The organism is Megamonas hypermegale (genome assembly GCF_900187035.1).
Taxonomy (GTDB): Bacteria; Bacillota; Negativicutes; order Selenomonadales; family Selenomonadaceae; genus Megamonas; species Megamonas hypermegale.
This window is the reverse complement of record NZ_LT906446.1, coordinates 1557125-1614795: the sequence shown is the minus strand read 5'-3', so window position 1 is coordinate 1614795 and position 57671 is coordinate 1557125. Positions and strand designations below refer to the sequence as shown.

The 57671-nt window shown below is 33.3% G+C and carries 58 protein-coding genes, 3 tRNA genes and 1 other annotated feature (2 of these 62 running past the window's edge); of the genes, 26 read left to right on the top strand and 35 right to left on the bottom strand.

Annotated features, from left to right (window positions below; translation table 11 throughout):
• From CKV65_RS07820 to manZ, 5 genes are all read left to right on the top strand, one after another.
• Positions 1-2512 carry the 3' portion of a sigma-54-dependent transcriptional regulator gene (locus tag CKV65_RS07820; RefSeq protein WP_027890439.1) on the top strand. 212 nt of this gene lie to the left of the window's left edge, so only the last 2512 of its 2724 coding nucleotides appear in the window; its start codon lies off the left edge, out of view; its stop codon occupies positions 2510-2512.
• Positions 2513-2757: 245 nt separating this feature from the next.
• Entirely contained in the window at positions 2758-3201 is a 444-nt protein-coding gene (locus CKV65_RS07815; protein ID WP_027890440.1) for a PTS sugar transporter subunit IIA, read from the top strand.
• Complete coding sequence (locus CKV65_RS07810) at positions 3201-3677, top strand: mannose/fructose/sorbose PTS transporter subunit IIB (protein WP_027890441.1); 477 nt, start codon at positions 3201-3203, stop codon at positions 3675-3677. Before CKV65_RS07815 ends, CKV65_RS07810 begins: the two co-directional genes overlap by 1 nt.
• A gap of 68 nt (positions 3678-3745) precedes the next feature.
• Positions 3746-4567, top strand: coding sequence for a PTS mannose/fructose/sorbose transporter subunit IIC (locus CKV65_RS07805; protein WP_027890442.1), 822 nt, complete (start codon positions 3746-3748; stop codon positions 4565-4567).
• A gap of 16 nt (positions 4568-4583) precedes the next feature.
• A complete protein-coding gene (gene manZ, locus CKV65_RS07800) occupies positions 4584-5399 on the top strand; it encodes a PTS mannose transporter subunit IID (protein ID WP_027890443.1) in 816 nt (271 codons plus the stop codon).
• Positions 5400-5485: 86 nt separating this feature from the next.
• On the opposite strand, the gene CKV65_RS07795 is transcribed toward manZ, so the two are convergent.
• Together CKV65_RS07795 and CKV65_RS07785 are read right to left on the bottom strand one after the other, a co-directional pair.
• A protein-coding gene (locus CKV65_RS07795; RefSeq protein ID WP_423250137.1) for an IS3 family transposase occupies positions 5486-6840 on the bottom strand; the annotation gives its coding sequence in 2 pieces (ribosomal slippage) (positions 5486-6343 and positions 6346-6840; 1353 coding nt in all).
• Between the two features lie 73 nt (positions 6841-6913).
• On the bottom strand, positions 6914-7735 hold the full coding sequence (locus CKV65_RS07785) for a menaquinone biosynthetic enzyme MqnA/MqnD family protein (protein WP_036254713.1): 822 nt from the start codon (positions 7733-7735) through the stop codon (positions 6914-6916).
• Positions 7736-8013: 278 nt separating this feature from the next.
• Between CKV65_RS07785 and dhaL the strand changes: the two genes are divergently transcribed.
• Positions 8014-8637, top strand: a complete 624-nt coding sequence (dhaL, locus tag CKV65_RS07780; RefSeq protein ID WP_027890216.1) for a dihydroxyacetone kinase subunit DhaL — start codon at positions 8014-8016, stop codon at positions 8635-8637.
• An 854-nt stretch (positions 8638-9491) separates the two neighbouring features.
• On the opposite strand, the gene CKV65_RS07775 is transcribed toward dhaL, so the two are convergent.
• The 4 genes from CKV65_RS07775 to CKV65_RS07760 form a co-directional block, all read right to left on the bottom strand.
• Positions 9492-10649, bottom strand: coding sequence for an FtsW/RodA/SpoVE family cell cycle protein (locus CKV65_RS07775; protein WP_036254717.1), 1158 nt, complete (start codon positions 10647-10649; stop codon positions 9492-9494).
• A gap of 20 nt (positions 10650-10669) precedes the next feature.
• Positions 10670-11326, bottom strand: coding sequence for a tRNA (guanosine(46)-N7)-methyltransferase TrmB (trmB, locus tag CKV65_RS07770; protein WP_027890217.1), 657 nt, complete (start codon positions 11324-11326; stop codon positions 10670-10672).
• A 130-nt stretch (positions 11327-11456) separates the two neighbouring features.
• Complete coding sequence (locus CKV65_RS07765) at positions 11457-12242, bottom strand: sulfite exporter TauE/SafE family protein (protein WP_081654854.1); 786 nt, start codon at positions 12240-12242, stop codon at positions 11457-11459.
• A 27-nt stretch (positions 12243-12269) separates the two neighbouring features.
• The gene (locus CKV65_RS07760; protein WP_027890219.1) at positions 12270-13193 is read right to left on the bottom strand and encodes a ketopantoate reductase family protein; all 924 of its coding nucleotides are present in this window, start codon (positions 13191-13193) and stop codon (positions 12270-12272) included.
• A 110-nt stretch (positions 13194-13303) separates the two neighbouring features.
• On the opposite strand from CKV65_RS07760, the gene CKV65_RS07755 reads away from it, so the two are divergent.
• The 3 genes from CKV65_RS07755 to CKV65_RS07745 all read left to right on the top strand — a co-directional run bounded on the left by CKV65_RS07755 (position 13304) and on the right by CKV65_RS07745 (position 15066).
• Positions 13304-13585: an ArsR/SmtB family transcription factor gene (locus CKV65_RS07755; RefSeq protein WP_027890220.1), complete on the top strand. Its 282-nt coding sequence runs from the start codon at positions 13304-13306 to the stop codon at positions 13583-13585.
• Between the two features lie 68 nt (positions 13586-13653).
• Positions 13654-14643: a permease gene (locus CKV65_RS07750; protein ID WP_269457062.1), complete on the top strand. Its 990-nt coding sequence runs from the start codon at positions 13654-13656 to the stop codon at positions 14641-14643.
• Positions 14644-14664: 21 nt separating this feature from the next.
• Entirely contained in the window at positions 14665-15066 is a 402-nt protein-coding gene (locus CKV65_RS07745; RefSeq protein ID WP_027890222.1) for an arsenate reductase ArsC, read from the top strand.
• A 59-nt stretch (positions 15067-15125) separates the two neighbouring features.
• Here the strand turns inward: CKV65_RS07745 and pheT are convergent, their stop codons facing one another.
• Positions 15126-17561 (bottom strand): phenylalanine--tRNA ligase subunit beta, encoded by a 2436-nt coding sequence (gene pheT, locus CKV65_RS07740; RefSeq protein WP_027890223.1) that lies wholly within the window; start codon positions 17559-17561, stop codon positions 15126-15128.
• A 20-nt stretch (positions 17562-17581) separates the two neighbouring features.
• Positions 17582-18607 carry a phenylalanine--tRNA ligase subunit alpha gene (gene pheS, locus CKV65_RS07735; protein ID WP_027890224.1) on the bottom strand — a complete coding sequence of 342 codons (1026 nt, stop codon included), beginning with the start codon at positions 18605-18607 and terminating at the stop codon, positions 17582-17584.
• A gap of 49 nt (positions 18608-18656) precedes the next feature.
• Positions 18657-18855: a binding site (T-box leader), on the bottom strand.
• A gap of 323 nt (positions 18856-19178) precedes the next feature.
• Here pheS and CKV65_RS07730 point away from each other — a divergent pair.
• The 3 genes from CKV65_RS07730 (at position 19179) to CKV65_RS07720 (ending at position 22287) form a co-directional block, all read left to right on the top strand.
• Positions 19179-20150 carry an L-lactate dehydrogenase gene (locus CKV65_RS07730; protein ID WP_027890225.1) on the top strand — a complete coding sequence of 324 codons (972 nt, stop codon included), beginning with the start codon at positions 19179-19181 and terminating at the stop codon, positions 20148-20150.
• A 149-nt stretch (positions 20151-20299) separates the two neighbouring features.
• Positions 20300-21523 (top strand): MFS transporter, encoded by a 1224-nt coding sequence (locus CKV65_RS07725; protein WP_036254737.1) that lies wholly within the window; start codon positions 20300-20302, stop codon positions 21521-21523.
• Between the two features lie 59 nt (positions 21524-21582).
• Positions 21583-22287 (top strand): GntR family transcriptional regulator, encoded by a 705-nt coding sequence (locus CKV65_RS07720; protein ID WP_027890227.1) that lies wholly within the window; start codon positions 21583-21585, stop codon positions 22285-22287.
• A 59-nt stretch (positions 22288-22346) separates the two neighbouring features.
• Here CKV65_RS07720 and CKV65_RS07715 read toward each other — a convergent pair whose 3' ends face one another.
• Complete coding sequence (locus tag CKV65_RS07715) at positions 22347-23243, bottom strand: LysR family transcriptional regulator (protein WP_027890228.1); 897 nt, start codon at positions 23241-23243, stop codon at positions 22347-22349.
• Positions 23244-23416: 173 nt separating this feature from the next.
• Between CKV65_RS07715 and CKV65_RS07710 the strand changes: the two genes are divergently transcribed.
• The 3 genes from CKV65_RS07710 to CKV65_RS07700 all read left to right on the top strand — a co-directional run bounded on the left by CKV65_RS07710 (position 23417) and on the right by CKV65_RS07700 (position 24976).
• Positions 23417-23650, top strand: a complete 234-nt coding sequence (locus CKV65_RS07710; RefSeq protein WP_027890229.1) for a hypothetical protein — start codon at positions 23417-23419, stop codon at positions 23648-23650.
• 11 nt (positions 23651-23661) lie between these two features.
• Complete coding sequence (locus tag CKV65_RS07705) at positions 23662-24462, top strand: aldo/keto reductase (protein WP_051177618.1); 801 nt, start codon at positions 23662-23664, stop codon at positions 24460-24462.
• A 157-nt stretch (positions 24463-24619) separates the two neighbouring features.
• Positions 24620-24976, top strand: coding sequence for a hypothetical protein (locus CKV65_RS07700; RefSeq protein WP_027890230.1), 357 nt, complete (start codon positions 24620-24622; stop codon positions 24974-24976).
• A 71-nt stretch (positions 24977-25047) separates the two neighbouring features.
• Here CKV65_RS07700 and CKV65_RS07695 read toward each other — a convergent pair whose 3' ends face one another.
• From CKV65_RS07695 to CKV65_RS07680, 4 genes are read right to left on the bottom strand one after another with little or no spacing between them, the layout of a single operon-like run.
• Positions 25048-25683, bottom strand: coding sequence for a sugar O-acetyltransferase (locus tag CKV65_RS07695; protein ID WP_027890231.1), 636 nt, complete (start codon positions 25681-25683; stop codon positions 25048-25050).
• A 24-nt stretch (positions 25684-25707) separates the two neighbouring features.
• Positions 25708-26355, bottom strand: a complete 648-nt coding sequence (gene thiE, locus CKV65_RS07690) for a thiamine phosphate synthase (protein WP_027890232.1) — start codon at positions 26353-26355, stop codon at positions 25708-25710.
• Positions 26356-26401: 46 nt separating this feature from the next.
• Positions 26402-27517 carry a Nif3-like dinuclear metal center hexameric protein gene (locus tag CKV65_RS07685; protein WP_036254724.1) on the bottom strand — a complete coding sequence of 372 codons (1116 nt, stop codon included), beginning with the start codon at positions 27515-27517 and terminating at the stop codon, positions 26402-26404.
• A complete protein-coding gene (locus CKV65_RS07680) occupies positions 27514-28191 on the bottom strand; it encodes a tRNA (adenine(22)-N(1))-methyltransferase (RefSeq protein ID WP_027890234.1) in 678 nt (225 codons plus the stop codon). The genes CKV65_RS07685 and CKV65_RS07680 overlap by 4 nt, the downstream gene beginning before the upstream one ends.
• Before the next feature lie 173 nt (positions 28192-28364).
• On the opposite strand from CKV65_RS07680, the gene CKV65_RS07675 reads away from it, so the two are divergent.
• Positions 28365-28745 (top strand): ArsR/SmtB family transcription factor, encoded by a 381-nt coding sequence (locus CKV65_RS07675; protein WP_027890235.1) that lies wholly within the window; start codon positions 28365-28367, stop codon positions 28743-28745.
• Between the two features lie 36 nt (positions 28746-28781).
• On the opposite strand, the gene CKV65_RS07670 is transcribed toward CKV65_RS07675, so the two are convergent.
• From CKV65_RS07670 to CKV65_RS07660, 3 genes are all read right to left on the bottom strand, one after another.
• Positions 28782-30725 (bottom strand): heavy metal translocating P-type ATPase, encoded by a 1944-nt coding sequence (locus tag CKV65_RS07670; protein WP_051177619.1) that lies wholly within the window; start codon positions 30723-30725, stop codon positions 28782-28784.
• 112 nt (positions 30726-30837) lie between these two features.
• A complete protein-coding gene (locus CKV65_RS07665; protein ID WP_051177620.1) occupies positions 30838-31659 on the bottom strand; it encodes an MBL fold metallo-hydrolase in 822 nt (273 codons plus the stop codon).
• A gap of 24 nt (positions 31660-31683) precedes the next feature.
• Positions 31684-31899 (bottom strand): cation transporter, encoded by a 216-nt coding sequence (locus CKV65_RS07660; protein ID WP_027890236.1) that lies wholly within the window; start codon positions 31897-31899, stop codon positions 31684-31686.
• Positions 31900-32156: 257 nt separating this feature from the next.
• Here CKV65_RS07660 and CKV65_RS07655 point away from each other — a divergent pair, with 257 nt between their 5' ends.
• Positions 32157-33119: a helix-turn-helix domain-containing protein gene (locus CKV65_RS07655; RefSeq protein WP_036254727.1), complete on the top strand. Its 963-nt coding sequence runs from the start codon at positions 32157-32159 to the stop codon at positions 33117-33119.
• Between the two features lie 53 nt (positions 33120-33172).
• On the opposite strand, the gene CKV65_RS07650 is transcribed toward CKV65_RS07655, so the two are convergent.
• Positions 33173-33574 (bottom strand): divergent PAP2 family protein, encoded by a 402-nt coding sequence (locus tag CKV65_RS07650; protein ID WP_027890238.1) that lies wholly within the window; start codon positions 33572-33574, stop codon positions 33173-33175.
• A 144-nt stretch (positions 33575-33718) separates the two neighbouring features.
• On the opposite strand from CKV65_RS07650, the gene CKV65_RS07645 reads away from it, so the two are divergent.
• The 3 genes from CKV65_RS07645 (at position 33719) to CKV65_RS07635 (ending at position 35329) form a co-directional block, all read left to right on the top strand.
• Complete coding sequence (locus CKV65_RS07645; RefSeq protein WP_027890239.1) at positions 33719-34609, top strand: LysR family transcriptional regulator; 891 nt, start codon at positions 33719-33721, stop codon at positions 34607-34609.
• A 93-nt stretch (positions 34610-34702) separates the two neighbouring features.
• Positions 34703-34930, top strand: a complete 228-nt coding sequence (locus CKV65_RS07640; RefSeq protein WP_036254729.1) for a hypothetical protein — start codon at positions 34703-34705, stop codon at positions 34928-34930.
• A 12-nt stretch (positions 34931-34942) separates the two neighbouring features.
• On the top strand, positions 34943-35329 hold the full coding sequence (locus CKV65_RS07635) for a MerR family transcriptional regulator (protein WP_027890241.1): 387 nt from the start codon (positions 34943-34945) through the stop codon (positions 35327-35329).
• Positions 35330-35471: 142 nt separating this feature from the next.
• On the opposite strand, the gene CKV65_RS07630 is transcribed toward CKV65_RS07635, so the two are convergent.
• From CKV65_RS07630 to dnaG, 5 genes are all read right to left on the bottom strand, one after another.
• Positions 35472-35546: transfer RNA gene (locus CKV65_RS07630), tRNA-Ile, on the bottom strand.
• 11 nt (positions 35547-35557) lie between these two features.
• Positions 35558-35633 (bottom strand) — tRNA-Asn (locus CKV65_RS07625).
• 18 nt (positions 35634-35651) lie between these two features.
• Positions 35652-35727: transfer RNA gene (locus CKV65_RS07620), tRNA-Asn, on the bottom strand.
• A gap of 144 nt (positions 35728-35871) precedes the next feature.
• Positions 35872-37011 (bottom strand): RNA polymerase sigma factor RpoD, encoded by a 1140-nt coding sequence (gene rpoD, locus CKV65_RS07615; RefSeq protein WP_027890242.1) that lies wholly within the window; start codon positions 37009-37011, stop codon positions 35872-35874.
• Between the two features lie 36 nt (positions 37012-37047).
• Complete coding sequence (gene dnaG / locus CKV65_RS07610) at positions 37048-38844, bottom strand: DNA primase (protein WP_027890243.1); 1797 nt, start codon at positions 38842-38844, stop codon at positions 37048-37050.
• A 271-nt stretch (positions 38845-39115) separates the two neighbouring features.
• Here dnaG and CKV65_RS07605 point away from each other — a divergent pair, with 271 nt between their 5' ends.
• Positions 39116-40243 (top strand): acyltransferase, encoded by a 1128-nt coding sequence (locus CKV65_RS07605; protein WP_081654855.1) that lies wholly within the window; start codon positions 39116-39118, stop codon positions 40241-40243.
• A gap of 39 nt (positions 40244-40282) precedes the next feature.
• Here CKV65_RS07605 and brnQ read toward each other — a convergent pair whose 3' ends face one another.
• The 5 genes from brnQ to cobU are packed head-to-tail and all read right to left on the bottom strand — an operon-like array spanning position 40283 to position 47441.
• Positions 40283-41626 (bottom strand): branched-chain amino acid transport system II carrier protein, encoded by a 1344-nt coding sequence (gene brnQ, locus CKV65_RS07600; protein WP_027890245.1) that lies wholly within the window; start codon positions 41624-41626, stop codon positions 40283-40285.
• Between the two features lie 23 nt (positions 41627-41649).
• On the bottom strand, positions 41650-45438 hold the full coding sequence (locus tag CKV65_RS07595; protein ID WP_027890246.1) for a PolC-type DNA polymerase III: 3789 nt from the start codon (positions 45436-45438) through the stop codon (positions 41650-41652).
• Between the two features lie 14 nt (positions 45439-45452).
• Positions 45453-46100 carry a histidine phosphatase family protein gene (locus CKV65_RS07590; RefSeq protein ID WP_027890247.1) on the bottom strand — a complete coding sequence of 216 codons (648 nt, stop codon included), beginning with the start codon at positions 46098-46100 and terminating at the stop codon, positions 45453-45455.
• 14 nt (positions 46101-46114) lie between these two features.
• A complete protein-coding gene (cobS, locus tag CKV65_RS07585) occupies positions 46115-46879 on the bottom strand; it encodes an adenosylcobinamide-GDP ribazoletransferase (RefSeq protein WP_027890248.1) in 765 nt (254 codons plus the stop codon).
• 16 nt (positions 46880-46895) lie between these two features.
• Positions 46896-47441 (bottom strand): bifunctional adenosylcobinamide kinase/adenosylcobinamide-phosphate guanylyltransferase, encoded by a 546-nt coding sequence (gene cobU, locus CKV65_RS07580; RefSeq protein ID WP_027890249.1) that lies wholly within the window; start codon positions 47439-47441, stop codon positions 46896-46898.
• A 134-nt stretch (positions 47442-47575) separates the two neighbouring features.
• Between cobU and CKV65_RS07575 the strand changes: the two genes are divergently transcribed.
• Positions 47576-48511, top strand: a complete 936-nt coding sequence (locus CKV65_RS07575; protein ID WP_027890250.1) for a bifunctional riboflavin kinase/FAD synthetase — start codon at positions 47576-47578, stop codon at positions 48509-48511.
• On the opposite strand, the gene CKV65_RS07570 is transcribed toward CKV65_RS07575, so the two are convergent.
• Positions 48493-49125, bottom strand: coding sequence for a hypothetical protein (locus CKV65_RS07570; RefSeq protein WP_036254736.1), 633 nt, complete (start codon positions 49123-49125; stop codon positions 48493-48495). The two genes, CKV65_RS07575 and CKV65_RS07570, sit on opposite strands and share 19 nt — an antisense overlap.
• 237 nt (positions 49126-49362) lie before the next feature.
• Between CKV65_RS07570 and greA the strand changes: the two genes are divergently transcribed.
• On the top strand, positions 49363-49845 hold the full coding sequence (greA, locus tag CKV65_RS07565) for a transcription elongation factor GreA (RefSeq protein ID WP_027890252.1): 483 nt from the start codon (positions 49363-49365) through the stop codon (positions 49843-49845).
• Between the two features lie 37 nt (positions 49846-49882).
• Positions 49883-51376 (top strand): lysine--tRNA ligase, encoded by a 1494-nt coding sequence (gene lysS, locus CKV65_RS07560; RefSeq protein WP_027890253.1) that lies wholly within the window; start codon positions 49883-49885, stop codon positions 51374-51376.
• Positions 51377-51453: 77 nt separating this feature from the next.
• Here lysS and CKV65_RS07555 read toward each other — a convergent pair whose 3' ends face one another.
• A complete protein-coding gene (locus tag CKV65_RS07555; protein WP_027890254.1) occupies positions 51454-52050 on the bottom strand; it encodes a sugar O-acetyltransferase in 597 nt (198 codons plus the stop codon).
• Positions 52051-52167: 117 nt separating this feature from the next.
• Here CKV65_RS07555 and CKV65_RS07550 point away from each other — a divergent pair, with 117 nt between their 5' ends.
• Positions 52168-53061 (top strand): AraC family transcriptional regulator, encoded by an 894-nt coding sequence (locus CKV65_RS07550; protein ID WP_027890255.1) that lies wholly within the window; start codon positions 52168-52170, stop codon positions 53059-53061.
• Positions 53062-53095: 34 nt separating this feature from the next.
• Here the strand turns inward: CKV65_RS07550 and CKV65_RS07545 are convergent, their stop codons facing one another.
• The 5 genes from CKV65_RS07545 to CKV65_RS07525 all read right to left on the bottom strand — a co-directional run bounded on the left by CKV65_RS07545 (position 53096) and on the right by CKV65_RS07525 (position 56317).
• Positions 53096-53968: an IS3 family transposase gene (locus tag CKV65_RS07545; RefSeq protein WP_095197700.1), complete on the bottom strand. Its 873-nt coding sequence runs from the start codon at positions 53966-53968 to the stop codon at positions 53096-53098.
• Positions 53944-54456, bottom strand: a complete 513-nt coding sequence (locus tag CKV65_RS07540) for a helix-turn-helix domain-containing protein (RefSeq protein WP_095197699.1) — start codon at positions 54454-54456, stop codon at positions 53944-53946. Before CKV65_RS07540 ends, CKV65_RS07545 begins: the two co-directional genes overlap by 25 nt.
• An 80-nt stretch (positions 54457-54536) precedes the next feature.
• On the bottom strand, positions 54537-55154 hold the full coding sequence (locus CKV65_RS07535) for a LysE family translocator (RefSeq protein ID WP_027890632.1): 618 nt from the start codon (positions 55152-55154) through the stop codon (positions 54537-54539).
• Between the two features lie 159 nt (positions 55155-55313).
• Positions 55314-55709 (bottom strand): GNAT family N-acetyltransferase, encoded by a 396-nt coding sequence (locus CKV65_RS07530; protein WP_027890631.1) that lies wholly within the window; start codon positions 55707-55709, stop codon positions 55314-55316.
• On the bottom strand, positions 55706-56317 hold the full coding sequence (locus CKV65_RS07525) for a hypothetical protein (RefSeq protein WP_027890630.1): 612 nt from the start codon (positions 56315-56317) through the stop codon (positions 55706-55708). The genes CKV65_RS07530 and CKV65_RS07525 overlap by 4 nt, the downstream gene beginning before the upstream one ends.
• A gap of 112 nt (positions 56318-56429) precedes the next feature.
• Between CKV65_RS07525 and speD the strand changes: the two genes are divergently transcribed.
• On the top strand, positions 56430-56897 hold the full coding sequence (gene speD, locus CKV65_RS07520; RefSeq protein WP_027890629.1) for an adenosylmethionine decarboxylase: 468 nt from the start codon (positions 56430-56432) through the stop codon (positions 56895-56897).
• A 63-nt stretch (positions 56898-56960) separates the two neighbouring features.
• Here the strand turns inward: speD and hydF are convergent, their stop codons facing one another.
• Positions 56961-57671, bottom strand: the 3' portion of a protein-coding gene (hydF, locus tag CKV65_RS07515) for a [FeFe] hydrogenase H-cluster maturation GTPase HydF (RefSeq protein WP_027890628.1). 489 nt of this gene lie beyond the right edge of the window; 711 of the gene's 1200 nt are visible here — the last part of the coding sequence; its start codon lies off the right edge, out of view — the gene reads right to left on this strand; it ends in the stop codon at positions 56961-56963.

The window sequence follows — 57671 nt, the reverse complement described above, 5'->3', positions numbered from 1 at the left end:
ACAAAAAAAATCGGATAAGATGAAAGTATCAGTAGAAAAATCTGCTTTTAGTAATTTGATTGGAGCAAATGATAGTTTAAAAAAACAAGTGGAGCAAGCTAAAGCAGCTGTTATTTATCCACCTAATGGGCTTCATACATTAATTGTTGGACAAACAGGCGTAGGAAAAACTCTTTTGGCTCATATGATGTTTGAATATGGAAAAGAAGTTGGAAAATTTGCAAATAACGCACCATTTGTTACTTTTAACTGTGCAGATTATTATAATAATCCACAATTACTCATATCACATATTTTTGGACATATTAAAGGTGCTTTTACAGGAGCAGATAAATCAGCCCCAGGTCTTATTGAAGCAGCTGATGAAGGTATTTTATTTTTAGATGAAATTCATCGTTTGCCTCCAGAAGGACAAGAAATGATTTTTTATTTTATGGATACGGGTACTTTTAATAGATTAGGAGAAACAAAACGAGAAAGAACGGCTAATGTTTTGATAATTGGGGCTACGACGGAAAATCCTGATTCAGTATTAACAAAAACTTTTAAGCGTCGTATACCAAATATAATTTCTATTCCACCACTTGCACAGCGTTCAATAAAAGAGAAGCTAGAAATAATGAAAGTGTTGTTTACGGAAGAATCACGCAGTATAAAAAAACCTGTATTGGTTTCAGCTGATGCAGTAAAAGCAATTATCGGTAGTATTGGTAGTGGAAATGTTGGTCAATTAAAATCAAACATTCGTCTTTTGTGTGCACAGGCTTTTTTAAATAGTATACGCAGTGATGGTCATATTAAAATAACGTATCAAATGTTACCATCGAATATAAAATCAGGCATTTTATCTATAAGTCAAACAAAGGAAAGAGATGATGTATCTTTCATCAGTCATTATATTGAAAAAGATTTATATGTAACGCCAACTTCTCCTGCTAAGATATCAAAAGAAAAAGATGATGAACCATTTAATCTATATCAAATGGTAGAAAATAAAGTGAATATGTTAAAACGGGAAGGTATTGCTGATGAATTAATTCAACAGATAATCGTAGCTGATGTTAATACGTATGTGAAATCACTTTATAATCAAAAGGATAATGTAACATTATCAGTAAATGACCGCTTATTGAAAATAATTGATGCTGATATGGTAGATTTTGTTCAGCAGATTGTAGATTTAGTTGAACGATATATAAACCTTATTTCACGAGAACGTTTTTTATATGCGTTTGGTCTACATTTAAGTTCGATGTTTAATAGAATAAAAAGTGAAAAAAATATTTATCATTTACTAGAAGGAACGGTAGATAATAATTCTATTGAATTTAAATTAGCTACAAAAATAAAATTGATGATTGAAGAAAAATATGATGTTACTGTGTCAAAATCGGAAACAGAATATTTTGCTATGTTGTTGCAATCGTTGAAACAAGAAGATAATTCACGAAAAATAGTAATTGCTGTAGCTATGCATGGAGAATATACGGCAAGTTCAATGGTAAATGTGGCTCGTAAATTGTATAGCGCTAATAAAGTAACTTTATTAGCTTTTGATATGCCTTTAGAGTGTAGACCAGATGATATGCTCAATAAAATTGTAGAACAGTTGCAAAATATTGATTGTAGAGAAGGTGTACTTTTATTAGCAGATATGGGTTCGCTATGTAGCTTTGGTCCAATTTTAGAAGAGCGGTTAAATGTACCTGTTAAGACCTTAGGCATGGTTACAACGCCTTTTGTTTTAGAAGCGATACGCAAAGTTGATATTGCGGGAATTAGTCTTTCAGCAGTATATGATTCGCTTAAAAGTTTTACAGGATATGAACATGTAGATTTAAATATAAATCATAGTGACACAAAAGAAAAAGCTGTGGTAACAATTTGTAGTACAGGTAAAGGTACAGCGGAAAAATTGCAGAATTTAGTAATAGATATTTTAGTTGATGTTTCAATGAATCATATAAAAGTATTTTCCGTAGGTATATATGATATGCATGAAAGATTGACACAGATCGCACATAAATATCAGATTATAGCTGTTGTAGGTGTAAAAAATCCTCATATAGATGCTCCGTTTATACCGATTGAGCAGATGATAAATGGAGAAGGCGATATAATTTTGCGTGAAATTGTTGGTGCAAAAGCATCAGTGAAAAAAGAAAAGACAAATGTTGTACTAAAAAGATTTTGTGAAGATGGATTACAAGAAATGTTATTGTATTTAAATCCTAGTAAAATTATCAATAGTTTAATTAAGTTTATCGAAAAATTAGAGAAAGATTTAGATTCAAAATGGGATAATCCACATAAATTGCGTTTAGTAATTCATGTTGGCTGTGCTTTAGAGCGAATGGTAGTGCATAATGGATTGGCATATAATACAGAAAGTGCAGGTGAAGTTGATACACGTGTATTTAATATAATAAAAGAAGCGGCAAAAATATTTGAAAAGACATTTCAAATAAAACTTACAGATGATGAAATATGTTATATTACAAAAATGGTGTAAATTTTTAATAAAATAGTGTGTTTTTCTAGATAGAAAATAATCTGTGTTGATACACAAAATAATTTTGTGTTATTTAAAATCGACACAGATTATTTTTTTTGATGAAGAGTGTTAAATTTCTAATATTTTTATAAATTAGTGAGAAAGAAGCCTTTAAATATGTGGATTTATTTTGACACAAAAAGTTGGCACGTGATTTGCATATAATATTTTATAGTTAGATAAATAAAAAGGAGGGTTTTATAATGCTAGGTATTATAGTAGGAACACATGGTCATTTAGCAGAAGAGCTCGTAAAAACTTGTGCTATGATTTGTGGAGAACCAGAAAATTTAAAAACAGTAACGTTGGTACCAGGGGAAGGTCCGGATGATTTGATAGTAAAATACAATAAAGCTATTGAAGAGATGGATACGACAAATGGTGTAATTATTTTAAATGATTTATTTGGAGGTAGCCCATATAATGCGGCTTGTCGTATTGCCATCAATGATGAAAAATGTGGTGTTGTTACTGGTGTAAGTTTACCGATGCTCATTGAAGTAATCAATTATCGATTATATAGTGGTGATGAAGCTGATGTGCAAACTGCTATGGAAAAAGCTATAGAAGCAAATGGCAGTGGCACACAAAAATTCCATAAGAGTCAAGTTGAAGAAAGTGAAGATAAAGAAGGAGACGATTTATAATGAAAATTGTATTAGCAAGAATTGATGACCGTTTAATTCATGGACAGGTAGCAACTGTTTGGGCAAAAGTTACAGGCTGCCAAAGAATTATCGTTTGTGATGATGAAGTAGCAGCAGATACTATTCGTGCTACACTTTTAAAACAAGTAGCTCCTCCAGGTATTAAATCTAGCGTAGTAAATGTTGATAAAGCAATTCGCGTTTATAAAAATCCAAAATACGCAGAAGATAAATGCTTATTGCTCTTTACTAATCCAACAAGCGTATTGCGCATGGTTGAAGGTGGCGTAGATATTAAATCTGTAAACGTTGGCGGTATGAGTTTTAAAGAAGGAAAACGTCAGATAACAAATGCAGTATCAGTTAATGATGAAGATGTAGATGCATTTAAAAAATTAAGTGAAAAAGGTATTGAAATTGAATTTAGAAAAGTTGATACAGATAAACGTGTAAATTTAATGGAATTACTTAAATAATTAAATAAAAGGATTAACAGCTGTTTGTATAAATAGCTGTTATCTTTGTGTAAAAGGAGGCTTTTATCATGGAACTTAGTGGTGTACAACTCATAGCTATATTTATTGTTTCGGCAATAGCTGGTATGGGAAGTGTTTTAGATGAATTTCAGACACACCGCCCACTTATTGCTTGTACATTAGTTGGTGCAATTTTAGGTGATATGACAACAGGTATTATAATTGGTGGTACATTAGAAATGATTGCACTTGGCTGGATGAATGTTGGTGCTGCCATGGCACCAGATGCAGCACTTGCTTCTGTTATTTCTACAATATTGGTAATTGCAGGTCATCAAAGTATTGGTGCAGGTATTGCAATTGCTATGCCACTTGCTGCAGCAGGTCAAGTATTAACTATTATTTGCCGTACATTAACAGTATTTTTCCAACATAAAGCAGATGCCTTTGCTGAAGAAGGCAATTTAAGAGGTATTGATATTTGCCATTTAGGTGCATTATTACTTCAAGCTTTGCGTGTAGCTATTCCATCTTTACTCGTTGCTATGTACGTTGGTACAGATGCTGTTCAAGGTTTATTAAATGCAATTCCTCCAGTAATCACAGGTGGTCTTCAAGTTGCTGGTGGTTTCATCGTTGTAGTTGGTTATGCAATGGTTATCAATATGATGAATGCTGGATACTTAATGCCATTTTTCTTCCTCGGTTTTGTTACGGCAGCATTCACTGATTTTAACTTAGTTGCATTTGGTGTAATTGGTCTCGTATGCGCGATCGTTTATATTCAGCTTAGCCCTAAATATCATCAAGTGGCAGCTCCAGCAGCGGCAGCAAGTTCTAGTAATGCTAACAGTGATTTAGATGATGACCTTGATGATGAATTAGATTAAGAGGAGGGTAAAGATTATGAAAAAAATAAGTTCAAAAGATTTATTCTGGACCTTTATTCGTTCGAATTTCCTTCAAGGTTCATGGAATATGGAACGTATGCAGGCACTTGGTTTCTGTTTCGGTATGGTTCCAATCATCAAAAAATTGTATGAAGGCGAAGAAAGAAAAAAAGCGATTAAAAGACATCTAGAATTTTACAATACACAACCATTCGTTACAGCACCAATCATCGGCGTAGTAACAGCTATGGAAGAACAAAAAGCTAACGGTAAAGATATTCAAGATGGTGTTATCAATGGTATTAAAGTTGGTATGATGGGTCCTCTTGCTGGTGTTGGTGACCCAATTTTCTGGGGTACACTTCGTCCTATCTGTGCAGCACTTGGCGCTTCTTTAGCTATGGGTGGCAGTTTATTAGGTCCTATTTTATTCTTTGTATTATTTAACGTGGTACGTTTATTAATTCGTTGGTACGGTATTAAATATGGATATACTAAAGGTACTGATATTATTCAAGACGTAGCAGGTAATACACTTCAAAAAATCACAGAAGGTGCTTCCATTTTAGGGTTATTCGTTATGGGGGCGCTCGTTAATAAATGGACAACGGTTAATATACCGCTCGTTATTTCAGAAGTTACTATGCAAGATGGCACTGTAGTTACAACAACAGTTCAATCTATTTTAGACCAATTAATGCCAGGTCTTGTACCACTTTTATTGACTTTTGCATGTATGAAACTAATGAAGAAAAAAGTTAATGCAATTTGGATTATCTTTGGTTTATTTGCAATAGGTATCTTAGGTTTCTGGGCTGGTGTTTTAAAATAGAATTCTCCTAAAATCTAAATAAAATAAAAAAAGACTGTAACAAAAATTTTTCTTGTGATATGCACCCAAAATATTGGACATATTAATTAAGCTATTAATTGAGACTTAGTTCTGTATTCTACGGGACTAAGTCCTTTTAGTTTTATCTTTATCCGTTTTGTATTATAATATTTTATATAAGATTTTAACTCTTTTATAAAATCTTCAACGGATTTAAATTTTTTTAAATAAAACAATTCGCTTTTTAGCAAACCAAAGAAATTTTCTATTACGGCATTATCTAAGCAATTTCCTTTTCGGCTCATGCTTTGGATAATGCCTTTTTCTTTTAATAACTCCTGATATCTTCTATTCTGATACTGCCATCCTTGGTCTGAATGTAGAATTATTCCTTTTGTTTCTTTTATCTTTCTTGTTGCATCTTTTACCATATCTAATACTTGCTTTAGTATTGGTCTTTTCGATATTTTATAACTTATTATTTCTCCGTTATATAAATCTATTATTGGTGATAAATATATTTTTTCATTACATAATGCAAATTCTGTTACATCTGTTGCCCATTTTTCGTTTGGTTTTTCTGCTTTGAAATTTCTATTTAATATATTTTTAGCTATTTTCCCTTCTTGCCCTCTATACGATTTATATTTCTTTGCTCTTACTTTGCATGTTAAATTTTCTTCTTTCATTAATCTCATAACTACTTTATGATTGACTTTTATTCCTTGTTTATGCAGCTGCAAAGTTACTCTTCTATATCCATATCTTCCATGATTTTTATTACAAATATTATGAATTAATGTTTTTAATCCTTTATATTTGTCTTCTTTTGATAATTTTTTTAATGCATCATAATATGTGCTTTTAGCTAATTTTGTATAGTTTAATAGGGCTTTTAGAGTATATTTTTTCCTTAATTTAGCAATTACTAAAACTAGTGTCTTCCTTCCTTTTCCCATTGCTTCATTAAGGCATGCCACTTTTTTAATAAGTCATTTTCCATCCTTAATTGATAAACTTCTTGTTCCAATTGTTCAACATAAGAAAGTTCTTTTTTAGGTTTGTTAAGTTTGTTTTTAGATTTTTTCATAGATGGTCTACCTCGTTTCTTAGAAATTAAGCCAGAAAATCCATAAGAACTATACAACTTTTCCCATGTAGAAATTGTACCAGTATTAGGAATGGAAAATTTGGCTGCTGTTTGATTTAATGATAAATGATGTAGCCATTTATATTCAATAACTTTTTGCTTAAAGATAGGAGTATATTTACGATTTTTATGAAGAAGTTGTGAGATGCCACCATTTTCATAATGAAATATCCATCTACGAAGAGAAGCTGTGTTTGGCATGTTTAGAATTTTAGCTACATGAGAAATAGAATCTCCTTTTAAAACCATTTTAATTGCTTTAACTTTAAATTCATTTGAGTATTTAGTCATAAAAAAACTGCACCTCCAAAAGTTGTTTTTTTGTCCAACTTTTGGGGTGCAGTTCACTTGTTACAGTCTTTTTTTATGCAAAAATATTTATTTGTGGCATTTTGTCTATTAGATTTAATTCGTAAGCATATTGATAAAATAAAGATAAAGCTTGTATTTGTTCAGAATTTAATTTCCATTGAATTACATGCATGTATTCATAAAGTTGTTGATAAGTGAATGGTTTATCAGAAGTTAATTTTGTTATAGCATCATCGATATGCTTAAATCCATTTTTAAAACCATTGGTAATAAATTGCTGAACTTTCATTGTGTCATCGTGGTGATTTTTGGCGAATTCACGACTAACTACCCATACAGCATAAACCATGCAAAGACCAGTTAATTTTTTCCATTCACGACCTAAATCATAATAATAATAATCTTTTTGTTGATGATATTTTAAGTATAAGGCATCATCACCAATAAAAAGAGCTGCACTAGCATCTGATGTAGAAAAAATATTATTTGGTGATAGTGCTTCAATCTCATATATTGGTTGAACATGATAAGATTTGTTCATGATAATTTTTAACAGACGATGTGAAGTAGCTGACTGAGCTGTTAGTAAAATTTTTTCTTTATGAAGTTGTTCAATTGGTTTTTTACTAACGAGTATAATACTTTGAACATCGCCATCAGCCATGATACTTACATCTGGTAAGATGAGTAATTTGTCAAAATTTTGAGCATAAACGATGGAAGATACAGGGCTTACATTTAATTTTCCTTGAATAACAGCTGCATTTAATTTAGCAGGAACATCCTTTATAATAGAAAAATCTTGATGTTCAGTTTCGGAAAAAGTATAGGTAAGTGGTAAACAATTTAAATAATTTATATGACCAATACGCATGATGATAATATTTTATCCTTTCATTAAGATGTATGATAAGAAGTATAAATTTATTATATGCGTTTCATTATAAAAAGACAAATTTGTTGAGCTTTATTTTGTTTATGATTATTTTTAAAGAAAAAAATAAGAAAAGATTGTTTCGTTTTACTAAATTTTCTAGTTAGGCTATACACAGTATTGATAATATATGATAGAATAAATCTATATATAGAGATTAATTAAAGCTATTGTTGAAATAGCTTTAATTTATAGAAAACATTTAGGAGGATTGTCGTATGACAAGATTAAAGGATGCAGTAGAACATATTGCAAAAGCTATAATCTCACAAAAAGATTATTTAAATATGTTGGATAAAGCTATTGGTGATGGAGACCATGGAAATAATATGGCTATTGGCTTTACAGCAGCATTAGAAGATATCGAAAATATGAATGATGATGGAAATCCATCAAAAGTATTAAAAGCTATAGGAACAGCTTTTTCTGAAAATGTAGGCGGAGCTGCTGGTCCACTTTATGCAGCAGCATTTAATCGTGCATCTAAAGCATGTGATGAAAATACTTCATTTACAATTGATTCTGTAATTAAGGTATTAGGCGAAGCAATTGAAGCTATAAAAAAACGTGGACGCGTTAAACCAGGCGAAAAAACTATGTTAGATGTATTATTACCTGTATATGAAGTATTCGTAAAAGGTAAAGAAAAAGATATGACATTATTTCAATGTCTTGGTGAAGCTTCTCGTGCGGCTAAAGAAGGTGCTGATTATACACGCACTATATCTGCTAGTAAGGGTCGTGCAAGTTATCTTGGTATTCGCAGTATTGGACATCAAGACCCAGGTGCAACATCATCACTTATCATGGTTAGAGAATTATATAACTTTTTTCAACGTTAATAAAAATTATATTGTTCGAAAGTGTCTACTATAGAGTTTTAGTAGACACTTTGTTATAAATATATTTAATTTTATTATAATAAAATTAAAAAATGAATAGTTAGATTATTGCAATTTGATTAAATATATGGTATAATTTAATCAGCAAAGGGGAAATGCACAAGGGTTGCTAAGAAAGTAATTTTTAGGGAGAATGAGCAATATATATTGTACAGAGGAACCCGAAAAAAATTATTTTTTATGCATTCGAAAGGATGTGGCCGACTATAGAAGAAGTTACAGAAAGCCTTAGTGTGAACTGTACTTGGGATATGTCAAGCTGTTGAAGAAAGCAAGCCTAGGAGAGGCATCGTTAGAAGCATAACGAGGCAGTGAACATTAATAGCAACAACAAATTTTCATTCTTATGCGCATTAAAAAGTAACGTTACAAAAAAAAGCTTTGCAAAAGCAAAAATATCAAAAGTAATTTAGATATATGTTTTGTATCTAGAAGAAATGGTATTTAAAATGTATGATATATGTTCGAATGAATGTATATTAGGTATTTAAGGTTGGTAGGTTAGATAATTTTAGATTTTAATTTATTCTAAGATATCTTATATTGAAACTAGATGCATATTGCACACGTTAGCTGACTGAAAAATACAGCAAGGACTTCTAACTTAAGGGAAGAAATTGCAACAAAAAATTGAATAAAGAGGGATTTAGTTGTATACACAGTATACTAATTGAAAAGCGATTAACATGAAGATGTGTTAATCGCTTTTTACTTTCTCTAGAAAAATGATATTATTGAAATTTATAAAAAAAGAACCTCTGCAATACGCGTTGTATTATAGAGGTTTTTGTTTTTTATTTTTTTGTATAAACAGTATTATTTCCAGAATTTGTTTGTGTCGTTTTATTGTGACGATTTACACTTAAAACTAGTCCCATACTGGTCATGTTCAAGATGAGTGATGTCCCGCCATAACTGATAAATGGAAGTGGAAAGCCGATTACAGGTAAAAGACCAACTACCATAGCCATATTAGCGGCAGCTTGACCAACAATTAAAAGCATGATGCCACATACGAGCATTTTGCCAAAATTATCTTTAGTGTGTAAGGCTATTTTTATAAAATAAAAAGCCATGGCAATTAATAAAAAGAACATGACTAAAGCACCGATAAAGCCCATTTCTTGACAAAGTACAGCAAAAGCAAAGTCAGTGTGTGATTCAGGTAAATAGGAATATTTACTGAATCCATGACCTAATCCCATGCCAGAAAATTCGCCAGAGCCAATAGCTAAAATCGATTGTACAATCTGATATCCATCATCTTGTGCGCGAGACCAAGGGTCCCAATAACTTTTTAAGCGGTCAAGTCGATAAGGTTGAAATGTAGCTAAAAAAGCTAATAAAATAGCACCTACACCACAAATAATGCCCATCCATTTTTTATCTAAACCAGCAATGAAATATAAGGCAATTGGAATGCCTAAGATAATCATAGCAGTTCCCATATCAGGTTGAGCTTCAACAAAGCCTGCAATAACTAAACAAACTATAAATACTATATTTTTGCGAGGGTCAATCGTAATTGGTAATTTTTTATCAAGACATCTGCCAAGATAAGATGAACTGATAATTATAGTTACGATTTTAGCAAGTTCAGAAGGTTGGAATTGCATAAAACCAAGTGGTAGCCAGCGTCTTGAACCGTTTACTGTGATACCAAAGAGTAATACTGCTGCTAAAGATAGAATTGTGATAGCAATAAGTCCCATTTGCCAATTAGGATGAGATAATCGCTTGTAGTTAAATCGACTAGAAGCGGCAAAAGCAACAAGACCAACGAGAATACTTATGAGATGTCGTGTTAAAAAATAATAGGGATTTTCAAAATCGGTATAAGCTGTTATAAGACTAGCACTACATATATTTATAGTACCGATAATGATGAGGATAAACATGATATATGTAAGAGCTTCCATATCATTTATCCAAAATCGACGTTGTTTTTTCATTTAAACAGAAACCTTTGAGTTTATTTGGTAAAAGTTACTTCACAGCGATTAATTTTTTCACCGAAACCACTAAATTTACGTTCATATTCTGTCATGATATTTTCAGCTTGATATTCACTGTTGTGTAAATCAAAAGTCACAGCGTTAACTTTTAAATTAGCAAGATTAAATTGTTCTAGTGAAAAATCAAATAGTGGGCGGTTATCTGTTTTGAAAAATAATTCTCCATTATTTTTTAAAAGACGGCGATATTTTTCTAAGAAACTGATATAAGTAAGACGTCTTTTAGCATGGCGTGCCTTTGGCCATGGGTCACAAAAATTAATATAAAAACGGTCAACTTCATCTTCAGCAAAGATATTTTCAATTTGTTCGATATTAAATACCATTAAACGAACATTAGAAAGGCCAAGTTCTTTTACTTTTTTAGCAGCATAGTATAAAACATCTTGTTGTAATTCAATACCGATAAAATTGACATCAGGATGTTTTAAAGCAGTTTGGCTGATAAAATCGCCTTTACCTGTACCGAGTTCAACATAAAGTGGTGCAGGGCGATTGAAGACTTCTTGCCAATGACCTTTCATTTCTTCAGAGGGGCTATTGCCTTTAGTGTATACAAAATCGCTAAAATCAAAGATAGCTTCATCTATCCAAGGTTTTCTTCTTAAACGCAAAATTCATTCTCCTTTATATATAAATTTCAAATGTTATTGTATCACAAATGCTTTAAGAATACATAATTTTAAATGAAAATAAAAAAGATGTTATTTAAAATTGCAATAAATAACATCTTTTTAGTGAGTTTTAGAATAATAATTTACTTTCAACAATCATGCGAATGCCTAAGAGAAAGAGGGCTAAACATAAAAGTAAAATAATACTGCGAGGGCGAGTTTTACGAGATAATCTAGCACCGATTTGAGCCCCAATAACAGCACCGATACCAACAGATAATGCTGGAACCCAAACAACATGATTAAGCATAATATGAGAAATTACACCAAAAAAGGAAGATACAGCAAGTACAAAATGTGAAGTAGCTGTAGCCATATGTGGTGGAAAAGACAGAGCATAAATCATTGTTGGAACATGGATAACGCCACCGCCAATGCCGAAGATACTGGAAATGAAACCAACAAAACCACTTAAAATAATACCGAGTTTTTTTCGAGATTGAAATAATTTTTCATTAAATTCATTAGCAATGACTTTTTTATTAGAAGAATTCCAATACATGATGACAGCTATAAATAAGATAAAAATACCATAAGCTAAGCTAAAAGATGGACCTGTGAAATAATCGCTGACAAGACTGCCTAAAAAAGCACCTGGCAATGTAGCGATAGCAAATGGAATAGCTGCTTTAAAATAAACACGTTTTTGTTTGACATAAGCGAATGTACCAGAAATGGCATTTAAGAATACACCAAATAAAGATGTGCCGATAATTTGTGGAGCTGTTTGGAAAACAGATGGTGTTAAAGCGAATGTAAATAGTGGTATCATAATGAGCCCACCACCGATACCAACGAGTGTACCAAAAGTACCAACACCAATACCTACTAAGAATAAGACGAATATTTCTATCATGATAAATTATCCTTTACTTATTATTTATTAAATTTTAAAACCAAAGTGTAAAGCTACTTTTTCATATGCAGGAACAGTTATATTTTTAGCTTTTGCCATGCGAACTATTTCAAAAATTAAACCATCAATTTCGCTTTGATGATTTTTAGCTAAATCTTTTTGCATGGAAGCTGTCGTGTCTGGTGTTACAGCTTGTAAGATTTTTAAATTGATATCCATGATATCAGCAGGCAGTTTTATATCGTAAGCATTAGCAATGTTCATACAGTCTTTAGTGAGAGCCATGAATAAATCCTGCTGTTTGCCTTTTTGTTGCATTGTGCCTGCCGTGATATTATAGTACGCACCAGCAGCGGCAAAAGGAGAAACAAAAGTAAATTTGCGAAATGTATCATCAGCGATTTGTTCAGACACTACAACCTTAATATTGCTATTTTCTAAGTCCTGTTTTATTTTTTCTAATTGTGGTTTTAATGGTGAAGGACCACGTGTACCATATACAATCCGAAAAATATCACCGGATTGAGTGATTTCTCCAGGAGCAGAAATATAAGCAACGATGTAAATACAACCTTCGAGAACATTTGTTTTAGGTAGTTTTTTAGCCAGATATTGGCCTGTACCGTAAATATTTAATATAGGGATGATGATTGTATGAGCGTCAGAAATTTTTTGTAAAAACGGTATGATTTCATCAATAGAATAACCTTTTACAGCAACGAAAATCACATCTGGTTTTTCGCCAGAGGTGATATATTCATCAGTTGTTATGGCTTTTATATCATTTAATTTTGTTTCGCCTATTTTATCAGAATGAAGAATAAGACCATGTTGACGAATAGCTTTTAAATGATTACCGCGAGCAATAAGTGTGACATCATGTTTATTATTAGCAAGAAAGCCACCGATACTAGCGCCCGTTCCGCCTGAACCCATAATGACGTATTTCATCGTTAAAACCTCCTTTATAAATTATTTACATATTATTATAATATAAATTATTATAGCAAAGTATAAAAAAAATAGAATAGATATATAGTAAAAAATGAGGGGTTTTGTTAATGGAAAAGATAATTTATATAAAAATTTTTAAAGCTTTATCAGATGAAACGCGTTTAAATATTTTACAGGAAATAGCAATACATGAAGAAATTTGTGTATGTAAATTAATGGAAAAGTTTACCATAGCACAAAGCAAATTATCATATCATTTAAAATTATTATTGGAAGCAAGTTTAATCAATGTAAAATCTAAAGGTAAATGGAATTTTTATAGCATTAATATGGAAACTTTGCAGAATGTTTTAAGTGAAAATATGATAAAAACTTTGTTTGATAAATAAAATAAGTATTGTCATATCAATTTTTTTTGATATAATAAATATATCAAAAATTTTTGATATGAGGTGATATGATGTTTGATTTTTTCATTGAACAGATATTGGGGATGAAGTGGCTGAGTGAAGCCGTTTGGTATGTATTAATAAATTATTTTAACGCAGACCAAAATTCAAATTGGTGGTCAAGTGCTCATTTTTTCTTTTATGATACGATAAAGATAACTATTTTATTAGTGACTTTAATTTATTTGATATCATATATTCAGTCGTATTTTCCACCAGAAAAAACAAAGCGAATTTTGACACATTTTGATGGTTTTACAGGAAATATAATTGCAGCATTACTTGGAACTGTAACGCCATTTTGCTCTTGTTCTAGCGTGCCTATTTTTATAGGTTTTACTAGAGCGGGTTTACCTGTGGGCATGACTTTTTCTTTTTTAATATCTTCACCTATGGTAGATGTGGCATCTATGCTTATGTTGATGTCGTTTTTTGGTCCTGAATTTGCTATTTTTTATACAGTTGTAGGAATTATATTAGCTGTTGTTGGCGGTAAAGTTTTAGCTATGATGAAAGTTGAACGATATTTGAAAAAATATGATGGAGCAATTAGAGATTTTTACTCTGAGTCAGAATATTTTAATCAAAGACAGAGATTAAATTATGCGTTAAATGATACTAAAATCATAGTCAAAAAAGTATTTCCGTATGTATTGCTTGGCGTTTTAATAGGTGCATTAATTCATAATTGGATACCACAAGAATTTATTTTAACTATTTTAGGCAATAACAATCCATTTGCCGTTATTTTGGCTACAGTGATTGGTGTACCTATTTATGCAGATATATTTGGAACTTTACCAATAGCTGAAGCTTTATACTTAGTAGGTGTACCAGCTGGTACAATTTTAGCTTTGATGATGGCGATAACAGCGCTATCACTTCCATCACTCATTATGCTCAGTCAAGTATTGCAGAGAAAATTATTATTTTTATTCATTGGTATTGTGAGCATAGGGATTATTTTTGTAGGATATATCTTTAATTTGGTATTTTAAATAAAGTTAGGAGATGATTTTTTGTTAAAAGTAGCATTTATTTGTGTGCATAATGCTTGTAGGTCGCAGATGGCAGAAGCCGTAGCTAGAAAAATGGGAAAAGGAATTATTGAAGCTTTTTCAGCTGGAACACAATTAAAAAATCAAATAAATCCTGATGCAGTTCGCATTATGAATTCTTTAGGCTATGGTGATATAACAAGAGTACAAAAACCAAAATTATTACAGGATTTGCCAGAAATTGATGTTGTAATCACTATGGGTTGTAATGTAGCGTGTCCTGCGATTAAATGTAAATACCGCGAAGTTTGGGGACTTGATGACCCTACGGGCAAAGATGATGCTACTTTTTTAGCTGTCATCAATAAAATAGAATGTAAAATGAAAGAGTTAATCACAAAGATAAACAATAAAGAAATTTAAATAAGATATAAAAAACACCTTGAACTTAAATTCAAGGTGTTTTTTGCGTAAATATATATTTATGCGCGAAGGTCAGCGTCAAAATCTTTTTGTAATTTAGCTACAATTTTTTCGATAGCTGTATTAACTTCTGCATCTGTCAATGTTTTATCATTGGATTGGAATGTTAAGGAGAATGCCAAGCTCTTCTTGCCAGCTTCAACTTGTTTTCCAGTGTAAACGTCAAATAAAGTTATTTGAACGAGGTTTTGACCTGCTGCTTTTGTCATAGCTTTTTCAATATCAGCGGAGTTGATATCAGTGGCAACGAGCATAGCGAGGTCACGAGTCATTGCTGGATATTTTGGTAAGGATTTGTATTTGAAATCTTTAGCCATGTATTTCATGACAGTTTTAGCATCGAGTTCAAAGATGTAAACTGGTTTAGAAATACCGTAGTTAGCTAATACTGCTGGATGAACTTCACCTATTGTAGCGAGTACATCACGACCTTTTTTGAATAATGCAGTTTTACCAGGGTGCATAGCGTAATGTGTGCCAGCTTCAACAGTGTAGCGAGTAACGCGAAGGTCAGCAAATAATTCTTCGATGATGCCTTTTACGTCATAGAAATCAACCATATCATTGGGTTGGTTCCAAATATGAGCATGGCGGCGACCTGTAATTGCACCAGCAATTTTAACTACTTCGTTTGGTAATTCAGTAACAGGGAGTGCTTTAGGATAGAAGACTGTACCAACTTCAAAAATTGCTACATTATCATTTTTACGAGCTAAGTTGCGGGATAAATTATCGAAGATACTGCTGAGTAAAGTAGTGCGAACGAGAGGATATTCATCGGAAAGTGGATTCATGATTGGAATGGCTTGGCGAAGCATATCATCTTTTGGAACGTTTAATTTATCAAAAGTTGCTTCATTAGTTAAAGCAAAAGAAATAGTTTCGCAAAGACCTTGTGCAGATAAAGAAGCTTTTACTTTATCGATGAAAGTTTGTTTATCTGATTGACTGCCTTGCATAGATGCTCCGCTTGGTAAAGTGGAAGCAATTTTATCAAAGCCGTATAAGCGAGCGATTTCTTCGGAGATATCAGCCATGCGACTTACATCATTTCTCCAAGATGGAACTTTAACTGTGATTTCATCATTTTCATCTTTAGTGATTTCAAAGCCAACACTTGTGATGATATCAATCATAGTTTGTTTAGGAATATCAGTGCCGAGATGTTTGTTGATTTGTTCTGTTGTGAATGTAACGTAAGCAGGTTGTTTTGGATTTGGATATACGTCTACAATTCCTTGGCAAACTGTGCAAGCTCCCATTTCTTGGAGTAATTGAGCTGCTCTATCGAGTGCTTTAATAGTAGTTTCGCTATCGATACCGCGTTCAAATCTGCCAGATGCTTCGGAGGATAAACCGCAAGCGCGAGCAGTACGGCGGATACATGGACCATAAAAATCAGCGGATTCTAATACGACAGTAGTTGTTGTATCAGTGATTTCTGTTTCAAAACCGCCCATGATACCAGCAAGTCCAGCAGCTTTTTCAGTATCTGCAATTACGAGCATTTCGCCTTTAGCTTTGCGAGATGTATCATCGAGTGTATGAAGTTCTTCACCATCAACAGCACGGCGAGCGATTAATTTTTTACCAGCGATATGGTCATAATCGTAAGCGTGCATAGGATGACCGAGTTCAATCATGACGAAGTTAGTTACATCGACAACGTTATTGATGGAACGAATGCCAGCACCTTCGAGACGTTGTTGCATCCATTCAGGAGATGGACCAATTTTTACATTTTTAAGCATACGTGTGGAGAAGCGAGAGCATAAATCTGGGTCAGCAATTTCTACGGAGAAGATATCGCCGAGTTTAGTTTCATCGTCTTCTGTAACTTTTATTTCAGGGAAATGTGGTTTATTGCCAGTTATTGCAGCAATTTCACGAACAAGTCCAACAACGCTGAAGCAATCAGCACGGTTAGCAGTGAGTTCAAATTCTAAAACAACATCATTTAAACCTAATACTTCTTTAGCAGGAATGCCAACAGGTGTATCGCTAGGTAAAATGAAGATACCAGTTTTTTGTTCTGGTGGTAATTTTTCAAGGTCGAGTTTTAATTCCTGTGCAGAGCAAAGCATACCGTTAGATACAACGCCACGAAGTTTTCCTTTGGAAATTTTCATGCCGTTTGGTAAGTGAGCGCCAACCATAGCTACAGGAACGATTTGACCTTCAGCAACGTTCTGAGCACCAGTTACAATGATGATATTTTCTTTTAAGCCGACATTCATAGTACATATTTGTAAATGGTCGGAGTTTTGATGTGGTTCTAATTTTTCAATGCGACCAGTAACGACTTTTTCTAAGCCTTCACCTGGGTCGATGATATTTTCTACCGGTATGCCAGCCATAGTGAGTTTATCGGCAAGTTGTTCCGGAGTTTCTGTGAAATCTATATAATCTTTAAGCCATTTAATTGAAACTTGCATTAAGAAAGTGCCTCCTTGAATTAAAATTGACGTAAGAAACGAACATCATTGTCGTAGAATAAACGTAAGTCATCAATGCCATAAGCGAGCATAGCAATACGTTCAACACCCATACCAAAAGCAAAGCCGCTGACTTGTTTAGGGTCATAGCCACTCATTTCAAGTACATGTGGATGAACCATGCCTGCGCCTAAGATTTCGAGCCAGCCAGTGCCTTTGCATACACGGCAACCTTTACCTTTACACATTACGCAAGAGATATCTACTTCAGCACTTGGTTCAGTGAATGGGAAGAAGCTTGGACGGAAGCGAACTTTTACATCTTCGCCGAACATTTGCTGTAAGAATGTGATAAGTGTGCCTTTGAGGTCAGCAAAGCTGATATTTTTATCGATGCAAAGACCTTCAACTTGAGTAAACATTGGAGAATGTGTAGCATCATAATCATCACGACGATATACATGACCAGGAGCAATTATGCGAATTGGGCTATTTGGTTCATGTGATTGCATTGTACGAGCTTGTACAGGGGAAGTCTGGCTTCTGAGCAAGATATCTTCTGTGATATAAAATGAATCTTGCATATCACGAGCTGGATGGTCTTTTGGTAAGTTTAATGCTTCAAAGTTGAAGTAATCGGATTCAATCTGAGGACCTTCAGCGATGGAATATCCCATGCTAGTGAAGATATTTTTAATATTGTTTAAAGTAACAGTAAGTGGATGAAGATGACCTAAAGCTTGACGACGACCTGGAAGTGTAACGTCAATTTTTTCAGTTGCTAAACGGTTTGCAAGTTCAGCTTGTTTTAATTCAGTTTGTTTTGCAGAGATAGCATCTTCTAATTCTTTACGAGCTGTATTTACCATTTGGCCTACACGTGGGCGTTCTTCTGGGTTTAATTTACCCATGCCACGTAAAATGCTGGTAAGAGAGCCTTTTTTACCAAGATATTTTACACGCACATCATTTAGTGCATTGAGGTCTGAAGCACTGGAAATTGCAGAAAGTGCTTCTTGCTGTAAACTTTTAAGTTCCTGTTCCATTAATTTCACTCCTAAATAAATTTGAACAAAAATAAAAGCCTCCGCCCCATAAAGGGGCGAAAGCTGTGTTTCGCGGTACCACCCTAATTGATACTCTAATACGTTAACGCCGTCAACGCTGTAACTACTTTATTTCACTACAGAAGCTCCAAAGTGAACTTCAATTAATTTTTCTGTTATTGCTCTCAGCCAAGGCAATATTTTCTGTAAAAGAAAAAATAATTTACTCTCTTTATCATCGCTTAGTTATATTACAATTTTACACAAAAGTATATCATAAAACTTTAGCAAAAACAAGATTGAGGCAATATAGACAATTTTTATGAAAAAATATTTGAGATTTATAGTTGTTTTTTGCATTTTTTTATGAGATTTTGTAAATTATGGCATTTATAAAAAACAAAGTATGCTATTTATCATTAGTATAGTATTTTAAAAATAGTATTAACATGAAATTTACGAAAAAATAGAATGAATTTTGAAACGAAAAAACAATAACGGTACAATATAGTCAAAGATAAAGCGTTAGAAAAGTGAGAAATTTATAAATAATAAAAGAGGTGCGAAAATTATGTTTGATGAAGGCAAAATTGTTATTGTTGGTGCTAGTAATGTCGGTACAGCAGTATTAAATAAAATTGTAGATTTTGGCTTAGCTTCGGAAGTTGTATTGATTGATATTAATGAGAAAAAATGTATGGGCGAATCTTTAGATACAAGTCATGCTACAGCATGTGTTGGCAGTTATAATATGTACATTCATGAAGGCACTTATGAAGATTGCAAAGATGCTAGTATGATTATTATAACAGCTGGGCCAAGTATAAAACCAGGAGAAACACCGGACAGATTAATTTTAACAAAGACAAATTGTAAAATCATGGACAGCGTAATGTCGCAAATTGTTCAATATACTAAAGATGCTATTATTTTAGTAGTAACTAATCCTTTAGATGTAGCTACGTATTACGTATCAGATAATTTTGATTATCCGAGAGAAAAGATAATTGGAACGGGAACTTTATTAGAAACTTTCCGTTTGCGCAGAATTTTAGCTGATTATTATCATTTAGACCCAAAACTTGTTCATGGTTATGTATTAGGTGAACATGGTAATTCAGGTTTTGTAGCATGGAGTACAGTGGATATAGCAAGTTTAGGTCTAGATAATATGGATGAATTTTTAAATCATAATTATAAATTGAATAAAAGTATGATTGAACAGAAAATTATGCAGGTTGTATATGATGTAATCAATTTAAAAGGTTGCACTAATACGGGAATTGCTATGGTAGTTTGTCGTTTTATTAAAGCTATAAAATATAATGAATATACTATTTTGCCAATGTCATCGATATTAACTGGTGAATATGGTATACATGATGTGGCTTTGAGTTTGCCATGTATGCTTAACAATACGGGAATTATTAAGCGCTTTACACCAAAATTAACTGATGAAGAAATAGAAAAAATGATAGCATCGGCAAAAAGTGTAAAATCGGCTATGGAAGCTATCGAAAAGAAAATAGAAGCTGTAGCTTAAATAAAACTATATAATTTAGAAATATTTATTTTAATAGCGGGATTTTTATTTAGATAGAAAATCTCGCTATTTTTGTAAGATTAATTTTTGAAAAGAAGGTAGTGTTTTAATTGTTGTGATGAGAAAGGAATAATATCATGCAAAATACCATGATTAATGTAAAAAAATCACATGGAATAATAATGTTTATTATATTATTGTTATCGTATATAGTATTTGCCTCGAATTGGGTAGCCGGTTCAAATCTATCAGAAAAGATTGTATATCATTATTTTAACGGTGAAACGGTATCGCCTATGGTTTCAGAAGTTATAAATTATACGATAACAATTGCTAGGATTTTTGCGAATTTAGTAGCAGCGTATATCTTATTAAAATTAAATCCACGTAAAGCTAGTATAGTTGCATTAGTATTGCTTTGTTTTTCCTTTGTAGCTGTATTTGCTACAAACTATTGGTTATACACTATAGCGCGCATGATTATGGCATTAGGTGGTTCAATGGTGATGGTGTATATGAATACTGTAGTAGCTAGTTTTATAGCTAATGATGAAAAGATAATAGCAAATGCATTAGTTACTGCTTCATATAATATTGGTGCAGGAGCTGTGGCGATTATTTTCTTTTTATATAAAGATGTAGTTACTAGTGATTGGCAAAATACAATGTATATGTTTAGTTTATGTAGCATATTACTTTTAGTTTTATGGACTGTTTTTGCTAAGGATTTTTCACCTAGTAATGAAGATGCACAAGCTGAAAAAGTATATAAATATAAAGATGCTTTGACAGATAAATTCGTATATTGTTTTTCTATGGGGTTTGGCGGGTTTTTATTTTTGTATGTGATGTCTTTAGTATCTATACCTATGAAATTAGTATCTCAAGTAGATAATGATTTTAATGCTGAATTTATGATATTAGCGATTACTATGGGCGGAATAGGTGGAACTTTATTCAGTATATTAATTGGAAAAATACCTTTTGAGCGCAAACCATTCTTATTAATTCATGGAATTACAATGATAATATCAATGGCTTTAGGTTTACACATGGCATATATAAATCCGAAAATGGCATATTTTTTATTTGCAATTGGTGGTTTTGTGATGTTTTCGCAGTATTCCGTGTATTTGAATTTTCCACATGAATTGCCGAATATGAACCCACGCAAATTGACTATTATGTTTGGTGTGTTTTGGGCTTTAGGTTATACAGTTTATACTGTATTAAATTTTATTTGGAGTATTATACTTTCTTATTACGGTTGGGATTTATCCATGGTATTTTATATCACATGTAGTTGTCTATATATAATTTTTGTGTGTACGTTCCCTGTTTTAAAGGTGCAGACAAAAAGAGTAATTTCTTGAGATAAAACGATGATTTATATAGTATAATTAAAAAAATTATACTTGTGGTGGTGAATTTTATGGATAAATTGGATATTGAAGCTTGTAAAAAAGATAATCCATTTATAATTTTAACTGATATTATTTATAGACATTTAAAAAATGATATTATGCAAGGTATATTATTACCAGGTGATAAGATTGTCGAATCAAAAATTGCACAACAATTAAATGTCAGTAGAACACCTGTAAATGTAGCACTTAGTAGAGCATTAAAAGATGGTTGGCTTGAAAGGCGCAGTAAAAGATTTTTAACAGTGCGCAAGATAAGTCCGCAAGAATGTTTTTATCTCTATGAAGCGCGTAAATTTTTAGAAGGACAAGCTGCATATTTAGCAGCTAAGCGCATAACTAAAGCAGAACTCATGGTTTTAAAAGAAATCTTATTGAATTTTCGCAAGGGTAATGATAAACCGATTGATGATGAACTGTTTTGCAAAAATGATGAAAGATTTCATGATTTAGTAGTTAAAGCGGCACACAATGATTATATTTTAGAGATGTACAAGAGAATAAAACCTGATTTGCAAAGATATAGATATCATTATAAACAATTAATAATTGAACGAAATACGAATGAAAATGTCTATATGTACCATTATTCTATTTATTTAGCATTAAAAAGTAGATTGTCTGTAGTAGCTAAAGATGAAATAGAGTCAGATATTTCCAGCATGCACGGAATGATTTTTGCAGGAAATATTTTGGCGAAATTTAATTTATGAAAAAAGCCTTAGGTTATCCTAAGGCTTTTGTTATCAAGATTTAAAGTAAAATATTGTTTTTAAAGGTTAGAAAATTTTTCTTTTAATTTATTCAAAAATAATTTTGCTGCAGGAGAAAAAACTTGATATTTTTTCCAAACGATATCAAGTCCAGATTCGATTTTAGGTGATAATGGGCGAAAACAAAGTGGACTATCATCGGAAGTATCGGCTAGGTTATCTAAAGTTATGACGTATCCTATACCTTGCTTAGCCATTATAGTGGCATTGTAGACAAGATTAAATGTAGTAACGATATTTAAATCTTTCCAGTCTTTGCCAAACCATTTTGCAAGGTCATTTGTTTCCATGCGACTTTGCAATACTTGGCGAGAAAAAATCAAAGGAAGGCCGATTAAATCAGTGGCTTTGATTGCTTCTTTTTTGGCAAGTGGGCAAGTTTTTAGCATTAATACGCCCCATCTATCTTTAGCTGGTATGTTTAAATAATTGTATTTAGTGATATCGGTAGGCTGGATTAAAAGACCGAAATCAAGCAGTCCTTTATCGAGTCGTTCTGTAACATCTTCGGCATTGCCACTGTAAAGATGGTAGCGAATATCGGGATAATCGATTTGAATTTCATGACAGACAGAGGCAATATAATTCATCGCTTCTGTTTCGCCACCACCGATATAAATATCGCCACTTAAATTGCCTTTCATAGAGTAAAATTCTTGTTGAGTTTTATCTACCATGGCTATGATTTCTTCGGCACGTTTGCGCAGTAGCATGCCTTCGGCAGTTAAAGTGATGCGGTGGCTGCCTCGTACAAATAGTTTTTGTCCGAGTTCTTCTTCTAAGTCTTTGATTTGGCGGGAGAGCGTAGGTTGTGTTATATGTAGAGAATTAGCAGCTCCTGTTATAGACTCTTCACGAGTGATAGCTAAAAAGTAACGAAGTACACGAATTTCCATAAAGATGCACTCCTTTTATAATATATTCTTTATCTTAGCATAATTTTATAAGTTATACCTGTCAAGCATAGTATCGTATAAAAACAAAGTATTTGTTATTTAAAATTAAGAGCTATACACTTTTAGTATAAATAAAATGTGATACGGTTTAATATTTTAGATGAGGGCGTGATATGATGACAACTAAATTGGATAGTGAACAATTATTATTGCGTAATTTAAAAGATGCAGGTTGTAATCAAGACTTAATTGAGCGATTTTTAGAATTAGAAGAGGCTGGAAAAAAACAAGAACAATTACATCTTTTATTTGCGTATAGAGCGGACTTGCTCGAAAAATTGCATATGAGTCAGAATAAATTGGATTGCCTTGATTATCTTGTATATGAAATAAGAAAAAATAAATGAGAGGAGCTTATATGGAATTTTTAACTTTAAATAATGGCATAAAGATGCCTATTTTGGGTTTAGGAACATGGGATTTACATGGTGAGCAATGTATTAAAGCTGTAACAGCTGCTATTAATGAAGGTTATCGTTTAATTGATACGGCACAGATGTATAAAAATGAAGAAGAAATAGGGTATGCTATAAAAAATAGTGGTATATCACGTGAAGAATTATTTATCACTACAAAATTATATTCACCTAGCCATAGTTATAAATTATCTCAAAAAGGTATAGATAATTCTTTGCGCAATTTAGGTTTAGAATATATAGATTTGATGCTCATTCATGAACCATATAAAGAAGCTTTAGAAATGTATAAAGCGTTAGAAGACGCGTATAAAGCAGGAAAAATAAGAGCGATTGGTGTATCAAATTTTAATGAGAATTTTTATAAAAATTTTGTTGCTTCATGTGAGATTATGCCAGCGATAAATCAAGTAGAAGCGCATGTTTACTTTGTTCAGACTGGTCTGCAAAAACTTATGAAAGAATATGGCACAAAAATGGAAGCTTGGGCGCCTTTTACAGAAGGACGAAGAAATATATTTGCAGAAAAAATACTTGTTGAAATAGGTACAGTGCATAAGAAAACTTCAGCGCAAATTGCTTTGAGATATTTAGTGCAAAAAAATATAATAGTAATACCTAAATCATCCAAAATTGAACGTTTAAAGGAAAATCTAGATATTTTTGATTTTAAACTTTCGCAAGAAGAAATGCAGCGGATTGAAACACTTGATGAAGGTAAATCTTTATTTAATTGGTATTAATAAGGGTTTTATTCGAGATTTTTGATGGTTACTTTAAGGTGACTAAGTAATAAAATAGTGTCTACTATTATATATAAAAAAACCTGCTATAATGTAATTAATAGCTCGTTATGGTAAAAAGCGAGTATAAAAATTAGAAAAAGTGGTGTATTATATTATGGAAAAAAATGTATTGGATTTTGTCGTAACTAAAACACATGATTTAATGAATGCTGTTTCTTGCAGCGCTGAAGCTAAAAAAGCTGCTGAAGATTGGCTTAGCGCTGTAGGCACAGATAAGGAAAAAGAACAGACACAAAAATACATTGCTGAACTTGAAGCAGATATCATGCCGATTGATGGCTTAATTAATTTTGCTAAATCAGAAATGGGCGCAAAAGTTTTTGGTGAAAAAGCAAAAGATGTATTAGCTCATGCTGAAAGTATCAAAGCAGCTGGAGCAAAATTCTGTGATTGTCCTGCTTGTACAGCTGTTGCAGCTATTTTAACTAAAAAAGATGAAATGTTAAAATAATATATTAGAAAAATAAAAAGCTGATTTGTTGCTAAATATCTGGCAATAAATCAGCTTTTGTTGTTTTAGTCTTATTTAAAATCGTTTACTGGCATATTTTTGCGATAGAATTTTTTATCGTATTCTCCGATTTCACGAATTACGCGGCATGGTGAACCATAAGCGAGAACGTTAGCTGGAATATCTTTAGTTACGAGCGAACCAGCACCGATTACACTGTTATCACCAATGGTAACGCCTGGCATAATCATCGCTCCTGCACCAATCCAAACGCGATTTCCAATGTGAATAGGCAAGGAGAATTGTGTACCGCCAAGGCGATATTCATGATAAAGTGGGTGTCCTGTTACACAGATTAATACATTTGGCCCAATCATGACATCATCACCGATATGCACTTCACCATCATCTACAACTTGAAAATTAAAATTAGCGTAGAAATTTTTGCCGATAAAAGTATTGCAACCATAAGCAAAATGAGCTGGTGGCTCAAGGTAAATACCATCGCCTGCCGCGCCTAAAAGATTTTTTAAAATTGCAGTTCTTTTTTCCATTTCACTTGGACGCGTGTTATTAAAGTCATACATCATTTCTTTAGCATGGACGCGTTGTGCTTCAATGACTTTTTCGTATTCTTGGTCAACAGGGTCTTTGTGTCCGAACTCACGGTATAATAGACCATTTTTCATTTGTTCTTCTAAACGCATAAAATCATCTCTTTCTATAGATTATTATTTTTTTTGCAAAGTGTTTTTTATCGAATTGATTTTGCCTACGATATCATCAGCGCCGACGATTTCAGATACGATAGCAAAAGTTTTAGCACCGTGTGCAGCTACATCACAGATATTGTGTTCTTTAATACCACCGATGGCAACAAATGGATGTTTAGAATTTTTAGTAGCGTATTCTACATAGGAAAAGCCAACAGGAACAGCATTTTTTTTAGTTTGTGTAGCGTAAACAGGGCCTACACCGATATAATCAATGATATCGCCGAGCATATTAGCTTTTTGAAGTTGTTCTTCGTTATGAGTAGATAAACCAATAATTTTATCGTTTCCGATTAATTGGCGCACTACTTGAGCTGGTAAATCGGTCTGACCGATATGCACTCCATCAGCATCAACAGCCATAGCTAAGTCGATAAAATCATCAATGATGAAGATTGCGCCATTATCGCGAGTCATTTGTCTTAATTTTAAACATTCATTATAGCGGTCAAGCGCTGGTTTTGTCTTTTCGCGGTATTGAATGAATTTAATGCCTGCTTTGAGCATTTGACCAACGACTTCTATATTGTCGCGACCGTTGGACATAGCTTCAGCAGTTATTGTATAAATAGGATTATTGATAAATTGTTCCATTCCTGCTCTCATGGCTTATACCTCTTTTATATGATTTATTTTATATTTGAAATTAAATTTAAATGGTAGTGAAAACATCTTGAGCTGATGTGTCAGCAGTAACTTCAATTTGCCATTTATTTTTGATATTTTCATTTTGCAGATAAGTGGCAAGTGTTTTAACGACTGGCATTTCTGTGCCAAAGTGACCTGCATCAATGAGATTTATGCCGAGTTCTTGGGCGTGTTGTGCTTCATGATATTTGACGTCACCTGTTACATACGTGTCAGCGCCTTGCATAGATGCTTTATCGAGAAATTCCACGCCAGCACCAGAGCATAAAGCTACTTTTTGAACTAATTTATCATTGCCCTTTACAAAGCGGAATGTATCACCAGGCAAATTTTCTTTTACCATTTTGACAAATTCAGTGAGGAGCATTGGTATTTGTAATTTGCCTATGCGCCCTAAGCCGTTTTCATGATAAACGTTTTGTGTAGGAATTATATCGTATGCTGGAACTTCATAAGGATGAGCTTTTAACAATGCTTTTATAACGCGATTTTTTATCTTAGCAGGGAAAATTGTTTCAATGCGTGTTTCAGTTACCACTTCATTTTTATCTTGTGTACCGATAAATGGAGTAGCGTTTTCAAGTGGTGTAAATCTGCCTTCACCTACAAATTGGAATGAACAATCACTGTAATTGTCAATAAATCCAGCACCTGCTTTGCAAATAGCTTGGCGAACGGCGTCTGCATAATCATTTGGAACGTTTACGCCTAATTTTAAAATCTCTTCGCGATAGCTTATCGTGAGTGGTTTTAAATCAGTTAAATTTAATTTTTGCGCTAATACATCGTTTACACCGCCAAATGTCGTATCAAGATTTGTATGAGCGGCAAAAACGGCTATATTATGGCTCAATAATTTCTGTATCATTCTGCCAAGCGGTTTATCTGTATTTATACGTTTCATGCTTCTAAATAAAAATGGGTGATGTGAAACAATCATGTCATAGCCTTCGGCAATAGCTTTATCGATGATACTTTCTGTCACATCAAGGCACGTTAAAATTTTATGAACATTTTGTGCGGGACTGCCGATTAATAAGCCTACATTATCCCAATCTTCAGCTAAATATCGCGGAGCAAAAGCATCCATAGCATTCATTACAACTTGGCATTTTATCATAATAAAGCCTCCAATTTTTGAACATAATTTTGTAAATCTACATAATGCTGGCTAGCTCTAGCCTTTTCAGATTTATTCATGCCTTTTAGTGAACGATTGGCTTTAGTGATGAATTCATTGACCATCTCAGCAAATAAAGGCGGGCGTTTGCTGTTTAAAATAGGACCGATTTCAAATTCAATTTCACTTGGCATATCCGCTTTGCCAGGCACTGCATAGATTATCTGATAAATTCGACCATCTTCTTTAGCAATAGCTTCATCAGCGATATGCCAATTTATTTCGTATAAATAATGGCGAAGTGCGCTATAGCCTTGTTGCGGTTGAAGAATGAGTCCTTTTAAAGAATTTACGATATCAGGTTCATCTATCAATAATTGGCGGATTAAGTTTCCACCCATGCCACAGAAAATGGCGATATCAACTTCATTTTTTTGCAGAATAGAAAGACCACTGCCGAGTCTGATATCGATTTTAGATAATAAACCAGCATCGCGAACAGAGCGTTTAGCAGCTAAATAAGGGCCTTCGTTGACATCTCCAGCAATGGCTTTTGGGCATTTGCCAGATTTTATTAATTCTATAGGTAAATAGCCGTGGTCTGTGCCTATATCGGCTATAATGCTTTTAGGTGGTACAAAATCAGCTACAGTTTTTAAACGAGAACCGAGCAAAAAATCATCTCCTCATAAAAAATTAATTATAATAATTATAACAAAGCCAAAGTTAAAAATAAATTGTTGGGTATAGTTTATAATTTTTATATAATGAGTTTAAAATCTTTATTTTGGTAACTTATTATTTATTGATATAATAAAAGATAATGTTGATAAGGGAGTTAAAAACAATGAAACATTATAATTTACCGCATAATCATGGACAAAATATTAATCATGTTTTAGAAAAAATGCCAGAAGTAGATGATTTTGCGATTGTAGCGCGCATTTTTAATCAATTAGGAGATGGTACAAGGCTTAGAATTTTATGGCTCTTATGTCATAGCACAGAATGTGTATCCAATATCGGAGCAGCTATAGATATGAGTACAGCAGCAGTATCGCACCATTTGCAAGTGTTGAAAAAACATGGCTTGATAGTCAGCAGACGAGAAGGAAAAGAGATTTATTATACATTGGCAGATACGAAGATAACGAATTTATTACATAAAGCAATTGATGATTTATTTGAAGTGAGTTGTCCAACGCATGACGATAAAAAAGATGCTTGAAGTTTTTAGCTTACAAGCGTCTTTTTTTATGAAATGTTAAATTGTTTTATAGCTTACAGTAGAAAAATTTGTCTTTGTAGTATTTGATATAGAGTTAGTATTATATTTGTTTACATTCAAAGCGCGAATAGCATTTAAAATTGCGATTATGGAAACGCCAACATCAGCAAAAACTGCTGCCCACATGGAGGCAAAACCGAGTGCACCTAGTGCTAAGACGATTAATTTAATGCCGATAGCAAATACGATATTTTCATAAGCGATTGCAAGCGTTTTGCGAGCAATTTTTTTAGCAGTAGCGATTTTAGATGGTTCATCTGTCATTAAAACGACATCAGCAGCTTCGATTGCAGCATCAGAGCCGAGACCGCCCATGGCAATACCTACATCAGCACGAGCGAGTACAGGAGCATCATTTATACCATCACCGACAAAGGCGAGTTTACCTTTTGGATTTGTTTGATGAAGGCTTTGGAGTAATTCTTCAACATGAGCTACTTTGTCAGCTGGTAATAATTGAGTGTATACCTTGTCTAGGCCTAATTTTTTAGCAACTTTTTTACCTACAGCATCGTTATCGCCTGTCAACATAACAGTCTGTTTAATGCCGTTAGCTTTTAATTCTTTGATGGCAAATGGAGCATCATCTTTGATTTCATCTTCAATTAAGATGTATCCGACAAATTTATTGTCAATTGCTACATAGATGACAGTGCCAGCTTCTGTGCATGGTTCATATTGAATGTGTTCACGGTTCATGAGTTTGGCATTGCCAGCAAGTACGGTTTTATCATCAATTACAGCTGATACACCATGACCTGCGATTTCTTGTACGTTTTGAATGCGAGAATTATTTATTTCTTTGTTATATGCGTGTTTGATGGATTGAGAAATAGGATGAGTTGAATAGCTTTCAGCATAAGCAGCAATTTCAAGCAATTGTTCATTGCTTATATCCTTAGCATGAATTTTAGAAACGGCAAAAGAACCTTTTGTCAATGTACCTGTTTTATCAAATACAATGATTTGTGTATTAGCGAGAGCTTCTAAATAGTTGCTGCCTTTTATTAATACACCGCATTTAGAGGCACCGCCAAGACCACCGAAGAAGCTGAGTGGAATTGAGATTACAAGTGCACATGGGCAAGAGATAACAAGGAAAGTCAATGCACGGTAAACCCATTCAGAAAAAGCATCGCCAGTTACAAGAGGAGGAATGATTGCGAGTGCTAAAGCAGCAAAAACGACAATCGGTGTGTAATATTTAGCGAAACGAGTTATAAAGTTTTCAGTGCGAGCTTTCTTTTCACTGGAATTTTCTACTAAGTCGAGAATTTTGGCAACAGTTGATTCACCAAATTCTTTAGTGGTTTTTATTTTTAAGATACCAGATTGATTTATGCAACCACTGATGACTTCCATGCCTTCTTCGATTTCACGTGGTAGAGATTCACCAGTCAATGCGGAAGTATCGAGCATGGAAATACCACTTACGACAATACCATCAATAGGAATTTTTTCACCTGGTTTTACAGTGATAATTTCACCGATTTGAACTTCATCTAGGTCAACTTCAACGAGTTTGCCGTCACGTTCTACATTGGCATAATCTGGGCGAATATCCATTAAGCTTGTAATAGATTTACGTGATTTAGAAACGGCATAGGATTGGAACCATTCACCTATTTGGTAAAACAGCATAACGGCTACGCCTTCAGAATGTTCGCCGAGAATGAAAGCGCCGACTGTTGAAACCATCATTAAAAAGTTTTCATCAAATACTTGACCTTGTCTGATGTTACAAATTGCTTTCCAAATGATATCCCAACCAATGATTGCATAACTTGCCAAAAATACGGCAAATTCAACATAAGTTGTTATAGAATTTTCGGGTAATATATGGGGAATTATCATGCCAGCTATAAATAAAATAGCAGCGACGATGATGCGATTTAACAATTTTCTTTGTTTTTTTGTCATGGTATAATATCTCCTTTAAAAATACTGATTGCCATACAATCAGCAATCAGTATCTTCAAATATGCTACCTATAAAAATTTTCTATTGCTGATTTAAAAGCAATGGTTTAGTTTTAGTATTTTAAATCAAAATTTTCTACACCCATTTTATTTATATAGAGTAATTCACCGTCATCAGGAATTAAAAAGTTTTTAGAAATATTTTTAGCAGTGATAAATTCTTTTAATTCTTTGCGGTTAAGTGTTGCATGACCAACAGCGTCCATATGACTTGCTATTACAGTCAAATTTGGTGCATATTGGCGAAGTTTTGCGATATCCTCAGTGCCCATGATGATTGGCCCACTGTGTTCAAGTTGAGCTGCTGCGGCATTTATGATGATTGCATTTGGTGCAAATTTATTTATGGAATTTTTAACAAAATCACACCAAATCGTATCACCTGCTAAATAAACAGTAGGTTCATTTTCATGTTTAAAGATAACGCCCATAGCATCCGGTCTAAAACCGAACATTTTATAATATGGCATTGCAGTTTCCATATTTCCGTGTAAGCATGGAGTTTTATAAAGTTTGATATCATCAAATACAGTTCCATCTTCTGATAAGATTTCGATATTGTTAAAACCGTATTTTTGCAAGAAGTTTTTATCGTATTCATCTTGAACAAAGGCTTTTAAATCTTTTGGTAAAGCATTTGCTGCAAAATCATCGAAATGGTCAACATGTGAATGGGTTAAGATTAAAGCATCGATATTTTCTACAATTTTTGTAGCTTCAAAAGGCAATTCTACCATTGGCCAGCGTCTATTTGGTATTAAGCTTTTTGGGAATGGTGCAAAGAAATCTTTTGGAGCAAATAATGGGTCAATTAAAAATCGTTTATTGGCAAAGGTTATAATTGATGTAGCATTTCGTATTTGTTGAAATTGCATAAAATAAATACCTCTCTTCGTCAATTATTTAATAGTGATATCTGGTTCTAATTTGTGAATGATTTTTTTTGCTTCATCGAGGACTTGAGCAAATTTTTCATCTGGAGCTTCAAGTGTCATTTTTTGAGCCATGAAGCTTACAGAAGCATTTGTTACACCTTCGATTTTTTTAACAGCGTTTTCAATTTTAGCAGCACAGTTTGCGCAATCTAAGTCGATTAATTTGATATTTTTTTTCATAGTAGAGACAACCTTTCTTTATATTAGATTTTTATAATTCATATTTTTAATTATCATTCAAATATATGTTTGAATGATTACGAGTACAGTATAACAAAAATAAAAATAAGTTCAATGGTTTTAGAGTAATCATTTCCGAATGGATTAAAAGTATTTCTAAATGGATTAAATATCTTTTTTGTGAAGGAATAATAGTTTTGTTAAATAAATTTTTGTATAATTTTATTGTATGTAATTGTTATTTAGGAAGGATATTTATGTTACAAAACAGTGAAAATAAAAGTATTTTAAAAAGACTTGGTTTAAGCAAGTTGATAAATAAAAAAATAAATGGCATAACTGCTACAATGCAGCCGTATATGATATTTCCTGGTGTAGAATTAGTTTTAAATGAATACGAAGGAAATGAACTAAAATGTGAGCATCAAGCGTTAGAGAATATCTTGCAGATAAATTATTGCCTAGAAGGAAGATTAGGCTGGCGACTGCACAATGGCGATTATATTTATTTGGCGGAAAATGATATATCGCTACATATGGTGAATAATTGTGCATTATCATCGATAACATTGCCACTTAAACATTATAAAGGAATAAGTATTTTTATTGATTTAACTGAACTTGATATGGAGAAATCTGTGGTTTTAAAGCAGATGAATTTAAACTTTATGCAGTTGAAGCAGAAATATTGTCGCAATAATAAAACGACTGTCTTACCAGCTACGAATAATATAAAAAATCTATTTGCATTGTTAAATATTGTGCCAGAGGAATATAAAGCAATGTATTTTAAATTAAAATTTGAAGAAATAATGATGTTTTTAGCTCTATTAGATTTATCTAAAATAGCAGAAAAGCAAATATATCCAGCTTGTACAGTTGATACGATAAAACGCATTCATGCTAAATTGATAGCAAACTTAGAACAAAGACCGACAATAGAAATTTTATCAAGAGAATTTTTAATTAATACTTCAACATTAAAGCAGGTATTTAAGGCAGTTTATGGTAAACCAATAGCACAGTATATGAAGGATTATCGCATGCATGAAGCAGCAAATTTATTATGCCAAACAAATATGACAGTTAAAGAAGTGGCAGAAGCTTTAGGATATGAAAATCAAAGTAAATTTGCTACAGCTTTTAAGGAAATAATGCAGATATCACCTACTCAATACCGTTCGTATTATAAGATGGAACAAGAAAAGAATGAAAAATAAAGAAAAAACATCTACTAAAATTAATGAAATAGAGGTTTGTGTATTTATTTATTTTAGATAAAGTGTAAGATAGAACCTGTGATAATACCGATTATAGCACCACTTATCACTTGAAAATACGTATGACCTTCTTTTTCATGAAGTTCTCGTTTACCCATCATATTATTTAAAATTGAAGCGTGTTTGCCGATTGAACGGCGTAAATGTGTAGCATCAATCATCACGATAAAAGAAAGTGTTACAGCTAATATGAATACTGTGGAATTAAGACCATCATGAAGACCGATATAAGTCGTAGTGGTAATTATAGTAGCAGTGTGTACGCTGGGAAATCCGCCGTTACTGAGTGCTAATTTTACATCCATAGTGGAGTTGAAAATACAGTTTGTTATGAATTTGATACTTACAGCTACAAGCCAACCGATAAATGGAACTAAAATCATACAAGATTGCATAAAATCACCTTTAATAATATATTTAGATAGTTAAATTATAGCAAAATTAAAGGCACGATAAAATCAATATTACGTAAAATTCAATCAGAAAATAAATGATATAATAAATTTAAAGATATTCATTTTAGTAAAGAAGGAATGTATATGGAGTTTCGCATTTTAAAATATTTCTTAGCAGTAGCTAGAGAAGAAAATATCACTAAAGCGGCAAATGTTTTACATATTACACAACCAACACTCAGCAGACAGTTGGCACAATTAGAAGATGATTTAAATGTTAAATTATTCATTCGAGGAAAGAAAAATATCACTTTGACGAATGAAGGTATGTTACTTCGTCGCAGAGCAGAAGAAATCATAGATATGGTTGATAAGACTGAGCATGAATTATTAGAACAGGAAAGTGTAATAGATGGAACTATCAGTTTAGGTCAAGGTGAATTATATTCTGTAGAAGTTTTAGCTAAAATAATAAAAGCGTTTAAAGATAAATATCCTCTAGTGAAATTTAATTTGTATACGGCAAGTGGTGAACATATAAAAGAGCGATTAGATAGGGGCCTGGTTGATGTAGGTGTTTTTTTAGAGCCGATAAATAAGGCAAAATATGAATTTATTCGCATGCCAGTGAAAGAAAGATGGGTAGTTGTCATGCGAGCTGATGATGCATTAGCACAAAAAAATGCTATAGAAATAGAAGACTTAAAAAAAGTGCCGTTGATTTTGCCGTGGCGTGATGATGTGCGCAGTGAAATAGCCAATTATTTTGGTGATAATTTTAAGGATTTACAGATTGATTTTATCAGCAATTTGAGTACGAATGCTTCTATAATGGTACAAAATGGTTTAGGTTGTGCTATAGTTGTCGAAGGTTCTTTGCCATTTATAGATAATACAAAAATTTGTTGTCGACCACTTTCACCAAATTTAACAACGAATACTTTTATTGCTTGGAAGAGATATCAACCGTTTAGTTTGGCAGTGGAAAAATTTATTGAACATATAAAATGCTTTTTGGGCATGGTTAAACCTTGATATTTAAGTATTAGACATGAAATTTAATATTTTTTATAATATGAGTGTAGATGAGATATCATTTATGCTCATATTTTTTTAGGAGGTTTATTCATGCTAGATGAACAGATAAAAGATGATTTAGTCTTACTTTTGAAAAAAATGAATTTGTGTTCAATAGCAAGGGAAGAAATCTGCAATCTATTAGATAGGGAAAGGCAAAAACCAGAAGCTATTAAAACTTTAAGAAAATATAGAGGCATGTTATTGGAAGAAATTCACGATAGGCAAAAATTATTGGATAATTTAGATTTTATGATTGATAAATTAAAAAAGGGATAGGAGGTTTTTCGTATGACAATAAAGGAAGTAGCAGAAAAGACAGGTGTTTCTACAGATACACTGCGTTATTATGAAAGAATAGGGCTTTTACCAGCAGTTCCGAGGAAAGCCAATGGAATTCGTGATTATGATGAATTTTTCATTCATTTAGTGAGTTTTATTCAAGATTTAAAAAGTGTAGGCTTTTCACTTGAAGCTATTTTAGATTATATTAAATTGGCAAAACTAGGCGAAGCCTCCAGTGAAGCTAGAAAACAGATGATAATAGAAGTTCAAAATATTTTATTGAACAAAATAAAAGTTTTGTATACTATGGTGGAGAAGAATAGTTATCATCTTGAACATTATAATGATGTTTTATTGCCACAAACAGATAAATTAATGTACAGATTTAAATGAAAAGCTTACATATGAAATAAAAAGGCGTAACTATAATTTTGAAATTATAATTACGCCTTTAATATATTTTAGATTAATTTGTTTGAAAAAAATAAAAAGCCTTCATTAAATTAATAATGAAAGCTTGTATCATCTTTATAAGTGGTGGGCCCACCTGGATTCGAACCAGGGACCAACCGGTTATGAGCCGGGGGCTCTACCGCTGAGCTATAGGCCCAAAAATAAAAATGGCTCCTTGAGTAGGACTCGAACCTACGACCGATCGGTTAACAGCCGATTGCTCTACCAACTGAGCTATCAAGGAATTTGATATGTTAGAAAATGGCTCCTCGAGTAGGACTCGAACCTACGACCGATCGGTTAACAGCCGATTGCTCTACCAACTGAGCTATCGAGGAATGTCATCGCCAACGAAAATTATTATAATACAATATAGAGTTTCTTGTCAACAGTTTTTTAAAAATTTTTTAGAAAAAATTTTTTGTTTATTTATTAGAAAAACCGTCTATGAAATAAATAAACATAGACGGCGTATGACGGTTTTATTCCAAGAAATCTTTTAATTTCTTGCTGCGACTTGGATGACGCAATTTGCGAAGAGCTTTTGCTTCAATCTGACGAATACGTTCGCGTGTTACACCAAAGTTCTGGCCAACTTCTTCTAAGGTGCGAGCACGACCATCGTCAAGTCCAAAACGTAGACGTAAAACTTTTTCTTCACGTTCTGTAAGAGTATCCAAAACATCCTCTAATTGTTCTTTGAGAAGAACGAAAGATGCTGCTTCTGCTGGTGCTGGTGCATCATGGTCTTCAATGAAATCGCCGAGATGAGAATCTTCTTCTTCACCGATTGGTGTTTCTAAAGATACTGGTTCTTGAGCAATTTTCATGATTTCACGAACTCTGTCTACACTAACATTCATTTCTTTAGCAATTTCTTCTGGGGTTGGTTCACGTCCGAGAGATTGTAATAATTGACGAGAAACACGAATTAATTTATTGATGGTTTCTACCATGTGTACAGGAATACGAATTGTACGTGCTTGGTCAGCAATAGCACGAGTTATTGCTTGACGAATCCACCAAGTTGCATACGTACTGAATTTATATCCTTTATTGTAATCAAATTTTTCTACGGCTTTAATAAGGCCAAGGTTACCTTCTTGAATTAAGTCTAAGAATAACATACCGCGGCCCACATATCGTTTTGCGATGCTGACAACAAGACGTAAATTAGCTTCTGCAAGTCTTTTTTGTGCTTCTGTGTCGCCTTCTTCCATGCGTTTTGCTAATTTGATTTCTTCGTCAGCGGATAGTAAAGGCACGCGACCGATTTCTTTGAGATACATTCTAACAGGGTCATCGATATTAATACCCTCAGGGATACTAAGGTCGATATCAATATCATCTTCATCTTTGATATCGGAAGTATCGTCTTCTGGCCCAATATCACTGCCATTATCAATAATGTCAATGCCACGTTTGGTGAAAGTATCATATAATTCATCAATTTCATCCGGACTCATATCTACCGATTGAAGGGATTCCATGATTTCATTATAAGTTAAAACGCCAGTTTTCTTACCTTTATCCAATAATTTACTTACTGCATCTAAGCTAGCAGCTGAATTAGATGTATTTGTATCTTTAACGGCTTTGACGGTTTTTTTTGTTTGAGCCATTATTTGCATGCCTCCTTCAAAGTAATAATTATATGATTATAAATTATCCATTTGTGTTCTTAACTGTTGAGTGATTTTCAATTCATCTAAAAATCTGCTGTCACCGTTGCGTTGCAACTGGTCGGCTAAAAGACGGTGTTTTTCATAATTATTGTTTAAATAGTACCGCCTCAAACGTTTTAAACAGTCTTCAGTAAATTGTACATCATCAGTAGTAGATATTTCTTCTACTAAACAATGTGATAATTCGCTGTAGGCCGCTTCACTGAGTTTTTCAGCGGCATCGATATCAGTGAAAGCAAGATTATCCTGATTATTTTTTGACATATACGAGAGAATTTCACTATGAAGCTTGTTAGGAAATTCCGTAGCAGGAATTACACTTAAAACGTAATCTAAAACACCTTGTTCATACCAAGATTTTTTTATTAAATAACGCCCGGCCAGAGTGAGGGCGTCTTTTTTATCTGGTATGATTTTGCGAGTATTATTACCCGGAAGAGAATTAACTTCAGTGTAATTTTTAAAAGAACTCTGCCGTTGCAAGTCACTGCGGATAACGCCTTCATCTATGCCCAATACATTGGATATGCGAATAATATATTCATTGCGTTCAACAGCATTAGATATATTTGCTAAAAGCGGCATTAATTGATTTATGGCAGATAATTTGCCTTCTAAAGTGTTGCCGTTTGTATTTTTTAAAACATATTGCAGCTGAAATTCCATTAGCGGTAAAGCCTTATCAATTAACGTATAAAAAGCTTTTGCACCATGTTTTTTGACAAATTCATCAGGGTCTTTGCCGTCTGGAATGGATATAACGCGGACATTAGCACCACTGCTTGAAGCTATGGCTAATGCACGCATGGTAGCATTTTGACCAGCATTGTCACTATCGTAGCAAAAATAAATATTAGGACTAAAGCGTAAAATTTTACGACATTGCTGAACAGTGAAGGCAGTACCTAAAGAAGCGACAGCATTGGTAATGCCATAACTATGAAGTGAAATTGCATCCATATATCCTTCAACAACAATAGCAAAATTTTGTTCTTTTATAGCTTTTTGTGCTTGGTCTAAACCAAAAAGTAAATAACGTTTATTAAAGATAATAGTTTCAGGTGAATTTAAATATTTAGGTGAATCAGCATTAGTGATGATGCGTCCACCAAATCCAGTAATATGTCCGTGTTCATCAGCAATAGGTATTATTACTCGATTGCGAAAACGGTCATATGCCTTACCTGAATCCTTTATGGTAACTAAACCAGATTTAGCTAAAAGTTCTTTAGGAATACCTCTTTTGATAAAAGAAGTGTATAATTTGTCCCAAAGATTAGGGGCATAACCTAGTTTAAATTGTTCTATGATATTGGAATTTATCTGACGAGTAGCAAAGTATTCTCGACCAGGGGCACCAAGTGCTGTTTTGGTTAAACAATTATGAAAAAAAGAACCTGCCAATTCATGTATTTTAAGCAAATCATTGCGTTCTTGCTCTTCCGCCAACTCGTGTGCGTTCTTGCGATACGTTGGAATAGGAATGTTTAATCTCTGTGCCTGCAATTTGATGGCCTCGTAATAAGATACATTTTCAATTAATGATAAAAATTTAAATACATTACCACCTGCATGGCAGCCAAAGCAATAAAAAAATCCTTGTTGCGGAACTACAGAAAAGGAAGGTGTTTTTTCATTATGGAATGGACAGCAGCCCCAATATCGATTTCCTTTTTTCTTCAGATGAACGTAACTTGAGATGACAGCCAGAATATCTGAAGAAGAGCGTACTCGCTCAACAAAATCATCATGCACACTGGTTGTGCTCATATAACTCACCTTTCAATAAAAAGCTGCTAAAGTAAAAATCAATTTACGGCATAACATACATATATTCTATTTAAGTTAACGAAAATCCTTCTTTTTTTTTAGAAATAACAAATTTTTTTTTAGAAATTTACAGAATCGTGATTTTCTATCTATATATTCCATATTTAGCGTTAAATATCCTGCATTGTACATACATTTTATAGTGGTTGTTGTTTTTTTAGTAGGGATTTGCTATTATGAATGAAATGAATTTAACAAATGAGGGGTTTTTGTGAGGATAAGAAAAGAACGAATTCCTGCCATAGAATACATGCGAGGTATATCTATGCTCGGTGTAGTCGGTATACATGTTGGTTCACAATATCTTGTAAACAATCCGACACCTAATTTACAGCTATTAGCTTTGTATGAAATCGTAACGCGATTTTCTGTGCCGATTTTTTTCTTTATTTCAGCATTTGGTTTATTTTACAATCTGGATTTAAAAGAAAAGTTTTCCTATAAAGCTTTTATGAAACGCAGATTTAAAACGGTATTGATACCGTATTTAGTTTGGTCGATATTTTATATTGCGCATTATACATTGACACACCATACGCTTATTTTATTGCATCCGTTAAATTTAATCGGAATTTTGTTTTTTGGTATGGCATGTTATCAACTGTATTTCATGGTCTTATTGATTTGGTTTTACGCATTGATGCCGCTTTGGATATTCATGGTAAAACGAATGAATTTGTGTTTGTTTGTCATACTGTTTGTAGCTCAGATGGCATTTGACTATTATTCTAGTTTCATTATGAATCCGTATGGAATTCAAAATGAGTTTATAAAGTCAATTTTTGTATATCGCTTGAACTATTGGGTTGTGCATTATGTTTTTATTTTTGTATTGGGTGGCTACATAGCAGTTCATTATGACAGATTTAAGCTATTTATGCAAGAAAAACTTAATCAAATTCGTATATTTGGTCTAATCAGTCTTATTGGAATGGTAGGTTATTATTATTATTGCATTTATGTAAATGATTGTTCACCAGAAGCTGCTATAAATACAGCACATCAATTATCACCAGCGGGGCTAGTATATACACTCGGTGCGACTATATTCTTATTTGCAGAATTTCAATACGGTGTGTTATCGAGAATTGGAACGGGAGCTTTTTCAATATTGGGCAGACATTCATATTTTGTTTATTTAGCTCATCCTGTTGCAATAACGTATTTGGCATTGTTCATGGCAAAATTTAATATTGTGATGACGGCTGTTCACTCTATGATTTTTTATGTAGCAGTCGTTGGTTTTACACTTATAGCTGCTATTGTGATTAGAAAACTCAGTGCAGAAAAATGGCCGATTATAAATGAACTTACGATTGGCATTTATAAGAAGAAATAAAGAAAAGCTGTTGCCTTAAGGCAGCAGCTTTTTTACATTTTATTTTTTTGTTAAAACTGTGATGACAGTACCAATCACTAAACCGATTATGGCAGGAAGTATCCAGCCCATGCCGATATCGAAAAATGGAAGTGTATTGTGGTAGATTTCAATTATACTGCTTATAGCAGAAGCTTTATTGAGTCCAAATGGTAAAGCATTGAGCATATCACCGATAGCAGCGATTAAAGTGAGGATTGTTGTGCATACATAGATATAACGGTGATAACCACAAATTGCGTCAATGAAAGCTAATAAAATCAATGTGATAGCAAGTGGATATAATAGCATTAAAATCGGAATAGCTAAATAAATAATACTGGTCAAACCAACATTACTGATTAAAAATGAAACGAGTGTAATCAGATATACGTATGATTTATAAGATAAAGTATTAGGATATAATTCGCTAAATGTAGTAGAACAAGCAGTTATGAGACCGATTGCTGTTTTAAGGCAAGCTACAGTTACTGTACTAGCAAGTAAAATATGACCGAAAGAGCCAAAATAATATGTGGAAATATCAGCGAGAGCAATACCGCCATTAGCTGAAAGTGGTAATTGTCCTAAGCTTGTAGCACCGATATAAGATAAAGCACTGTAGATAATGCCCATTAAGATTAATACTACGATACCAGCTTTTAGTGTGCCGAGTGCGATATCTTTAGGATGTTTTAAACCTAAATCATACAGTGTATGAATTACAATGATACCAAAAGCAAGAGAGGCTAAAGCGTCCATGGTGTTGTAACCTTCAATGATACCTTTTGTTAAAGCTTCATTTTGGTAAGCACCTTGTGCAGCCATATCAGCTGGTGAACCCATAGGATTTATAAATGCCGTTACGATTAAAATAGCGAGAAAGACGAGGAATAATGGATTGAGGAATTTACCAATCCAAATTATTATTTTGCCTGGTTTTAAAGCGAAGAACAATGCTAATAAGAAAAATATTATGGTGAAAACAGCAAGATAAATTGTCTGCATAGAGCTATCTATATGGCTGGCAAAACCAATTTCAAAGGAAACGGCAGCAGTACGTGGCAGAGCAAAAGCAGGACCGATGGATAAATAAAGGGCAATTGTGATAAAGTGAGCGTATGTTGTATTTATACGACTAGCTAAATCAAATAAGCCATTGCTGCGAGAAACGCCCATAGCTATGATGCCAAGAAATGGAAGACCGATAGCAGTCAGCATAAAACCGATATTGGCAGCTAAGATATTGCTACCAGCTTCTTGACCTAAGTGTACAGGGAATATTAAATTCCCTGCACCGAAGAACATGCCAAAGAGCATAGAGCCGACAAGTATATATTGAGATAAAGATAGTGTTTGTTTCATTATAAAGTTCCTTAATTTAATTTTTAGCTAAAGAGTGCGATTTGGTCATTTTCCTGAAGTCCATTGAGACAACCGTGTTCACGCAAGCTTTCGATAATAGTTGTAGTCAAGCTAGCACGTTTTTTCAAATCATCAATAGAAGTAAATTCGCCATCTTTGCGAGCTTGAACGATATTATTAGCAGCTGTAGTGCTGATACCAGTTAAAGCTGTGAATGGTGGAAGCAGTGATTTTTCATGCAAGATGAATTTGCTAGCACTCGATTTATATAAATCAACTTTTTCTACAAAAAATCCGCGTAAATACATTTCCCAAGCTAATTCCAAAATTACTTGGAAGCTTTTATCTTTTACGGATAATTTCTTTTGTTTTTCCATGGCGATGATTTCATCTAATTTATCGCGTACAGCCTGTTTACCGCGTGAGATGATATTAGCATCAAATTCAGCGGCACGAATGGAAAAATAAGCGGCATAAAAAGCGAGTGGATAATGAACTTTGCAAAAGGCAATGCGATATGCCATCATAACGTAAGCTGTAGCATGAGCACGTGGGAAGAGATATTTTATTTTTAAGCAAGAATCAATGTACCATTGTGGAATGCCACCGTCTTTCATGACTTTAATATCATCTTCACTCAATCCTTTACCTTTACGTACTTTTTCCATGGTTTTAAAGGAAAAGAGAGGGTCAAGACCGCTGTGAATTAAGTGCATCATTATATCATCACGACAAGAAATAGCATCGGATACGGTACATGTTCCATTGGTGATTAAATCCTGCGCATTGTCGAGCCAAACGTTTGTTCCATGTGAAAATCCACTGATACGCACTAAATCACTGAATTTTTTTGGTTTAGTATCATCAAGCATTTGACGTGTAAAAGGCGTGCGAAATTCTGGAATACCGAAAGTACCAGATGTAGCGCCGAGTTTTTCCGGTGTGACGCCGAGTGCTTCCGTAGAAGAAAAGATACTCATGGTAGCTGGGTCATCAAATGGTATGCTTCTTGGGTCGCGATGTGTGACATTTTCGAGCATTTTAATTACAGTTGGGTCATCGTGTCCTAGTATATCGAGTTTAACAAGACGACTGCTAATGGAATGGTAATCAAAGTGTGTCGTTATCGTATTTGTATCATTATCGTCAGCTGGATGTTGAATTGGTGTAAAGTGATGAACATCCATATTACGAGGGATAACCATGATGCCACCAGGATGTTGACCTGTGGTGCGTTTTACACCGGTGCAACCATTGACAAGGCTGTTTATATAAGCATCGCGTTTTTTTATACCTTTTTCATCGAAGAATTTTTTTACATAGCCATAAGCTGTTTTATCAGCGACAGTGGCAATAGTTCCAGCGCGGAATACATTGTCTTTGCCAAATAATTCTTCTGTGTATTTATGAGCAACAGGCTGATAATCACCGGAGAAATTGAGGTCGATATCTGGAACTTTATCGCCATCAAAGCCCATGAATACGGCAAATGGAATGTCATGACCGTCTTTAATCATTTTTGTGCCACAATGTGGGCAGATTTTATCTGGCATATCAAAACCACAGCCATAAGTGCCGTCTTCGACAAATTCGCTGTGTTTGCAATATGGGCAACGCCAATGCGGTGGCAATGGATTTACTTCTGTTATATTTGTCATAGTTGCGACAAATGAAGAGCCAACAGAACCACGAGAGCCTACGAGATAGCCGTCATCAAGTGATTTTTTTACGAGTTTGTGTGCGATTAAATACAATACAGCAAAACCATGTCCGATGATGGAGTTAAGCTCTAATTCAAGGCGGTCTTGTACGACTTTTGGCAAGTTTTCACCGTAAAGTTCGCGTGCTCTAGCGTAAGACATATCGTGAATTTGTTCATCTGCGCCAGGTATCATCGGTGAATACAATTCATCAGGAATTGGCTTGAAGACTTCTACCATATCAGCGATTTTGCGCGGATTGGTAACGACTGCTTCATATGCTTTTTCTTCGCCGAGATAAGAAAATTCCTTGAGCATTTCTTCAGTTGTGCGCAAGTATAATGGTGGTTGTTTTTCAGCATCGGCAAAGCCTTTGCCTTTCATTAAGATAGCGCGATAAATGCTGTCTTTGGCATTTAGAAAATGAACATCACAAGTGGCAATTAGCATTTTGCCAAGTTTTTCAGCGAGTTCAGCGACTTTTAAGTTTATGTTGATTAAATCCTGTTCTGTTTGGATATTAGGGAAATTATCATTATCGCGCAGTAAAAAGGCATTGTTGCCGATAGGTTGAATTTCCAGATAATCATAAAATGAAGCGATTTCCAATAATTTATCATCATCCGCACCAGCAACGATAGCGCGAATTAACTCGCCAGCTTCGCAGGCAGAACCGATGATTACTCCTTCACGTAATTCTGAAATTATTTTTTTCGGCAAACGTGGTCGCGATTTGTACAGATATTTTAAATGGGATAATGAAACCATGCGATAAATATTGTGCAGTCCAATGGAATTTTTAGCCAACATTATGATGTGATTTGCACGGCGCTGTTGGTAATCGTCGCCCGTTAAATATCCTTCAATACCGTAAATTATCTTGATGTCTTTGCCTTTAGCTGCTTTCATGGCTTCTGGGAAAGCTTGAACAACACCGTGGTCAGTGATGGCAATGGCTGGCCAGCCCCAACGAACAGCAGTATTGATTAAATCAGTGGCGGACACGACAGCATCCATATTACTCATATGAGTATGGGCATGCAATTCAACGCGTTTTTCAATAGCCCTATCTTCACGTTTTGGCAGTTCTGACATAGCGATATTATTTGGCATCATCACATAGTCATTTAAATAGGAGTCAAAACGGATTGCGCCTTTGATTTTTACGATATCAGCTTTTTGTAGTGCGGAATTAACTTCTGTAAATTCATCTTTTGTCTTTAAGAATACTTTACAGGAAATACCGTCTGATTCATCAGCGAGGTCGAATGTCAAAAGAATTGTTCCTGTGTTGAATTCGCGTGTATTTATATTGAAGATACGACCGCGCAATGTGATATTTTTCATTTCACCATCAATGCTGGTGATTTCAATTGGTTCATCAGAAATAGTATCAATAATCAATTTGCGTTCTGTTTTAGAACGGCGGAATTTTGGTTGATTATTATTAAAGCCGTTTTCATTGGTGTTTGAAGTTGTTTGAGTTTTAGTTGTATGATGAACATTGCTTTGAGATTGTTGTTGCAATTGGCGCAGGTAATTTTCCTTTTCGATATCGCTATCGAGTGGATTTACCATGGTATTGATAGGGATATTATTTTCATTATCGATACGGCAAATGACTTTGCAAGGGCAATGTACCATTGCTTGAACAGCATGAGTGATTGTTTCTTCAACATTATGAGAGCGCAAGATATCCTCAATATGAGAACCTTTAAAATCAATCATGATGCGATTGCCATCAACGCTATGAGTAGCTTGTGTCAAAATGCTGTAAAGCGTTGGATTAGTGCCAGCGGCATTTTGAATTATCGTTTGCCAATGGCGTGTAACTTCTTGTGGTAAATCGATTATATCTTGATAAAAAATTACATTAGGGATATTGCAGCGATGTGAAATATAACTTGCTGCTTTTGTTAGCAATTCATCAGGAATACCGTTGTACGTTTGCATGAGGATTTCCCAAGAATTGTTGTTTAAATCGATTTCTACGTGTTTTATGGAAGCTTCCTGTAATATCTGTTTTTCTTGTGGAGTTGCTGGGATAGCTTTTAAAATTTGGCGGAATTTTTCACCGCCATTTTGCGGTAAAATATAAAATTTCTTATTCATAATCAGCCTCTAAATTAAAAACGTCCAGGTTTGGATTGTTTGACAAGACCGAGATGAGCTGTGCTATTTATGAGCTCAATATTGTATTTTTCGCCAAAGAAAGAGATGATGTTTACAGCTGTATTATCTTGACGGAGTGCCCAAATATAGCGAAGTGGCATATGCAAGATATAGCTCAGTAAAGCGCGAAGAATACCGCCATGAGCTGTTATGACAACGACTCTATCTTGATTTTCTACCGTGTTTTCAGCAAGAATATCTTTAAGTGCAGATTTTGCACGTTCTTGCACTTGAATAAATTGTTCTCCTTTAGGAATTACGACTTCATCAGGACGAGAAAAAAGCATTTCTATTTCATTTGGCCATTTAGCGTGGATTTCATCATAAGTTAAACCTTCCCAAGCACCGAAGTTTATTTCACAAAGGCGTTTATCTGCTTTTATTGGTACATGAAATTTATCAGCAATAGTTTTCCCTGTGATAAAAGCGCGGTCTAAAGGACTGCTGTATACAGCGTCAATATGTTCAACGGGAAAATTTTCCGCTAATTTTTGAGCTTGCATAATGCCTTCTGGTGATAATTCTGTATTAGCTTGACCTTGGAAGCGACCAGAACTATTCCAGAGTGTTTTGCCATGACGAACTAAAATTACTTTTATCAAAAAAAAGCCTCCTCTTATAAAATAAAAGTTTGAGCAATAACAAAAATAAAAAGCACTACAAATTCACCAAGTTCAGTTGTAGCACCGTAGACATCGCCAGTCAATCCACCTAAAAGATGAGATACATAGCGATTAAAGCTATACATTATCAGCGTAGTTAAAACGTAAGCAATAATAGCTATTTTACCTAAAAGAAGGGAAAGAAGGCAAGTAAAAAAACCAGCTATCAACATATCTTTTTGGCTTGAATACTGGTGAAATGCCTTGCCAAGTCCTTCTTTGCGAGCATAAGGAAAATGTACGACAGCATTACTCATGCAAGCGCGAGGAATGATTGGCATCAAAAATAACGCAGTCAATGCGACTGTAGAGTTTAAGTCTGAGAACATGGCAAATTTGCCGATTAATAATAAGATTAAAGAAGTTGCACCATGAGCTCCAACTCGGCTATCTTTCATTATTTCTAAGATGCGTTCACGCTTTCTACCCGATAAAATGCCGTCCATAGTATCAGTAAAGCCATCACAGTGGAGTGCACCTGTTAAAAATATATTTAAGGCAAGAAGAATAAAACCTATTAGAAGAGTGGATAGATTAAAGTTGTATTGTGGTAATAAAAAATAGATTACATAACCAAATATAACGTAGATTATACTTAAGATAGCCCCGATAAATGGGAAAAATTTTACGCTGCCACCACAGGCTTTTTCTGACCAATCGAGATTTTTCTTTACGGTGATACGCGTTAAAAATTGTAGTCCTACTAAAAAATTATTCATTAAAATATACTCCTGATTATTTTATTTGAAGTGGTATACCAGATACGACTAGATAAACTTCATCAGCTGTTTTAGCTATTTGTTGATTGCAAAGACCAGCTAAATCTCTGTATTTGCGAGCAAGTTCATTTTCTGGCACGATACCAGCACCGACTTCATTTGTTACAAAGACACAAGTTTTATTCGTAACACTGCGCACCGCGGAGATTAATTCCTTCATTAACATAGAGACATTATCAGATAAATCGTCTAAAGAAAGGCTTTGAGCTTCTTCTTGGCATAAGTAATTACTCAAATACAAAGTTAAGCAATCAAACAATATTGTATCATGCGCTTTAAATGCTTCTTGTATCGCTTCATGCGCATTAAACGGCGCTTCAAATGTTTGCCAATTAGCAGGGCGACGCTGGCGGTGTAGTTTAACGCGGTAAGCCATTTCATCATCAAAAATTTGAGAAGTGGCAATATAAGCTATATCCTTGCCAGTGTGTGCAACGTAATTTTCAGCAAATTTACTTTTACCACTACGAGCTCCGCCAGTGATTAAAACGATTTTTCCCATGGATAAAAAACAACTCCTTTGTAAATTAAATGCAATAAGTTTAAAATTAATTAATAGCACAACATTTAAATATATGATATCCTTTTAATATATTTAATATATAATGAAATTTTATTATAAAGAGGTTAAGATAAATGAAAATTTTTTCTTCGCTTTCAGATATAAAAAAATCGGATTTTAAAGATAAAAATTTAGCTGTAGCTTTAGGCACATTTGATGGTGTGCATCTCGGTCATCAAAATGTCATCTGTGAAGCTGTGAATTTAGCTAAGAAAAATCACGGTGAAAGTGCTGTTTTTACATTTAGCAATCACCCGCGTTCAGTGATTTTTCCCAACAATAAAATGCCAATAATCAATGATACTCTAGCTAAAATTAGAGATATAGAAGCATTAGGCGTAGATTATTTATTCAATGTTGAATTTACAGTGCAGATGAGCAATATGCAACCAGAAGAATTCATGCAAATGTTAGAAAATCATTTAGCTCCAAAATTTGTGGTAACGGGACCAAATTATACTTTTGGAGCTAAAGGAGCAGGTACGCCACAGCTTTTACAAAAAGAAGGCGAAAAATATGGATTTAAAGCGTATATGCATCATTTCGTATACTGTCAAAATAGCATGGTTAGCAGTACAGCTATTCGCAAAGCCATTTTAGATGGCGATTTAGCGAAGGCTAATAAAATGTTAGGCAAACCATTTAGCATTGATGAAGAAGTAATTCACGGTAAAAAACGCGGTCGCATGCTTGGTTATCCAACTGCTAATTTGGCAATAAAAGAAAATCGCATAATGTTGCCAAACGGTGTATACATCGTAGCAGCTTATGTTGATGGCAAGAAATACAATGCAATAGCGAGCATTGGTACTAATCCAACATTTAGAGATATAAGCCGTCGCGTGGAAGTCAATATCTTTGATTTCAATAAAGATATCTATGGTAAAATCATTCGCGTGGATTTTTTAGAAGCAATTCGCCGTGAAATAAAATTTACTTCAGTTGATGCTCTGTTAAATCAATTAAAGAAAGATGTACAAAAGGCTAAAGATTATTTTGTTACAGAATAACGGTAATTTATTTTAAAACCGCCACTTTTTACTTTGTCACCAGTTACAGCGGAAGTATCGATTTCTTTATCACCGAATAATGGATTTTCACTTTCATCTGTAGTATCATCTGGCAGATAAGCTGTTGTATCTTCAGGAAGTTCAATCGGTAGTGATGTTATGCGAAAGCTTTCCAAATAGCGGTCAGTTGGTTCTACCTGTAATAAAATGCGTTCATCGCCATTTTTATAAGCATAGCAAACTTGACCGTTTATGAATTGACGTTGCGTCTTGCCGAAAATATCTTCTATTTTATATGAAGTAGTACCATCTTTTAAAGTATCGCCGTTATTATACGTATCATCTATGATAACAATATCGACTACTTTTCCAGTATCAGTATTGATGCCGATTTTATTTTCATTTTTATAGATATAATAAGTTAATTTATTGCCCCAAGCATAATCTGATTGGTCATAACGAGGTGTGCCGAAGCGTTCAATCATCTTATTATAATCATCACCTAATTTTAAACCATTGTAGGAAAATTGTTGTGATGTGGGTGCAAAGGTCATTCCGAGTGAGAAAATAGCAAAAATGAAACAGGAAAGTAAAATAAATAGGCGTGTTTTCATAAAAAAGACCTCTTTTCGTGTAAAATCTAGGTGAATTTGTATTTCTATGTATAGTATAAAAAACTTGATTTACACTGTCAAAAATTGACAAAAAGTCTTAAAAACTATATAATATTTGCTGATTGTAAAGTGGTAGTGTCAGGCATTTGCTTGGCACTCTTCTATTATTATTAAAAGGTTTAATTTGATAAAACAGAGTATAAACTTGAATTTTTAGAGTGGAAAGGAAGCAGAAAAATGGCAGATAAACGCGTAGTTTTAACCGAAGAAGGCTTGAAAAAGCTCGAAGAAAAACTGGAATATTTAAAAAGTGTCCGTCGTTTGGAAGTTGCTGACCGTTTAAAAGCAGCAATCGCACTCGGAGACCTTAGCGAAAACTCCGAATATGATGATGCTAAAAACGAACAAGCTTTTATTGAAGGTGAAATCCTCACATTAGAAAAACAAATCAGAAACAGTGAAATCATCAAAGCTGATGTTTCTGGTGCTAATAAAAATGTAGTTCATCTCGGTAATACTGTAGTAATTAAAGATATGGAATACGATGAAGATGAAACTTACACAATCGTAGGTTCTACTGAAGCAGATACAACAGAAGGTAAAATTTCTAATGAATCTCCTGTAGGAGCTGCAATCTTAGGTAAAACAGTCGGAACAGTTGTTCAGGTAAAAGTACCAGCAGGTGTTTTGGAATATAAAATTATGGAAATCGTAAAATAATAGAAGATAAACAGATAAAAGAACAGGAGGAACCAAGTTGGCAAAACAACATGTAGAAGAAAAGCAACAAGACGTTAATGAACTCATGCAGGTACGTCGTAATAAAATGCAGGCTTTTATAGATAAAGGAATTGAACCATTTGGTCGTAAATATGATGTAACTCATCATGCACAAGAACTTTTAGACCAGTTTGAAACATTAGGCGAAGAAACTGTTGTACGCATGGCAGGTCGTTTAATGGCTGTACGTGGCCATGGTAAAGCAAGCTTTACAGTAGTTGAAGACCTCAGTGGCAAAATTCAAGCATATTTCCGTTTAGATAATCTCGGTGAAGAAAAATATGGCGAATTTAAATTATTAGATATAGGTGATATCGTAGGTGTTGAAGGTACTTTATTTAAAACACATCGCGGTGAAATCACTGTTAAAGTAACAGATTTCTCCATCTTAGCAAAATCTCTTCGTCCACTTCCAGAAAAATTCCATGGATTAAAAGACGTAGAAACTCGTTATCGTCAACGTTACTTAGATTTAATCGTAAATCCAGATGTTCGTCAGACTTTTATCGCACGTACAAAAATCATTAAATCCATTCGTAAATACTTAGATGACCGCAACTTCTTAGAAGTTGAAACACCAGTATTAAGCCCAATTGCTGGTGGTGCAAATGCTCGTCCATTCATCACTCATCATAATGCACTTGATATTGATATGTATCTCCGTATCGCTACAGAATTATACTTAAAACGTCTTGTAGTTGGTGGTTTGGAACGCGTTTATGAACTCGGTCGTGTATTCCGTAATGAAGGTATCGATATCAGACATAATCCAGAATTCACTTCCATTGAAATTTATCAGGCTTATGCTGATTACAATGAATTAATGGATGTAACAGAAGGTATCGTTCGTCAAGCAGCACTTGATGCTTGCGGTTCAACTACTATCACTTATGAAGGTACTGAAATTGATTTATCTTCTTTCCGCCGTGTAACTATGAATGATGCAGTATTAGAAGTTACTGGTAAAGACTTCAGCAAAGCACAGACTGTTGAAGACGCTCGTGCAATGGCTGATGAAGTTGGCGTACCAACAGAAGGCAAAAACACTATTGGCGAAATCATGTATGAAGTATTCGATGAAAAAGTTGAATCCACTTTAATTCAGCCAACTTTTGTAACTCAGTATCCAACAGAAGTTTCTCCACTTGCTAAACGCAATAAAGAAAATCCAGCATTCACTGACCGTTTTGAAGCATTCGTTTATGGTCGTGAACTTGCAAATGGTTTCTCCGAACTCAATGACCCAATCGACCAAGAACAGCGCTTTATCGACCAGCAAAAAGCTCGTGAAAACGGTGATGATGAAGCTCACATGATGGACCATGATTATATCACAGCTCTTGAATATGGTCTTCCACCAACGGGTGGTCTCGGAATTGGTATCGACCGTCTTGTTATGTTCTTAACAGACAGCCCATCAATTCGTGATGTACTTTTATTCCCAACAATGAAACCAATTGAAAATCAATAATAAGATATAAAAAATACCAGTAGATATTATTTCTACTGGTATTTTTTTATCTAAAGTTATTTTATGTTTGAAGTCTTTTAATCTTTTTTATTAATCTCACGAATGACTTTGCAGGGATTTCCCACAGCTAATGAATTAGGTGGTATGGATTTGTTAACGATACTTCCTGCACCGATTACTGAATTTTTGCCAATAGTTACACCTGGTAAAATTATAACTCCACCACCAATCCAGACGTTGTCTTCAATGGTTACTGGCAAAGCATAGGTGTTAAAAAAAGCATGGGGATTATCATAAGACCAATTTTTTAGTAAACGTTCATTGATATCTACTGGATGAGTAGCTGTATAAATTTGAACATTAGAAGCGATTAAAACATTATTGCCAATGGTTATTTTATTACAATCTACAAAAGTACAGTTAATATTGATAATTACATTATTACCGATAGAAATATGTTGACCATAATCACAATAAAAGGGCACATCAATTTTTACGTTATTGCCTATTTTTGCAAATAGTTCAGATAAAATATTTTCTTTTTGAATTGTATCTTCAAAATTAGTTTGATTGTATTGTTTAGTGAGTTTGCGAGCTTTAGCGATGATTGAAACTAATTTTTCATCAGTACAATTAAATTGTTGATCGTGTAAACATTTTAATAATTCATTCATAGAAACATATCCTCCTATTAATTTTCTTTATTATAGTAATTGGAATGTTTCATTTGTGTTATTATATAATTAAAATATATAAATATCTTGCATTTTTTATGAAGTGAGCGGATTTTAGTGAGAGATTTATTAATAGATAAAAATAAACAAGAATTAAAGCAACATGGTAATATACAATTTCCTTTTAGAATAGGTTATGAAGACATTTGGCAATATTATAATGGAAAATTTGCTTGTCATTGGCATAAAGAAATAGAGTTTACATATGTATATCAAGGTAGAATGAAATATCATGTTAATGATAAAATTTATGAACTAAAAAAAGGGCAATGTTTATTTGTTAATGCGAATACCTTTCATAGAGGAGAACATATAAATAAAGAAGAATGTAAATATTTTGCAATGACATTTAATGCACATTTTTTGGCAAATGAAGAAGAGTTGATTTATAAAAAATATATACTGCCTATTATTTATAGTAAAAATTTGGCATCTTTTATTTTTTTACCAGAAAATAAATTGGAAAAAAAGATAATAAAGCAAATAAAATATATCGATAAATGTTATCAAAAGAAAAGTTTATTTTATGAAATGGAGATAAAAGAGCATTTATTAAAGTTATGGCAAATATTGTGGGAAATTTTTGAAAGCGAAATTGAAATAGGTATGGATAAAAATTATTATAAACAATTAGTAAAAGTGAAACAGATAATAGAGTTTATTCATATACATTATGCGGAAAAAATAACATTAAAGCTTATTGCTAATAATATACATATATCTATAAGTGATTGTAGTCATAGTTTTAAAAAGTTTATGAAGGAAAGTGTATTTGAATATATTTTATATTATCGCATTCAACAGAGTTTATATTTATTGCAAAGTGATGATTATTCAATTATGCAAATTGCTTTAAAAGTGGGTTTTAATAGTAGTAGTTATTATAGTAAATTGTTTAAAAAATATATGAAAATGACTCCTAGAGAATACAAAAAGCTCTTGAATTACTGAAGATGATATGCACCCAAAATATTGGACATATTAATTAAGCTACTAATTGAGACTTAGTTCTGTATTCTACGGGACTAAGTCCTTTTAGTTTTATCTTTATCCGTTTTGTATTATAATATTTTATATAAGATTTTAACTCTTTTATAAAATCTTCAACGGATTTAAATTTTTTTAAATAGAACAATTCGCTTTTTAGCAAACCAAAGAAATTTTCTATTACGGCATTATCTAAGCAATTTCCTTTTCGGCTCATGCTTTGAATAATGCCTTTTTCTTTTAATAACTCCTGATATCTTCTATTCTGATACTGCCATCCTTGGTCTGAATGTAGAATTATTCCTTTTGTTTCTTTTATCTTTCTTGTTGCATCTTCTACCATATCTAATACTTGCTTTAGTATTGGTCTTTTCGATATTTTATAACTTATTATTTCTCCGTTATATAAATCTATTATTGGTGATAAATATATTTTTTCATTACATAATGCAAATTCTGTTACATCTGTTGCCCATTTTTCGTTTGGTTTTGATGCTTTGAAATTTCTATTTAATATATTTTTAGCTATTTTCCCTTCTTGCCCTCTATACGATTTATATTTCTTTGCTCTTATCTTGCATGTTAAATTTTCTTCTTTCATCAATCTCATAACTACTTTATGATTGACTTTTATTCCTTGTTTATGCAGCTGCAAAGTTACTCTTCTATATCCATATCTTCCATGATTTTTATTACAAATATTATGAATTAATGTTTTTAATCCTTTATATTTGTCTTCTTTTGATAATTTTTTTAATGCATCATAATATGTGCTTTTAGCTAATTTTGTATAGTTTAATAGGGTTTTTAGAGTATATTTTTTCCTTAATTTAGCAATTACTAAAACTAGTGTCTTCCTTCCTTTTCCCATTGCTTCATTAAGGCATGCCACTTTTTTAATAAGTCATTTTCCATCCTTAATTGATAATTTTCTTGTTCCAATTGTTCAACATAAGAAAGTTCTTTTTTAGGTTTGTTAACCTTATTTTTAGATTTAGATTTTTTCATAGATGGTCTACCTCGTTTCTTAGAAACTAAGCCAGAAAATCCATAAGAGCTATACAATTTTTCCCATGTAGAAATTGTACCAGTATTAGGAATGGAAAATTTGGCTGCTGTTTGATTTAATGATAAATGATGTAGCCATTTATATTCAATAACTTTTTGTTTAAAGATAGGAGTATATTTACGATTTTTATGAAGAAGTTGTGAAATGCCACCATTTTCATAATGAAATATCCATCTGCGAAGAGGAGCTGTATTTGGCATGTTTAGAATTTTAGCTACATGATAAATAGAATCTCCTTTTAAAACCATTTTAATTGCTTTAACTTTAAATTCATTTGAGTATTTAGTCATAAAAAAACTGCACCTCCAAAAGTTGTTTTTTTTGTCCAACTTTTGGGGTGCAGTTCAAGATAGTTCAAGAGCTTTTTTTATTAACTTATGATTAAGGCTAAGCTTATGAGGAGTAATACAATACCTTGTACATAGCCCATTATTTTATTGAAGTTTTTGATATTTAAGATATAATCGCGTACTTTGCCTGCACAGATGGCAACGAGGGAGAATATTACAAGTGTTTGCAGACCGAAGATAAATCCTAAAAAGGCAATTTGAAGACTAACGCTATTAGAATTTAAATTGACGAATTGTGGCAAAAATGCCAAGAAAAATAATAATACTTTAGGATTTAAAACGTTCATGATAACGCCACGGCGATATAATTTGAAATACGAACCGCTTTTATTTACAGCGTTTAATTTTAAATTGCCTTGTGCGTGAAATGCTCCCCATGCTAGATATAATAAATAAGCTGCACCAGCGTATTTTAATATGGCAAAAGCTAGTGGCGATTGTTGTATAATAGCGGCAACACCTATGATTACAAGAGTTGTGTGAAATATAAGTCCTGTGGTTAAACCTAAAGCTAAGCTGATACCACTTCTTGCCCCATCTGCTAGACTTTTAGCTAAAAGATACATTATGTCTGGCCCTGGCGCGATGGTCAATAACATAGATGCTATTAAGAAATAAAGAAAAGTAGATAAATCCATGACAAGACCTCTTTTATAATTTATTTATATAATTAATAATTATTATACATTAATAATATATATAATAGCAATCAAGGTATATTTATAAAAAAAGCCCAGTAAATTTATATATTACTAAGCTTTGTTTATAAAAATATGCGTTATTTATTTATCGGTTGATTAACGAGCTAAAACTTTCATATTATCTATCACATTGAAGCCGAGTTTTGTGAAGAAAGAAGCATGAAAATCATCTGGAGCAAAAGCGTATACAAAAGGATAATCAGCGTATTTTGCTTTTACTTGAGCGATTAATTCATCATTGATACCTTTGCCACGATAATTTGGAGCAACGATTAAATAACGGATATAAGCTGTTGTTGCGCCATCATCGATTACAGAGATTAATGCAGCGATTTCATCAGCATCTTTATCCCAAGCATGAATAACAGTTGAATTATTCATAGCTTTTACGAGAGCTTCGCCGTATTTAGCATCAGGATTGCCGGATTTTGTGAAGAAATCGAGTAAAGCTTCAGCTGTGAAATTTTTTTCTTGTGAGTAAACGATATTCATTGAACATCACCTTTCTGTATTTGTATGGATTGTTTTAATAAACTTTTTAAATCAGCTTTTTTATTTAAATAGTAAGAAGCATCATCAGCAAGTGAAGAAAGTGTACCGAAAGTTGATAATGTATCTAGGTAACTTCTTGTAGTAGACATTTCTACTGTTTTATTTAGTGGTCTATAATATGCCCAAAGTTTTAAGGAGATATAGCTATTTATCACAGGGCTTCCTTCTAAATGTGAAGCCATATGGAAATAGCGTTGAAACATATTTGGAACACTGTAGCCAACAATGATATCAGCGTTTAATAAATCAGCTGTACGTTTTAGTGTATCAAGATTTTGCTCGTTCGTAAAGTTAGATTTTTGCATTGCAATGTATACTGTTTCTGCATCGATGTATTTAACGGCTTGAAGTGTACCATTTAAAGGAATGTACATTTGTTGTTTAAGCGCTGAGTAAAGTTGAGCTTTCACATCTTTCTGACCGGATACATCGGTTACTACAGGCATTATTGCCACTTTTAAAGGTTGAGTTTGCTGTGCTTGTGCAAAACAAGTGCTAAACAGCATAAAAAAAAGTAAGCAAAATAAGAAGAGAGATTTTTTAAACATGGTAATATCAACTCCTTACATAAAATATATATTTATATTATTATAACATGGTATATAATTTTTAGGCGCTATGATATAATATTGTTAGAATTTATGACGGGGAGCGAATGCCGTGAAGATTTTAGCAAGACAATTAACAGTAGATATGTACGATTGCAAAAATAAAAATTTGAATGACTATATGGACTTAAAAGATTCTTTAGAAGTTGGCATGAATATGGCTGGTTTCACGCCTATTGAAGTTCGTGCTCAGATTTTGAATGAAAATGAAGTAGTGGTATTCATTTTATTACAAGAAGGTCATGCAGTAATTCGTACTTATCCAGAATTAAAATATGTATCAAGCGATATTTTTATTTGTGCAGAAGATGGAAAACCAGAAAAAGCCGTGAAGGCTTTGAAAAAAATCGTTAAGCCAGAAAAAATCAGAATGACTTATTTAAAACGTGGTGATTTTGGCACGGTTAAAGATGTAAAACCACGTATTAAAATTAGAATTGCACCGCTTAGACCACTTCGCAGTATTAAGAAAAAAAGTGCTAAAGTCATAAAAACAGTAGCACATAGAATTAAATTATAATTGCAATCAAAACTAAAATTTTAAAGATAAAAGAAAGGCTCTAGGATTATCCTAGAGCTTTTATTATTTATCAAAGAAATGAAGTGGTTGAATAGTGCGCTGTAAGATGCCGTTTACATAAGCGATAATTGTTCCGTAATTGCTCATAGGAATGTTTTGGCTTTGAGCAATTTTTAATCTCGCTTGCATTTCACGTTCATTGAGCATACAGCCACCGCAGTGAATTATCAATTTGTATGAAGATACATCTTGAGGAAATTCAGTGCCAGAAGTAAAGGTGAAATCTGGATTTGCTTTAGTATAATTGCGTATCCAGTTTGGCAATTTTACTGTGCCGATATCATCGCATTGGCGGTGATGTGTGCAACCTTCAGCTATTAAGATTTTGTCGTGGTCTTTGATTGTATCGAGGACTTTAACAGCTTGAACTTGTCTTTGTAGATTTCCTTTATAGCGGGAAAACAAAATAGAAAAAGAAGTCAGTTCTATGTCTTTAGGTACAATCTTATTGACTTTGGCAAATGCTTGACTATCGGTTATCACAAGGCGAGGTTTTTCTTTTAAATTATTGAGTGTGTTTAGTAAATTATCGTCTTGCGTCATGACGGCAGTTGCACCGATATCGAGTAATTCACGGATTACTTGCTGTTGCGGTAAGATGAGTCGTCCTTTTGGTGCCGCTTTATCGATTGGAATTACGAGAACGACGACATCTTTTGGCGCTACAATATCTTTTAAAATGAATTTTTCTTGTTTTGTCTTTGTGAAATGAGC

Coding starts and splice junctions, on each gene's coding strand:
- CKV65_RS07815 (WP_027890440.1), top strand. CDS start 2,758: ATGCTAGGTATTATAGTAGGAACACATGGTCATTTAGCAGAAGAGCTC.
- CKV65_RS07810 (WP_027890441.1), top strand. CDS start 3,201: ATGAAAATTGTATTAGCAAGAATTGATGACCGTTTAATTCATGGACAG.
- CKV65_RS07805 (WP_027890442.1), top strand. CDS start 3,746: ATGGAACTTAGTGGTGTACAACTCATAGCTATATTTATTGTTTCGGCA.
- manZ (WP_027890443.1), top strand. CDS start 4,584: ATGAAAAAAATAAGTTCAAAAGATTTATTCTGGACCTTTATTCGTTCG.
- CKV65_RS07785 (WP_036254713.1), bottom strand. CDS start 7,735: ATGCGTATTGGTCATATAAATTATTTAAATTGTTTACCACTTACCTAT.
- dhaL (WP_027890216.1), top strand. CDS start 8,014: ATGACAAGATTAAAGGATGCAGTAGAACATATTGCAAAAGCTATAATC.
- CKV65_RS07775 (WP_036254717.1), bottom strand. CDS start 10,649: ATGAAAAAACAACGTCGATTTTGGATAAATGATATGGAAGCTCTTACA.
- CKV65_RS07765 (WP_081654854.1), bottom strand. CDS start 12,242: ATGATAGAAATATTCGTCTTATTCTTAGTAGGTATTGGTGTTGGTACT.
- CKV65_RS07760 (WP_027890219.1), bottom strand. CDS start 13,193: ATGAAATACGTCATTATGGGTTCAGGCGGAACGGGCGCTAGTATCGGT.
- CKV65_RS07755 (WP_027890220.1), top strand. CDS start 13,304: ATGGAAAAGATAATTTATATAAAAATTTTTAAAGCTTTATCAGATGAA.
- CKV65_RS07750 (WP_269457062.1), top strand. CDS start 13,654: ATGATGTTTGATTTTTTCATTGAACAGATATTGGGGATGAAGTGGCTG.
- pheT (WP_027890223.1), bottom strand. CDS start 17,561: ATGCAAGTTTCAATTAAATGGCTTAAAGATTATATAGATTTCACAGAA.
- pheS (WP_027890224.1), bottom strand. CDS start 18,607: ATGGAACAGGAACTTAAAAGTTTACAGCAAGAAGCACTTTCTGCAATT.
- CKV65_RS07730 (WP_027890225.1), top strand. CDS start 19,179: ATGTTTGATGAAGGCAAAATTGTTATTGTTGGTGCTAGTAATGTCGGT.
- CKV65_RS07725 (WP_036254737.1), top strand. CDS start 20,300: ATGATTAATGTAAAAAAATCACATGGAATAATAATGTTTATTATATTA.
- CKV65_RS07720 (WP_027890227.1), top strand. CDS start 21,583: ATGGATAAATTGGATATTGAAGCTTGTAAAAAAGATAATCCATTTATA.
- CKV65_RS07715 (WP_027890228.1), bottom strand. CDS start 23,243: ATGGAAATTCGTGTACTTCGTTACTTTTTAGCTATCACTCGTGAAGAG.
- CKV65_RS07710 (WP_027890229.1), top strand. CDS start 23,417: ATGATGACAACTAAATTGGATAGTGAACAATTATTATTGCGTAATTTA.
- CKV65_RS07705 (WP_051177618.1), top strand. CDS start 23,662: ATGGAATTTTTAACTTTAAATAATGGCATAAAGATGCCTATTTTGGGT.
- CKV65_RS07700 (WP_027890230.1), top strand. CDS start 24,620: ATGGAAAAAAATGTATTGGATTTTGTCGTAACTAAAACACATGATTTA.
- CKV65_RS07695 (WP_027890231.1), bottom strand. CDS start 25,683: ATGCGTTTAGAAGAACAAATGAAAAATGGTCTATTATACCGTGAGTTC.
- thiE (WP_027890232.1), bottom strand. CDS start 26,355: ATGAGAGCAGGAATGGAACAATTTATCAATAATCCTATTTATACAATA.
- CKV65_RS07685 (WP_036254724.1), bottom strand. CDS start 27,517: ATGATAAAATGCCAAGTTGTAATGAATGCTATGGATGCTTTTGCTCCG.
- CKV65_RS07675 (WP_027890235.1), top strand. CDS start 28,365: ATGAAACATTATAATTTACCGCATAATCATGGACAAAATATTAATCAT.
- CKV65_RS07670 (WP_051177619.1), bottom strand. CDS start 30,725: ATGACAAAAAAACAAAGAAAATTGTTAAATCGCATCATCGTCGCTGCT.
- CKV65_RS07665 (WP_051177620.1), bottom strand. CDS start 31,659: ATGCAATTTCAACAAATACGAAATGCTACATCAATTATAACCTTTGCC.
- CKV65_RS07660 (WP_027890236.1), bottom strand. CDS start 31,899: ATGAAAAAAAATATCAAATTAATCGACTTAGATTGCGCAAACTGTGCT.
- CKV65_RS07655 (WP_036254727.1), top strand. CDS start 32,157: ATGTTACAAAACAGTGAAAATAAAAGTATTTTAAAAAGACTTGGTTTA.
- CKV65_RS07650 (WP_027890238.1), bottom strand. CDS start 33,574: ATGCAATCTTGTATGATTTTAGTTCCATTTATCGGTTGGCTTGTAGCT.
- CKV65_RS07645 (WP_027890239.1), top strand. CDS start 33,719: ATGGAGTTTCGCATTTTAAAATATTTCTTAGCAGTAGCTAGAGAAGAA.
- CKV65_RS07640 (WP_036254729.1), top strand. CDS start 34,703: ATGCTAGATGAACAGATAAAAGATGATTTAGTCTTACTTTTGAAAAAA.
- CKV65_RS07635 (WP_027890241.1), top strand. CDS start 34,943: ATGACAATAAAGGAAGTAGCAGAAAAGACAGGTGTTTCTACAGATACA.
- rpoD (WP_027890242.1), bottom strand. CDS start 37,011: ATGGCTCAAACAAAAAAAACCGTCAAAGCCGTTAAAGATACAAATACA.
- dnaG (WP_027890243.1), bottom strand. CDS start 38,844: ATGAGCACAACCAGTGTGCATGATGATTTTGTTGAGCGAGTACGCTCT.
- brnQ (WP_027890245.1), bottom strand. CDS start 41,626: ATGAAACAAACACTATCTTTATCTCAATATATACTTGTCGGCTCTATG.
- CKV65_RS07595 (WP_027890246.1), bottom strand. CDS start 45,438: ATGAATAAGAAATTTTATATTTTACCGCAAAATGGCGGTGAAAAATTC.
- cobS (WP_027890248.1), bottom strand. CDS start 46,879: ATGAATAATTTTTTAGTAGGACTACAATTTTTAACGCGTATCACCGTA.
- cobU (WP_027890249.1), bottom strand. CDS start 47,441: ATGGGAAAAATCGTTTTAATCACTGGCGGAGCTCGTAGTGGTAAAAGT.
- CKV65_RS07575 (WP_027890250.1), top strand. CDS start 47,576: ATGAAAATTTTTTCTTCGCTTTCAGATATAAAAAAATCGGATTTTAAA.
- CKV65_RS07570 (WP_036254736.1), bottom strand. CDS start 49,125: ATGAAAACACGCCTATTTATTTTACTTTCCTGTTTCATTTTTGCTATT.
- greA (WP_027890252.1), top strand. CDS start 49,363: ATGGCAGATAAACGCGTAGTTTTAACCGAAGAAGGCTTGAAAAAGCTC.
- CKV65_RS07555 (WP_027890254.1), bottom strand. CDS start 52,050: ATGAATGAATTATTAAAATGTTTACACGATCAACAATTTAATTGTACT.
- CKV65_RS07545 (WP_095197700.1), bottom strand. CDS start 53,968: ATGGGAAAAGGAAGGAAGACACTAGTTTTAGTAATTGCTAAATTAAGG.
- CKV65_RS07540 (WP_095197699.1), bottom strand. CDS start 54,456: ATGACTAAATACTCAAATGAATTTAAAGTTAAAGCAATTAAAATGGTT.
- CKV65_RS07535 (WP_027890632.1), bottom strand. CDS start 55,154: ATGGATTTATCTACTTTTCTTTATTTCTTAATAGCATCTATGTTATTG.
- CKV65_RS07530 (WP_027890631.1), bottom strand. CDS start 55,709: ATGAATATCGTTTACTCACAAGAAAAAAATTTCACAGCTGAAGCTTTA.
- CKV65_RS07525 (WP_027890630.1), bottom strand. CDS start 56,317: ATGTTTAAAAAATCTCTCTTCTTATTTTGCTTACTTTTTTTTATGCTG.